Annotated in this window: 47 protein-coding genes (2 of these 47 cut by a window edge); 17 read left to right on the top strand and 30 right to left on the bottom strand. The window is 68.4% G+C overall.

Annotation, left to right across the window (positions count from 1 at the left end):
- From PS271_RS25130 to PS271_RS25105, 6 genes are all read left to right on the top strand, one after another.
- On the top strand, positions 1–2,464 hold the 3' end of the coding sequence (locus PS271_RS25130) for an aminotransferase class I/II-fold pyridoxal phosphate-dependent enzyme (RefSeq protein WP_398384843.1). It extends 4,226 nt beyond the left edge of the window; 2,464 of the gene's 6,690 nt are visible here — the last part of the coding sequence; its start codon lies off the left edge, out of view; the stop codon is at positions 2,462–2,464.
- A gap of 4 nt (positions 2,465–2,468) precedes the next feature.
- On the top strand, positions 2,469–3,530 hold the full coding sequence (locus PS271_RS25125) for an NAD-dependent epimerase/dehydratase family protein (RefSeq protein ID WP_398384841.1): 1,062 nt from the start codon (positions 2,469–2,471) through the stop codon (positions 3,528–3,530).
- Positions 3,517–4,380, top strand: coding sequence for a thioesterase II family protein (locus PS271_RS25120; RefSeq protein ID WP_398384839.1), 864 nt, complete (start codon positions 3,517–3,519; stop codon positions 4,378–4,380). The genes PS271_RS25125 and PS271_RS25120 overlap by 14 nt, the downstream gene beginning before the upstream one ends.
- On the top strand, positions 4,368–5,438 hold the full coding sequence (locus PS271_RS25115) for an SAM-dependent methyltransferase (protein ID WP_398384837.1): 1,071 nt from the start codon (positions 4,368–4,370) through the stop codon (positions 5,436–5,438). The genes PS271_RS25120 and PS271_RS25115 overlap by 13 nt, the downstream gene beginning before the upstream one ends.
- Before the next feature lie 94 nt (positions 5,439–5,532).
- Positions 5,533–8,238 carry an undecylprodigiosin ligase RedH gene (gene redH, locus PS271_RS25110; protein WP_398384835.1) on the top strand — a complete coding sequence of 902 codons (2,706 nt, stop codon included), beginning with the start codon at positions 5,533–5,535 and terminating at the stop codon, positions 8,236–8,238.
- Between the two features lie 37 nt (positions 8,239–8,275).
- Complete coding sequence (locus PS271_RS25105; RefSeq protein WP_398384833.1) at positions 8,276–9,460, top strand: Rieske 2Fe-2S domain-containing protein; 1,185 nt, start codon at positions 8,276–8,278, stop codon at positions 9,458–9,460.
- Positions 9,461–9,735: 275 nt separating this feature from the next.
- On the opposite strand, the gene uriT is transcribed toward PS271_RS25105, so the two are convergent.
- Entirely contained in the window at positions 9,736–11,205 is a 1,470-nt protein-coding gene (gene uriT / locus PS271_RS25100) for a uridine transporter UriT (RefSeq protein WP_398384831.1), read from the bottom strand.
- Between the two features lie 381 nt (positions 11,206–11,586).
- Here uriT and PS271_RS25095 point away from each other — a divergent pair, with 381 nt between their 5' ends.
- Entirely contained in the window at positions 11,587–12,672 is a 1,086-nt protein-coding gene (locus PS271_RS25095; RefSeq protein WP_398384830.1) for a hypothetical protein, read from the top strand.
- Positions 12,673–12,744: 72 nt separating this feature from the next.
- Here PS271_RS25095 and PS271_RS25090 read toward each other — a convergent pair whose 3' ends face one another.
- A complete protein-coding gene (locus PS271_RS25090; RefSeq protein ID WP_398384829.1) occupies positions 12,745–13,746 on the bottom strand; it encodes a LuxR C-terminal-related transcriptional regulator in 1,002 nt (333 codons plus the stop codon).
- A 172-nt stretch (positions 13,747–13,918) separates the two neighbouring features.
- Here PS271_RS25090 and PS271_RS25085 point away from each other — a divergent pair, with 172 nt between their 5' ends.
- From PS271_RS25085 to PS271_RS25055, 7 genes are all read left to right on the top strand, one after another.
- Positions 13,919–14,209, top strand: a complete 291-nt coding sequence (locus PS271_RS25085) for a hypothetical protein (protein ID WP_398384828.1) — start codon at positions 13,919–13,921, stop codon at positions 14,207–14,209.
- A gap of 294 nt (positions 14,210–14,503) precedes the next feature.
- Positions 14,504–14,686, top strand: a complete 183-nt coding sequence (locus tag PS271_RS25080; protein WP_398384827.1) for a hypothetical protein — start codon at positions 14,504–14,506, stop codon at positions 14,684–14,686.
- Positions 14,687–15,018: 332 nt separating this feature from the next.
- Positions 15,019–16,491, top strand: coding sequence for an FG-GAP repeat domain-containing protein (locus tag PS271_RS25075; protein ID WP_398384826.1), 1,473 nt, complete (start codon positions 15,019–15,021; stop codon positions 16,489–16,491).
- Between the two features lie 104 nt (positions 16,492–16,595).
- A complete protein-coding gene (locus tag PS271_RS25070; protein ID WP_398384825.1) occupies positions 16,596–18,719 on the top strand; it encodes a glycoside hydrolase domain-containing protein in 2,124 nt (707 codons plus the stop codon).
- A gap of 49 nt (positions 18,720–18,768) precedes the next feature.
- Entirely contained in the window at positions 18,769–19,980 is a 1,212-nt protein-coding gene (locus PS271_RS25065) for a transglycosylase family protein (RefSeq protein ID WP_398384823.1), read from the top strand.
- Positions 19,981–22,089: 2,109 nt separating this feature from the next.
- A complete protein-coding gene (locus PS271_RS25060) occupies positions 22,090–22,359 on the top strand; it encodes a GntR family transcriptional regulator (protein ID WP_398384822.1) in 270 nt (89 codons plus the stop codon).
- 4 nt (positions 22,360–22,363) lie between these two features.
- On the top strand, positions 22,364–22,723 hold the full coding sequence (locus PS271_RS25055; RefSeq protein ID WP_398384821.1) for a hypothetical protein: 360 nt from the start codon (positions 22,364–22,366) through the stop codon (positions 22,721–22,723).
- A gap of 63 nt (positions 22,724–22,786) precedes the next feature.
- Here PS271_RS25055 and PS271_RS25050 read toward each other — a convergent pair whose 3' ends face one another.
- The 7 genes from PS271_RS25050 to PS271_RS25020 form a co-directional block, all read right to left on the bottom strand.
- Entirely contained in the window at positions 22,787–23,050 is a 264-nt protein-coding gene (locus tag PS271_RS25050; RefSeq protein WP_398384820.1) for a hypothetical protein, read from the bottom strand.
- A 111-nt stretch (positions 23,051–23,161) separates the two neighbouring features.
- The gene (locus PS271_RS25045; protein WP_398384818.1) at positions 23,162–24,256 is read right to left on the bottom strand and encodes a methyltransferase domain-containing protein; all 1,095 of its coding nucleotides are present in this window, start codon (positions 24,254–24,256) and stop codon (positions 23,162–23,164) included.
- Positions 24,253–25,209, bottom strand: a complete 957-nt coding sequence (locus tag PS271_RS25040; RefSeq protein WP_398384817.1) for an MvdC/MvdD family ATP grasp protein — start codon at positions 25,207–25,209, stop codon at positions 24,253–24,255. The genes PS271_RS25045 and PS271_RS25040 overlap by 4 nt, the downstream gene beginning before the upstream one ends.
- Before the next feature lie 25 nt (positions 25,210–25,234).
- The gene (tgmA, locus tag PS271_RS25035; protein WP_398384815.1) at positions 25,235–25,516 is read right to left on the bottom strand and encodes a putative ATP-grasp-modified RiPP; all 282 of its coding nucleotides are present in this window, start codon (positions 25,514–25,516) and stop codon (positions 25,235–25,237) included.
- Between the two features lie 243 nt (positions 25,517–25,759).
- Complete coding sequence (locus PS271_RS25030; protein WP_398384813.1) at positions 25,760–26,092, bottom strand: DUF7848 domain-containing protein; 333 nt, start codon at positions 26,090–26,092, stop codon at positions 25,760–25,762.
- Between the two features lies 1 nt (position 26,093).
- Complete coding sequence (locus PS271_RS25025) at positions 26,094–26,555, bottom strand: hypothetical protein (protein ID WP_398384811.1); 462 nt, start codon at positions 26,553–26,555, stop codon at positions 26,094–26,096.
- Positions 26,556–26,711: 156 nt separating this feature from the next.
- On the bottom strand, positions 26,712–27,950 hold the full coding sequence (locus PS271_RS25020; RefSeq protein WP_398384809.1) for a helix-turn-helix domain-containing protein: 1,239 nt from the start codon (positions 27,948–27,950) through the stop codon (positions 26,712–26,714).
- 931 nt (positions 27,951–28,881) lie between these two features.
- Here PS271_RS25020 and PS271_RS25015 point away from each other — a divergent pair.
- The 3 genes from PS271_RS25015 to PS271_RS25005 all read left to right on the top strand — a co-directional run bounded on the left by PS271_RS25015 (position 28,882) and on the right by PS271_RS25005 (position 37,047).
- Complete coding sequence (locus PS271_RS25015; RefSeq protein WP_398384807.1) at positions 28,882–29,106, top strand: hypothetical protein; 225 nt, start codon at positions 28,882–28,884, stop codon at positions 29,104–29,106.
- A gap of 51 nt (positions 29,107–29,157) precedes the next feature.
- A complete protein-coding gene (locus PS271_RS25010; protein WP_398384805.1) occupies positions 29,158–35,586 on the top strand; it encodes a DUF3560 domain-containing protein in 6,429 nt (2,142 codons plus the stop codon).
- Between the two features lie 75 nt (positions 35,587–35,661).
- Positions 35,662–37,047, top strand: a complete 1,386-nt coding sequence (locus tag PS271_RS25005) for a DUF3987 domain-containing protein (RefSeq protein ID WP_398384803.1) — start codon at positions 35,662–35,664, stop codon at positions 37,045–37,047.
- A gap of 650 nt (positions 37,048–37,697) precedes the next feature.
- On the opposite strand, the gene PS271_RS25000 is transcribed toward PS271_RS25005, so the two are convergent.
- The 21 genes from PS271_RS25000 to PS271_RS24900 all read right to left on the bottom strand — a co-directional run.
- Positions 37,698–38,177, bottom strand: coding sequence for an RICIN domain-containing protein (locus tag PS271_RS25000; protein ID WP_398384801.1), 480 nt, complete (start codon positions 38,175–38,177; stop codon positions 37,698–37,700).
- Between the two features lie 436 nt (positions 38,178–38,613).
- Positions 38,614–38,889: a hypothetical protein gene (locus PS271_RS24995; protein ID WP_398384800.1), complete on the bottom strand. Its 276-nt coding sequence runs from the start codon at positions 38,887–38,889 to the stop codon at positions 38,614–38,616.
- Positions 38,889–39,698: a peptidoglycan-binding protein gene (locus PS271_RS24990; protein WP_398384799.1), complete on the bottom strand. Its 810-nt coding sequence runs from the start codon at positions 39,696–39,698 to the stop codon at positions 38,889–38,891. Before PS271_RS24990 ends, PS271_RS24995 begins: the two co-directional genes overlap by 1 nt.
- Positions 39,699–39,803: 105 nt before the next feature.
- Positions 39,804–40,025: a hypothetical protein gene (locus PS271_RS24985; RefSeq protein ID WP_398384798.1), complete on the bottom strand. Its 222-nt coding sequence runs from the start codon at positions 40,023–40,025 to the stop codon at positions 39,804–39,806.
- A gap of 77 nt (positions 40,026–40,102) precedes the next feature.
- On the bottom strand, positions 40,103–40,525 hold the full coding sequence (locus PS271_RS24980) for a hypothetical protein (RefSeq protein ID WP_398384797.1): 423 nt from the start codon (positions 40,523–40,525) through the stop codon (positions 40,103–40,105).
- Positions 40,526–40,660: 135 nt separating this feature from the next.
- Entirely contained in the window at positions 40,661–41,794 is a 1,134-nt protein-coding gene (locus PS271_RS24975) for a hypothetical protein (RefSeq protein ID WP_398384796.1), read from the bottom strand.
- Position 41,795: 1 nt separating this feature from the next.
- Positions 41,796–42,626 (bottom strand): hypothetical protein, encoded by an 831-nt coding sequence (locus tag PS271_RS24970; RefSeq protein ID WP_398384795.1) that lies wholly within the window; start codon positions 42,624–42,626, stop codon positions 41,796–41,798.
- Positions 42,619–43,377 carry a hypothetical protein gene (locus tag PS271_RS24965; RefSeq protein ID WP_398384793.1) on the bottom strand — a complete coding sequence of 253 codons (759 nt, stop codon included), beginning with the start codon at positions 43,375–43,377 and terminating at the stop codon, positions 42,619–42,621. The genes PS271_RS24970 and PS271_RS24965 overlap by 8 nt, the downstream gene beginning before the upstream one ends.
- Positions 43,378–43,385: 8 nt before the next feature.
- Complete coding sequence (locus tag PS271_RS24960) at positions 43,386–44,459, bottom strand: hypothetical protein (protein WP_398384792.1); 1,074 nt, start codon at positions 44,457–44,459, stop codon at positions 43,386–43,388.
- A gap of 2 nt (positions 44,460–44,461) precedes the next feature.
- A complete protein-coding gene (locus tag PS271_RS24955) occupies positions 44,462–45,679 on the bottom strand; it encodes a siphovirus ReqiPepy6 Gp37-like family protein (protein WP_398384790.1) in 1,218 nt (405 codons plus the stop codon).
- A 22-nt stretch (positions 45,680–45,701) separates the two neighbouring features.
- Entirely contained in the window at positions 45,702–46,604 is a 903-nt protein-coding gene (locus PS271_RS24950; protein WP_398384788.1) for a phage tail family protein, read from the bottom strand.
- Positions 46,605–46,715: 111 nt separating this feature from the next.
- Positions 46,716–53,192, bottom strand: a complete 6,477-nt coding sequence (locus PS271_RS24945) for a hypothetical protein (protein ID WP_398384786.1) — start codon at positions 53,190–53,192, stop codon at positions 46,716–46,718.
- 7 nt (positions 53,193–53,199) lie between these two features.
- Positions 53,200–53,472 carry a hypothetical protein gene (locus PS271_RS24940; protein WP_398384784.1) on the bottom strand — a complete coding sequence of 91 codons (273 nt, stop codon included), beginning with the start codon at positions 53,470–53,472 and terminating at the stop codon, positions 53,200–53,202.
- A 137-nt stretch (positions 53,473–53,609) separates the two neighbouring features.
- Positions 53,610–53,900 carry a hypothetical protein gene (locus PS271_RS24935; protein WP_398384782.1) on the bottom strand — a complete coding sequence of 97 codons (291 nt, stop codon included), beginning with the start codon at positions 53,898–53,900 and terminating at the stop codon, positions 53,610–53,612.
- A 38-nt stretch (positions 53,901–53,938) separates the two neighbouring features.
- On the bottom strand, positions 53,939–54,865 hold the full coding sequence (locus PS271_RS24930) for a phage tail tube protein (RefSeq protein WP_398384781.1): 927 nt from the start codon (positions 54,863–54,865) through the stop codon (positions 53,939–53,941).
- A 65-nt stretch (positions 54,866–54,930) separates the two neighbouring features.
- Positions 54,931–55,209 carry a hypothetical protein gene (locus tag PS271_RS24925; protein ID WP_398384779.1) on the bottom strand — a complete coding sequence of 93 codons (279 nt, stop codon included), beginning with the start codon at positions 55,207–55,209 and terminating at the stop codon, positions 54,931–54,933.
- Positions 55,210–55,313: 104 nt separating this feature from the next.
- On the bottom strand, positions 55,314–55,643 hold the full coding sequence (locus PS271_RS24920) for a hypothetical protein (protein WP_398384777.1): 330 nt from the start codon (positions 55,641–55,643) through the stop codon (positions 55,314–55,316).
- A 17-nt stretch (positions 55,644–55,660) separates the two neighbouring features.
- Entirely contained in the window at positions 55,661–55,990 is a 330-nt protein-coding gene (locus PS271_RS24915) for a head-tail adaptor protein (protein ID WP_398384775.1), read from the bottom strand.
- Between the two features lie 4 nt (positions 55,991–55,994).
- Entirely contained in the window at positions 55,995–56,330 is a 336-nt protein-coding gene (locus PS271_RS24910; protein WP_398384774.1) for a hypothetical protein, read from the bottom strand.
- Between the two features lie 7 nt (positions 56,331–56,337).
- The gene (locus PS271_RS24905; protein WP_398384773.1) at positions 56,338–57,471 is read right to left on the bottom strand and encodes a phage major capsid protein; all 1,134 of its coding nucleotides are present in this window, start codon (positions 57,469–57,471) and stop codon (positions 56,338–56,340) included.
- Positions 57,472–57,539: 68 nt separating this feature from the next.
- Positions 57,540–57,671, bottom strand: partial view of a hypothetical protein gene (locus tag PS271_RS24900; RefSeq protein WP_398384772.1) — the end only. 381 nt of this gene lie beyond the right edge of the window; only the last 132 of its 513 coding nucleotides appear in the window; its start codon lies off the right edge, out of view; the stop codon is at positions 57,540–57,542.

The raw sequence follows: 57,671 nt of genomic DNA, 5'->3' as shown, positions 1-57,671 counted from the left end.
CACGCGGTACTGCCAGGCGGCCCTGGTCGCCCTGGAGGCCGCGCTGGCCGAGGTGTGGACGTCGCTGGGCGTGCGCCCGGCGGCCGTGCTGGGGCACAGCGCGGGCGCCCTCGCCGCGGCGGCCGCCGCCGGGGCGCTGTCCCTGGAGGACGCGCTGGTGCTGGCCGCGGAGCGCGGCCGGCTCATGGCCGGGCAGCCGGGCGACGGCGCGATGATCGCGTGCATCGGCGACCCGGGCGCGGTCCGCGAGGTGGCCGGGGGCTTCGCCTCGGTCGCGGTCGCGGCGGTCAACACCAGTGACCACACGGTCCTGTCGGGCGCGGCCGAGGAGATCTCCGCTGCGGGCGAGGCCCTGCGCGGGCGCGGCCTGACCGTACGGCCGCTGGTCGTCTCGCACGCGTTCCACTCGCCGCTGATGGCGGGCGCCGCGGACCCGCTGCGGGAGGCCGCCGGGCGGATCGCGTTCGCGGAGCCGGCCGTGCCCTGGGTCTCCGACGCCACGGGAGAGCTCACCGGCCGCCCGGACGGCGACTACTGGCGTGCTCACCTGCTCGGCACGGTGCGCTTCGCCGACGGCTTCGCCACGCTGCGCCGGCTCGGCTGCGACGCGTTCGTGGAGATCGGCCCGCACCCGACGCTTCTCAACCTGGGCCGCTCCATGACGGCGGCCGAGCCCGGCGCGGCGGACGGCCCGGCGTCGCTGTGGCTGCCGTCGCTGCGGCGCGGCGGCGACGCGTGGGAGTCGCTCCTGCAATCCCTGGGCCGGCTGCACTGTGCGGGCGGCGCCGTGGACTGGGGGGCGCTCGACGGCGAGGACCGGCCGCGGCGCGTCCCGGTGCCGCACGCGGTCTTCGAGCGGGAGTCGTACTGGTTCACGGCGCCGCGGCACGAAGAGGCCGGGCGTACGGCAGTGACGGGCCCCGCCCTGCCGGTTCCCGCCTCACAGGAGCCGTACGCCTCCGCGGCCCCCGCCGGTCCGGGCGTCGAGGGCAGCGTCCTCGGCCACATCGCGCGGATCTGCGGCTTCCCGGCCGAGCAGATCCCGCCGTACGCCCGCCTCGGCGTGGACCTGGGCTTCGACTCGCTGATGCGGACCGATCTGCAGCGCAGCATCGCCGCTCAATTCCCCGATCGGATGGACGCATTGCAACATGACCTTCCCGAGGACCCGACGGTACGGGACCTGGTGGACCGGCTGGCCGACGGCGGCGGACCCGTACCGCAATCGCTTGCCGCGCCGGCCGTTCCGCCCCAGGTGCCGCAGCCCGCGCGGCCGGCGGTGAAGCAGGAGTACGCGTTCGAGGAGTGGGCCGAGTACGCCGAGCTCCAGGGGCGGCTGCGGCAGGCCCGGTCGGGCGGCTCGAACCCGTACGGCCGCTCCCACGAGGGCTTCAACTCCGCCGAGGCGACGATCGGCGGCCGCAAGGTCGTCAACTTCGCCGCCTTCAACTACCTGGCGCTCTCCGGCCATCCGCAGGTGCGGCAGGCCGCCAAGGAGGCCATCGACCAGTACGGCACGTCGGCGTCGGCGACCCCGCTGCTGTTCGGCGAGACGCCCCTGCACCACGAGCTGGACGCGGAGATCGCCTCGTTCCTCGGCACGGAGGCGGCGATCGTCTTCGCGGGCGGCCACGCCACCAACGTGGCCACGGTGGGGCACCTCTTCGGGCCGGAGGACCTGATCGTCCACGACGAGTGGAGCCACGACTCCACCGTGCGCGGCTGCGTCCTGTCGGGCGCGCGGCGGCGGCCGTTCCCGCACAACGACTGGCAGGCCCTGGACCGGATCCTCACCGCGCTGCGCGGCCGGCACCGGCGGGCGCTGGTGGTGATCGAGGGCGCGTACAGCCAGGACGGCGACATCCCCGACCTGCCGCGGTTCATCGAGGTCAAACAGCGGCACGGCGCCATGCTGATGATCGACGAGGCGCACTCGGTGGGCGTGCTCGGGGCGACCGGGCGCGGCATCGGCGAGCACTTCCCCGTGGACCGGGCCGACGTGGACCTGTGGATGGGAACGCTCAGCAAGGCGATCGGCAGCCTCGGCGGCTACATCGCGGCCCGCGAGCCCATCGTCGAGTACCTCCGCTTCACCGCTCCCCTGCACATCTTCAGCACCGGCATCTCGCCCGCGAACGCGGCGGCGGCCCTGGAGGCGATCCGGGTCGTGCGCGAGGAGCCGCAGCGCGTGGCCCGGCTGCGCGAGCTGTCGGACTTCTTCCGGGCCGGGGCCCGGGAGCGCGGCCTGGACATCGGGGTGTCCCGGGCGTCCGCCGTGATCCCGGTCATCACCGGCGACTGGGAGAAGACGATGGCGCTGTCGAACTCCCTGCTGGAACAGGGCGTCAACGTCATGCCCATCGGCTATCCGGCGGTCGAGCGCGACAAGTGCCGCCTGCGCTTCTTCATCAATGTCGACCACAGCGAGACCGACCTCGAAACCTCCCTCGACCTTCTGGTGTGATCCCATGTCGACGCTGAACAAGGACACGTCCGGCTCCCCCGCCCCCGGCTCCGGCCCGCAGCCGGACGTCCTGGTCACCGGGGCCAGCGGCTTCATCGGCGGGCACCTCGTCCGCCGCCTCGCCGAGCGCGGGCACCGGGTGCGCGTGCTCGTCCGCGAGGGCAGCGACCGCTCGGGCTTCGCCGGCTCCGAGGCCGAGACGGCCGTCGGTGACCTGGACGACCTCGGCAGCCTCCAGCGGGCCGCGGCCGGCGTCCGGCAGGTGTTCCACTGCGCCGGGAAGTCGGCGGACTGGGGCGCCTGGGAGGACTTCCGGCGCATCAACGTCGCCGGCGCGGCCAACGTCGTGGAGGCCGCCGCCCACGCGGGCACCGTCCGGCGCGTCCTGCACGTGAGCACCACCGACGTCTACGGCTATCCCGTGCGGCCCTGCGACGAGAGCACCGAGCCGCGCGACACCGGCCTGCCCTACAACCGCAGCAAGCTGCTCGGCGAGCGGGCCGTGCGCGAGGCCGCCGAGCGGACCGGGGTGCCGGTGACGGTGGTCCGCCCGGTGTCCGTCTACGGGCCGGGCAGCAAGGACTTCGTCATCGAGATCGCGGACCTGCTGCTGCGCAAGCAGATGGTCTACATCCGCCAGGGCCGCGTCCCGGCCGGCCTGCTGTACGTGGACAACGCCGCCGACGCCATGATCGACGCGTGCGCCTCCGAGTCCACGGCGGGGCGCGCGTACAACCTGCGCGACCCCGGACTCACCACGTGGCGCGAGTACATCGAGGCCCTGGCCCGCGGGCTGGGCGCGCCGCCGCCGAAGCTGAGCCTGCCGACGCCCGTGGCCACCGCCGTCGCGACGGTCTCGGAGAAGCTCTACGGCCTCCTCGGCGTCAAGGCCCGCCCGGTCCTCACCCGGCACGCCGTGCACCTCTTCGACCGCGACCAGTCGTACGGGATCGGGCGCGCGCAGGAGGAGTTCGGCTTCAAGAGCCCGGTGGGCTTCGAGGAGGGCATGCGGCGGACGATCGCGTGGCTGGACTCGGCGGAGGGACGCAAGCATGTCGCCCGCTGAGCCGCTGCTCGCCGCCCCGCCCCGGGACGCCCTGTGGTTCCCGCGCTTCGGCGCGCCGCCGCCCGCGGCGGACACGCCCGGCACCCGGCTGATCTGCTTCCCGTACGCGGGCGGCACGGCCTCCGTCTACCGCGACTGGCGCGAACACCTCGGCGGCGCCGTCGCCGACGTGTCCGCCCTGCAACTGCCGGGGCGCGGCCTGCGGATGCGCGAGGAGCCGTACACGTCCGCGGGGGCGCTCGTCGCCGATGTCGCCGGCGAGCTCGTGCGCCGGGGGCTCACCCGCGACTACGCGTTCTTCGGGCACAGCATGGGCGCCCTGCTGGCCTACGAGGTCGCGTGCGCGCTGCGCGAGCGCGGCGAGCCCGGGCCGCGGCACCTGTTCGTCTCCGGCAGCAGGGCGCCGCACTTGTACGGGGACCGCGCCGAGCACCTGCTGCCGGACGCGGAGCTGCGCGACTTCGCCGCCGGCATCGGCGCGCTCGGCGACGGCGACCGGGCCCTGCTCAACAGCGCCTACCTGGACCGGCGGCTGCCGGTCCTCCGGGCCGACCTGGAGGTCTGCAACGGCTACCGGTGGCGGCCGCGCCGCCCGCTGGACTGCCCGATGACGGCGTTCTCCGCGAGCGACGACCCGGTCGCGGACGCCGCCGAGGTGGAGGCCTGGCGCGCGTACACGGCGAGCTCGTTCCTGCGCCACCACGTGCAGGGCGACCACTTCTTCCTCACCGGCGACGGGCCCGCGCGGCAGCGGCTGCTGCGGGAGCTGCGCGGTGAGCTCGCCCGGCTCGCGCGGGCCGCGGGCACCTCTTCCCATCCCGGACAAAAGGAACCGTCATGGACGTACTGAGCCTGGTCAAGAGCGTCAGGGACCGCGTAGGGGAGCCGCTGGGCGACGCCCTGTCCGCGGCGCGGATCGTCGCCAACTGGCGGATGCCGCTGCTGCTCGCGGTGTCGAAGGGCTTCGTCACGCCGGTCTACCGTGCGGCCTTCCTCGCCTCGGCCGCGGGCTCCGGCGTCCTCGGCTGGCTCGCCGTGCGCCCCTGCGACCTGGAGTCGCTGGCCGACAAACTGGGGGCCGCGCAGGACAAGCAGCGGCTCCGGGCCTGGCTGGAGCTGGGCGTGCGCCTCGGCGAGCTGGACCGGCGCGAGGGCTGCTACCGGCTGAAGAGCATCGCCGCCCGCACGCTCGCGCGCGCCGGCAACGACGCCCTGGCGGCCGCACTGGAGGAGGTGCTGCGCTTCCACGTGCCCGTGCTGCTGGGCGGCCCGCGGATGGCGGCGACGGGCGAGCGCTTCTCGCTGGGCGATCAGGACGGCCTCGTCATCGCCCGCTCCACGCGCGTGATCGAGCCGATGGTCGAGGCCGCCATCGACCGCACCCTCGACCGCGAGAACCCCGTGCGGCTGCTGGAGGTCGGCTGCGGCAGCGGCGTCCACGTCCGGCACGCGGCGCGGCTCAACCCGCGCCTGTCGGCCCTGGCGATCGACATGCAGGAGGAGGTCGCCGAGGCCGCGACCAAGAACATGGCCGAGTGGGGCCTCGCCGACCGCGTCGAGACACGCCGGGGCGACCTGCGCACCCTCGCGCTGCAGCCGCAGTTCGACCTGGTGACCATGCACAACAACATCTACTACTTCGCCGAGGACGAGCGCGTGGCGGCGCTGGAGAAGGCCCGCTCGGTGCTGGCGCCGGGCGGCAGGATCCTGCTCACCACCGCGTGCCAGGGCGGCAACATCGGCCTGGACGTCCTCAGCCTCTGGTTCACGTACGCCGACTTCGGCGGCCCGCTGCCGCGCGAGGACGAGCTCGTCGCGCAGCTGGAGCGCGCCGGGTTCACGGACGTGGAGGCGGCCCGGCTCGTCCCGGGCGAGCAGTTCCGGGCCTTCACGGCCACGAGCAGGTAGGCGACCAGCCCCCGTCTCACGTACCGCACCACCCGCTCCACGCAGTCCCGCTCCACGCACCCCGCGACGGCCCGAGCGCCCAGGAGAGCCCGACATGGCAACGCGTTCCACTGACCCCGTGACCCTCGCGCCGCAGTCCGGCGACGTCGTCGTCCTCGGCGGCCCCGCATCCGCCGACCCGGCCGTCCTCGGCGGCAAAGCGGCCCGGCTCGCCGACATGATCGCGGCGGGGCTGCCCGTGCCGCCCGCGTTCTGCCTCACCACCGGCCTCTTCACGCGCTACCTCGCCGACACGGGCCTGGCCGGGAAGATCGAGGGCGCCGAGGGCGGCGCGGTCCGCGAGCTGATCCTCGCGACCCGCATGCCCGCGCCGCTCGCCGACGAGGTCCTCGCCGCGTACGAGCGGCTCGGCCGGCCGCGGGTGGCCGTGCGCTCCTCGGCGCTCAAGGAGGACTCGGCGGCGCGCTCGTTCGCCGGCCAGCACGACACGGTCCTGGACGTGGCGGGCGACGCGGCGCTGCTCGACGCCGTGCGGCAGTGCTGGGCGTCGCTGTGGTCCGCGCGGGCCACCGCCTACCGGGACGGCGACGCGGCCGAGGCGATGGCCGTCGTCGTGCAGGAGATGGTCCACTGCGACGTCAGCGGCGTGCTGTTCACCGTCGACCCGGTCAGCGCCCGCCCGCACCGCGTGGTCGTCGAGGCCTGCCGGGGGCTCGGCGAGGGCCTGGTGTCCGGGCGGGTCTCCAGCGACCTGTTCGTCGTCGACGACCGCAGCCTGGAGGTCGCCGAGGAGCGCGTGCGCTACAAGGTGGCCAAGTGGGCGCCGCTGGCCCCCGGGAAGATCGGGATGACGAAGGTCGACGCCGCCGAGCGCGCCGTGCCCTGCCTGGACCACGCCCAGCTCGCCGAGCTGGCGCGGCTCGGCCTGCGGGTGCGCGAGCACTACGGCAGCGAGCAGGACGTCGAATGGGGCCTGCGGGACGGGGTGTTCCACCTCTTCCAGACCCGGCCGATCACCACGCGGCCGCTCCCCGACGACGCGGCGGCGCGCGGCGGGGCGCTCAGCCCGTACGTGACGCAGCAGCCGGACGCCGTCCAGCAGGGCACCCTGTGGTCGCGCATGGACATCGGGGAGATCTTCGTCGGGCTGATGACGCCGCTCGGCCTGAGCTTCGCGCGCTACTACCAGGAGAACGTCCACCTGGACTGCGCCGCCGCCCTCGGCGTCCGCGACACCGGCGACGCCGACCTGCACATGGGCTACTACCAGGGCCACATCTACCTCAACATCTCCTACAGCGCCTACCTGCTGGGCCAGGCCCTGCCGACGCGCGACCAGCGCCACTTCACCAAGCGGTTCGTCGGCGAGGACGTCGAGGGGGGCGCGCTCGCCGACTACGAGAACCCGTTCGGGACGTTCCCCGGCGGCATGGAGGACGTGCTGTCGACGGCGCACTGGCTGCGCCACACCGCCGCCGAGGCCCTTCGGATGAAGTCCCGGTCGGGCGCGATGGTGACGTCGCGGCTCTACGAGTTCGACCGCGCCCGGCGGCTGGACCTCACGCGCATGAGCCGCCGCGAGCTGCACGCCGAACTCACCCGCAACCTCGGCTGGTTCCACGACATGCACGTCGGCTACATGCCGTACTACATCAACGCCTTCGGGTTCTACGGGATCCTCACCGAGCTGTGCCGGATGTGGCTCGGCGCGGAGGGGGAGAACCTTCAGAACCGCATCAAGACCGACATGTCCAGCCTGCGGACCGTGGAGTCCGCGAAGGAGATCTGGGCCGTCGCCCAGGCCGCCAAGGACCGGCCCCGCGTCCTGAAGATCATCAACGAGGAGCCGCTGGAGACCGTCGCGGCGGCGCTGCGCGCGGACGACGAGGGCGCCGCGTTCTGGCAGCGCCACATGGAGCCGTTCCTGCGCGCCAACGGCACCCGCGGCCACCAGGAGATGGAGCTCACCCACCCGCGGTGGATCGACGACCCCTCGTACATCTTCCAGATGATCCGGCGGTACGCCTCCGACGGCTTCTCCGCCGACGACATCCTCAAGCGCAGCAGCGGCTACCACGACGACTCGCGCGAGATCCTCAAGAAGCTCTCGCTGCCGCAGCGCAAGGTCATCGAGACGGTCATCTCGCTGTACGCGCTGTGCAGCGAGCTGCGCGAGACCACCCGCATGTCGATGATCACCTCGATCTGGCTGGTGCGGAACGTGGTGTACGAGGTGGGCCGGCGGCTGGTGGAGGCGGGTGTCCTGCACTCGCTCGACGAGGTGGCGCACCTGGACTTCGAGGACGTGCGGGCGTATCTGGCGGGGGGAGCCGGAGAGCTGGAGGCGTTCCCCCGCGAGCGGATCGACGGGGCCCGGCGCCTGCACGAGTACCGCAAGCGGCTCCCCGAGCCGCCGCTCACCTTCATCGGCGAGCACGACATCACCCAGGCCGTGCGCCCCGCCCCGGGCGGCGCCCGGCTCAGCGGCCTGGGCGCGAGCCCGGGGCGCGTCGTCGGCCGCGCCCGCATCGTGGAGGACCTGGTCTGGCAGGCCGACGAGTTCGAGGCCGGCGAGATCCTCGTGACCCGCTACACCGACGCCTCGTGGACGCCGCTGTTCGCCATCGCGGGCGGCGTCGTCACCGACGTCGGCTCGATGCTGTCGCACAGCTCGATCGTCTCCCGCGAGTTCCACGTGCCGTCGGTCGTGAACACCAAGTACGCGACGCAGCGGATCAACACCGGGGACATGGTGATGGTCGACGGAGACACGGGGGTGGTGGAGGTAGTCGAAGGCTGATCCACCGTCAGCGCAACCCACCGAGGAGGAACGCACGATGATCCCCAACCAGTGGTATCCGATACTCCCGGCCGAGGAGGTGCGGAACGACAAGCCCACGGGGGTGCGCCGGATGGGCCAGGAACTGGTCCTGTGGCGCGACCTCGACGGCAACCTGGTCTGCCAGGGCGCGCGCTGCCCCCACAAGGGCGCGAACCTCGCCGACGGCCGGATGAAGGGCAACTCGGTCGAGTGCCCGTACCACGGCTTCCGCTACGGGCCCGACGGCGGCTGCAAGGCCATACCCTCGCTCGGGTCGGGGGCCCGAATACCCGGCTCGCTCCGGGTGCCCGTGCACCCGGTGCGAGAGAAGTTCGGACTGGTGTGGCTGTGGTGGGGCGAGGAACGCGCCGAACTGCCCGGCATCCAGGCGGCCCCGGAGATCGCCGAGAACCCGAAGGTCCACTCGACGCTGCACTGGACCCGGCCGGTCCACTACACCCGCTACATCGAAAGCCTGCTCGAGTTCTACCACATCACGTACGTGCATCGTGATCACTGGTTCAACTACATCGACTACCTGTTCCTCTACGGGACTCCGCGCAAGCTGGGCCTCGACGGCAAGGAGCGCTACCTGGCGGCCACGAAGATCGTCAACCACCAGCTGGAGACCGTGGCCGAGGAGCAGACCCTGCGCTACTCGTTCGACCACCAGGACGAGGCGGACCCCTCCAACACGACGCACTACGTCATCACGTTCACGTTCCCCTGCCAGGTGCACGTTCAGACCGAGCAGTTCGAGGCGACGTCGTGGCTGGTGCCGATCGACGACGGGCACACCGAGCACATCCTGCGCTGGTACGAGTACCCGGCGTTCAAACCGGTGCTCCGCTCGGAGAAGCTGCGCCGCATCCTGCCGTGGATGTCCCTGTACATGGAGAAGTGGATCCAGGACGTCCAGGACGTCCGCATCATGGAGCGCCAGGAGCCGAAGATCAGCGAGGGCGGCGTCAGCAAGTTCACCCCGGTCGACGAGCTGAACGCGAAGTACCTGGCGATGCGGTCCCGCTTGATCCAGGAGGCGGCGGCGCCCGGGGCCGGGGCCGCTGAGATCGCGGCGGCGCCGGACCCGGAGCCCGAACCGGCGGCGAAGCGCCCGGCCCCGGCGAACGGCCGGAGGAGGGCGAAGACACCCGCGAACGGCGAGGGCCTTCCGGCGGTACGAGCGAGCGGGGCGCACTGAACCCACGCGAGGCCGGGCCTCACGGGCCCCGGTCACGGCCCCGGGGAACCGGGCGCGCTGAAGGATCGGGGTCGTGAGGCCCGGCCTCACAGACTCCGGCAACGCTGAGGGCTTGTGAGGCCCGGCCTCACGAATCCGCCGCAGCGGCGCTCAGCCACCACGGCGGGGACCAGCGGTGCCGAACCCACGGAAAGCGCCCCGCACGGGCACGGCCCGGAACGCGAAAGACCCCGGCTCAGAGAGCCGGGGTCTTTCGGGCGTGCCGCGGGCGGCGGTCAGCCGCCGGCCCGCACCGGGGCCTCCGCAGCCGCCGCACCGGCCGCCGCGTCATCCGCGGCCTCCGCCGCGACCGGCTTCGGAATGAGGAAGGACGTGGCGAGGGCCGCGGCCAGGATGACAACCCCGGCGATCATGCCGGAGGTGTACCCCGTGGCGGATGCCGCGTCGTCCGCCGGCTGGACCGCGGTCTTGACCGCGTACAGCGCGGCGAAGCTCAGGCCGGCGCCCAGGTTGAAGGCGCCCGCGTTGAGGCCGGGGAGGAAGCCCGGGTTCTCGCGCGGGGAGAGGACGATGCCGAGGCCGTTGAGGACGATGTTCGCCACACCCGCGTAGGTGATGCCCACGAGGAGCGACGCCACCAGCAGCAGGGCCTTCGAGTGGGCGGGGATCGTGAGGATCATCAGGACGACCGACACCGCGGAGCCGACAAGGCCGATGCGCAGGACGCGGCCGTAGCCGTACGTGGCGGCGAGGCGGCCGGCGACGGGGCCCATGGCGAGACCGGCGAGAGCGTACGGGGTCAGCGTCCACCAGGCGGACCCCTCGGCGCCCATGCCGAGACCGGCGTCGGCGTCCTGGGCGAAGGCCGGGATCAGGCCGTTCATGACGGCGAAGACGCCGGTCATGGTGAGGGTGGTGGTGAGCAGGGTGGCCCAGGTCGAGCGCCGGCGCAGGTGGTGCGTGGCGACGAGCGGGTGCGCCGAGCGGCCTTCGGTCCGCCAGAACAGCGCGAACGCGGCGGCGGAGACGACGACCAGGGCGGCGATGAGCCCCCAGTTCGCGGCGCCGAGCTTGCCGGCCTCGTTGAGGGCGACGAGCAGCGAACCCACGGACACCACGAGGAGGCCGACGCCCGGCCAGTCCATCCGGTTCGCGCCGGGGACCTTGGACTCGGGGGTCATGAACGCGGCGAGGGCGGCCGCGAGGACGGCGACGAGGGCCATGACCCAGAACACGGACTGGAAGCCGTGCTCGTCGGCGAGGAACCCGCCCGCGAGGGAGTCGACGCCGGCGATGCCGCCGTTGACCGCGGTGATCACGCCGAGCAGGGTGCCGTACCGCTTGGGCTCGGTCACCTCCTGCCGCAGCATGATCAGGCACAGCGGGACGACCGGGCCGGAGAAGCCCTGCACGATCCGCCCGGCGAACAGCATGGGCACGCTCGTCGCGAGCGCCGCGATCACGCAGCCGACGGCCATGAGGACGAGCATGCCGACCAGGACCTTGCGACGCCCGATGACGTCACCGAGGCGCGGCAGGAAGAGCGAGAACAGGGCCGCCGACGTGAAGAACGCGGTCTGCGTGAGCCCGATCTCGGCGGAGCTGGCGCCGAGGCTGTCCTCGATGCTCTTCAGCGCGGGGCTGAGCATGCTCGCGTTGAGCTGGAAGGCGATGCAGGCGGTCAGGAGTGCGGTGACCAGCACGCCCACGCGGGCAGGGCGGTGGTCGGTGAGAGAAAGGTTCATGCCTCGACGCAGGGGGTGCAGGGGGTGGGGGGTATTCGACGTCACAGCGGCAGTGCTGCGCGCACACAGAAAAACCCCGGCTCGACGGGGAATCCGGAAATGCCCTGAGGAGCGCTTCCGCGCCGCCCGGACACCGGTCCCGCAGGCCCATGACCTGCGGGAAAACCCCGCCGAAGGGGTTCGCTGTTCCCTTCATGGTACCCGGGATTTTCCGGGTCCTTCCGGGATGCTTCAGTCACTGTCCGTCATGCGTCCTTCACTCGCATTTCCTGCCCGTGCCTCCCGGCTTCCCCAGCCGGCCTCACTGTCAGCGCTCTGTGTCATCATGCGGACGCGTCCCAGGGGAGTGGGTCGCGGACTACTGATTGTCAGGGGTTGGGGATGGGCGCGGGTACAGAGCCGGACGGCTCGTCCAGGTCCGATGAGGAGTGGGAGCGGTTTCTGCGCGAGTCGGTGGCGGGTGCCGCCGACGCGCCCAAGGAGCCGTCGGCGCGGGCCCGTGACGTGGCGAAGCGGTTGCGCGCGGAGCCCGGTCACGGCCCGGAGAGCCGGCGCAGCCGCACGCCCGTGCGGCCCGAGCGGCGCACGGGCTGGGCCGTGTTCGGGCTGCTGGTCTTGCTGGTGCTGCTGGTGGTGGCGCTGGCGCCGGGACGGGTAGTGGACTTGTTCGCCGGCACTGACTCCCCGTCGTCGTCGGCCCGCCCGGCCCGGGTACCTCCGGCGGAGGCGGCCCGGCGCCCCACCATGGACGAGCCGTTCCGCGGTTCGCCGGCGGCCGGCTGGGAGAGCGGAGCGGCGGGGATCACCGTGCCGAAGGCCGGGGCGGTCGGCTGGATGAGCGCGGCCGAGGTCGAGCGGGCCCTCGCCGGCAGCCGGGACTTCCTTGTGGCGTCCGGCCTGGACCGCGGGGTGCTGCAGGGCGAACGCCCCGAGAAGGCGATCGCGCTGGTCAACCCGCACCAGAAGGACGTCCAAGACCTTCTGAACACCGCTTTCCGAGCCCCGAGCGAGAAGAACGATCCTCTTCTCCTCTTCAGCCGCTTCCAGCCCTCCCGCAGCCGCCTGGTCGGCGACGTCGTGAAGACCCGGGGCGGGCTCACCTACCGGGAGGGCGAGCGCGGCGCGCTGCAAGTGACCGCCGACGTCACCTTCGTCTACCCGGTCACTCGCGCGGACGCGGGTGGCAGCGGCGAGATCGTGCGCACGATCGTCCGGCGCGAGCTGGTCCTGAGCTGGGACGACCCTGCCAAGGTGATCACCGAGCCGGGGACGTTCTCGATCGTCTCGTACAAGTACCACGTGACCAACGGCGGCTGCGGCGCCCTCACGGGCTACTTCACCCCGCCCTTCGGCACGGACCGCCGGGCGGACGAGGCCGGCACGGAGATCGACCCGTACGACCGCAGCGCGCCGGTCGGGCGGGGCGAGTCCTCCGGGGACGAGTGCGCGAGGGCGATACGTTCCTAGCGGGTGGCGTTCGTCCCGGGTGGCGTTCGTCCTGGAGGACGAAGCAGGTCGTGATCGCCGGCGGCCGTGCCGTCAGCGGGCCGCCCGGGCGGGCAGCCAGCCGGACTGGACCGCGAGGACGCCGGCCTCGAAGCGGCTGCGGGCGCCCAGGCGCTCCATGAGGCCGGTGGCGATGCGGCGGGCCGTGCGCTGGGAGACGCCGAGGCGCTTGGCGATGGCCTCGTCGGTGCGGCCTTCCGCGAGGAGCCGGACCGTGGCCTCTTCCTGGCCGGTGAGGCCGTGCTCGTCGCGGCAGGGGCTCGCGCCGAGCGGCTGGGCGCCCGCCCAGACCGTCTCGAAGAGGGCGCAGAGGGCCACGAGGATGCCCGCGCCGGTCAGTACGACGGCGCGGGCCGCCGTGTCGTCGCTGTTCACCGGCATCACGGCGGTCTTCCGGTCGATGATGATCATCCGGGTGGGGAGCGCGGGCGCCGTCCGGATCTGCCCGCCCAGCCGGGTGAGCCACTCGGCGTAGGCGGTGGTCGGGGCGCTGTTGCGCACGCTGTCGAGGTAGACGGTGCGCAGCCGGACCCGGCGGCCGAGCAGTTCGCGGTCCAGCGGCCGGGCGGCCGCCATGTTGTCCTCGGTCTGCGCGCCGTCGGGGCTGAAGGCCATGACCTCCTCGCGCACCTCGCGGGTGAGGAGCGCCAGCCGGTCCCTGATCTCGTCCAGCCCGACGAGCTGCTCCCCGCCGAGGCTGGCGGCGACGGAGCGGTGGTCGGCGTACTCCGCGATGAGCTGGGCGGCGGCGACCCGGGACTCCTCCAGGCGCTGCTGCTGCGCGGCCAGCCGGGCCTGCTGGCGGGACATCAGGATGTCCAGGCCGATGTCGGGGGAGACGGCGCGCAGCCCTCCCGCGTGCTCGGCCGACGGGCGCACCAGCGACAGCTCGCTCAACACGTCGAGTCCGGCGCGCACTTCGGCGTCTGTCAGCCCCAGGTACGCGGCCAGCGCGGCGACCCCGGCGCCGGGCTTGGCCAGCAGCCCCCGGTAGACCTGTTCCGATCCGGTGTCCAACCCCAGTGTGTCCAGCATCAACGCCCCCCGACGGTCAAGGACAATTACTGAAATCACCCATGATCATTACATGCTGCGCACAACATGTGTAGTTCTTCCCGGGCCGAGTGCCTGGCCGTTTGCGGCCATGGACCGAACCGTTCCGCATCATCCCTGGTGAGCCCGTTTCCCGCTTGGAAGAGTTGACCGCATGTATCTCGTGCACGTCGCCCTGCGCCGGCCACGGCGGACGACGGAACTCCCGGCGGAGATCCGCGAACTGGTCCTCTCCCGCGCCCTGGCACGGGAGCGGATCGAGCACATCTCGGTCCATCCGCGGGCCAGCCCCCACCCCGTCCTCGGGGTGTACCTGCTCGCCGAGCGCCTGGAAGAGGCCGAGGGACACGCCGAGCGGGCCTGCCGGCGCGCCCTTGAGGACTGCCCGCAGCTCGCGCGCTGGGAGCTCGTGGACGCCCAGGTGCCCTTGCTCGACGTCCCATGACGCAGGCGCTTGACGTCCCATGACGCTGTCGCTTGACGTCCCGTGACGCCGGCGCTCGACGTCCCATGACGCCGGCGGCCGGGCCCCTGGACTGATCCGTCCCGGGCCCTTTCGGTCCACCGGAAACCTCTTCCGCCCCGTCCGCCCCAGGACGAAGCTTTCTCATGTCAGCCGGTACGAACGGCTGGCCGGCAGAACCGAACGGATCGTGCCGGGCATCACCGCGGGATGCCCTACTGGTCCGCCACTCCCTGCCGCTTCAGTTCACCGCTTCGTTCCGGAAGGACCACCGAGATGTTCCGTACCCGCATCGCCCAGGCCGCCGCGGTCGCCTCCCTCGCCCTGGGGACCGCCGTCCTCGCCCCGGCGGCCTCCTCCGTCGCCGCCCCGGTCACGACGACCGCTTCCGCCCCGGTCACGACGACCGCTGCCGAGGGCCCTGTCTCCACGGTGACCGACTCCATGGGCTGGCAGTGACCGACGGGCCGCACGCCCGGCCGGCACTCCCCTTGCCGCCCCGCCTCCCCTGATCCCCTGTTTCTCCGGGCTCCCCGAGGCTTCCTTCCCTCCCTCCTCTCCTCCCGCTTCTCCCGCCTCTCCTATCTCTTGACGCATTCCTTGTCCTGACGGACGGGGCCGCTGCCCCCTCCGCTCGGCGTCCGGCTCGCGATCGTCAGCTGCCCCTCGTACGTGCAGCCATCGCCTTCTGAGCCGCAGCCGCTCTTCTCACGCCGCGCCGCGCCTCGCAACGCCCCTCGCTGCGCCACCACTTCACCCCTTCACGATTTCACCTCTCCCAGGAGACTCTTGTGTCCAAGCACGCCTTCCTGCGCCACTCCGCCATCAGCATCGCCCTCGTCTGCGCCGTCACCGGTGGCGGGCTCACCATGGCGGCGTCCGCCACCGCGGCACCGGTCCCGGCGGCGGTCGCCGCGGACGAGGAGCCGGGCGACTTCGGGAGCAACGGCCAGGGCCCCATGCTCCCCGTGGAGCCCGACGGCGAGGAGTTCTTCAACGTCGCCGGCGCCAGCAAGGACGCCCCGAGAATCAAGCGCAGCGAGACGCTCAAGCGCGCCGCGGAGTGGGTGGGCAAGGGCATCCCCTACAACATGGAGGGCTCCTACCGGGGCCACCGGACCGACTGTTCCGGCTACGTGTCCATGGCCTGGCGCCTCGGCTGGGACATGGCCACGCCCAACTTCGGCCCCCAGGGCGTGACCGAGAAGATCAAGAAGAGCGACCTCAAGTCCGGTGACGCCCTCCTCAACCCGAAGCCGGGCCGGTACGGGCACGTCGTCCTCTTCGACAAGTGGGCGAACGCGGACCACAGCAAGTACGTGGGCTACGAGTTCAGCAGCTCCGGCGTGCACCACCGCGAGATCCCGTACCCGTACTTCCCGGGCCACGACACCGAGAGCTACTACCCGGTCCACAACAAGTCCGTCGTCGACGACGAGCAGCCCCCGATCGACCCCGGCATGACGGAACTGACGGCCGGCGACCTCAACCACGACGGCAAGAAGGACATCGTGGCCGTCCAGGTCTCCACCGGAAAGCTGTTCCTCTACCCGGGCACCGGAAAGAGCGGCCTCAACTCCCTCGGCGACCGGGTCGAGATCGGGTCCGGCGGCTGGAACGGCATGCGCAACCTCACCGTCGGCGACTTCAACGGCGACGGCAAGGACGACCTCGTCGCCACCAAGCGGGCGGACGGCAAGCTGTTCCTCTACCCGGGGACCACCGGCAAGGGCCTCAGCGCCCTGGACGACCGCATCGAAATAGGCTCCGGCGCCTGGAACGGCATGAAGCACCTCACCGCGGGCGACTTCAACGGCGACGGCAAGACGGACCTCATCGCCGCCAAGACCGACACCGGCCAGCTGTTCCTCTACCCCGGCACCCGCAAGTCCGGGCTCAACGCCCTCGACGACCGCATCGAGATCGGCACGGGCGCCTGGAACGGCATGAACAAGGTCGTCTCCGGCGACTTCAACGGTGACGGCAAGGCCGACATCGTCGCCACCAAGACCGAGACGGGCGAGCTCTACCTCTACCCCGGCACCGGAAAGACGGGCCTGGACACCCTCGGCAAGCGCATCGAGGTCGGCACGGGCGGCTGGAACGACATCTCCGACTACGCGGCCGCGGACTTCGACAAGGACGGCATCGACGACCTCGCCGCCGTCGACTCCGACCCGCGCAAGACCGGAAAGCTCTACTTCTACCGGGGCAACGGCAAGGGCTTCGCGTCCCGCGTGGAGATCGGCTCCGGCGGCTGGTGACCGGCCGCACCCCCTCCGCCCACACCGTCTGACGCGTGCCTCCGGGGTGGGTCCGGCACTCCTCTCGCGGACCCGCCCCGCCCCTCTGCCTCCCGGAGAATCCCATGAGCCCCAAGCGCATGCGCGGCCTGGCCGCGTTCGTCGCCGCAGCCGCGGTGCTGTCCGTACCGCTGCAGTCCGTCGGCGGCACGGCCTTCGCCGCCACGGGCACCACTCCCGCCCCGGCCTCCGCCTCCCCCGCCTCCCCCACTTCCACCTCCCCCGAGGGGCCGGGCACCACCCCGGTCACCTACCGCGGCCTCACCCTCGACGTCCCCGCCGGCTGGAACGTGGTGAACCTGGACGAGCACCCGGACACCTGCGTCCGGTTCGACCAGCACGCCCTCTACCTCGGTCACCCCGGGGCGAACCAGGACTGCCCGGCGCACCTGATCGCCGAGAAGACCGACGCCCTGGTCCTGGAGCCCCTCGCCGACGCCGCCCCGCGCCCCGAGGTGCCCCGGGTGACCGTACGGGCCGGCGACCGCGTCCCCGACGCGCTGCCCGCCGACGAGCAGCAGGAGGTGCGGGTGGCCTTCGAGGGCGCGGGCCTGTACGCGACCGCCGGCTACGGGGACTCCCCCGCCGCCGTGCAGAAGATCCTGGCCTCGGCAAGGACCGACGCGTCGGCGCGGCCGGGCCTCGCCCTCGAACCGTCCGGCACGGGGTTTCAGGAGGCGGCGGCCCCCGTGAAGCCGAGCACGGGCTTCACCGGCAAGGCGTTCGACACGTGCACCGCCCCGTCCTCCTCGGCGATGGCGGACTGGGCCAAGTCCCCCTACAAGGGCATCGGCATCTACATCGGCGGCCCGTCGATCGGCTGCCCCAGCCAGCCCAACCTGACCCCGGGCTGGGTGCAGGCACAGACGAAGGCCGGGTGGCACATGCTGCCCGTCTACGCGGGCACGCAGGCGACCCGCATCTCCGCCCGCACCGCCGGCAAGGACGGGCGTGCCGCGGCGGACAAGGCCGTCGCCCTCGCCGAGCGGCTGGGCTTCGCGCCGGGAACGGTGATCTACGAGGACATGGAAGCCGGTTACGGCCCGGAGTACGACACCCGCGTCGTGCAGTACCTGTCCGGCTGGTCGGAGCGCATACGGGAGCTCGGCTTCCGCTCGGGCGTGTACAGCTCGACCGGCGCCGCCATCAAACAGCTCGACTCCGTCTACGACTCCGGCTCCTACGAACGCCCGGACGTGATCTGGGCAGCCACCTGGAACGGCAAGGCGGACACGGACGTTCCCGGTGTTCCGTCCGGGCACTGGGGCAACCGTCAGCGGATCAACCAGTACACGGGGAACGTCCATGAGACGTACGGCGGCACCAAGCTGCTGATCGACCGCGACTACGTGGACGTGGCCCCGGCGGTCATGGACCCCGGAATGACCGAACTTACCGCCGGCGACTTCACCCACGACGGCAAGAAGGACCTCGTCGCCGTCCAGGTCTCCACCGGAAAGCTCTTCGTGTACCCCGGCACCGGAAAGACGGGACTCCGCACCTTCGGCAGCCGCGTCGAAATCGGCTCCGGCGGCTGGACCGGCATGAAGAACCTCACCGTCGGCGACTTCAACGGCGACGGCAAGGACGACGTCGTCGCCGTGAAGAACGAAACGGGCCAGCTCTTCCTCTATCCCGGCACCGACGCCAAGGGGCTGAGCACCCTGGACGACCGCATCGAAATCGGCTCGGGCGGCTGGAACGGCATGAAGCACCTCGCCGCGGGCGACTTCAACGGTGACGGAAAGACGGACCTGATCGCCGCCAAGTCCGAGACGGGCCAGCTCTTCCTCTACCCGGGCACCCGCAAGTCCGGCCTCAACGCCCTCGGCGACCGCGTCGAAATCGGCACCGGCGCCTGGAACGGCATGAACAAGGTCGTCTCCCCCGGTGACCTCAACGGTGACGGAAAGGCCGACATCGTCGCCACCAAGACCGAGACCGGCGAGCTCTTCCTCTACCCCGGCACCGGAAAGACGGGCCTGGACACCCTGGGCAGCCGCGTCGAGATCGGCTCGGGCGGCTGGAACGGCATTTCCGACTACGCGGCCGCCGACTTCACCGGCGACGGCATCGGTGACCTCGCCGCCGTCGACTCCGACCCGGGCGAGACCGGAAAGCTCTACCTCTACCGGGGCACCGGCAAGGGCCTCGCTCCCCGCACGGAAATCGGCACCGGCGGCTGGTGACACGCCCCCCCCCTTCCCGTCTCTCCCTTCCTTTCGAGAAAAGGTCCGCATGTCTACGTCATCCCGTACGCGCGCGCTGCTGACTGCCACCGGTATCGCCGGAATCACCGCGCTGTCCCTCCTCTCCTCCGGCCCGGCAGCTCAGGCGGCGTCCGTCGCCACCTGGGACAAGGTGGCCCAGTGCGAGAGCAGCGGCAACTGGCACATCAACACCGGCAACGGCTACTACGGTGGCCTGCAGTTCAGCCAGGGCACCTGGTCGGAATTCGGCGGCAAGGCGTACGCCGAGCGCGCCGACCTGGCGAGCAAAGAGGAACAGATACGCATAGGCGAGAAGGTGCTCGCCAAGCAGGGCGAGCGGGCGTGGCCGAACTGCGGCCCGAACGCCGGGCTCGGCAAGGACCACGCGGACCCGTTCCCGTCCAAGCCCCTGCCCACCGACCCCGGCATGACGGAACTGGTCACGGGCGACTTCAACCGCGACGCCAAGAAGGACCTCCTGGCCGTCCAGGTCTCCACCGGAAAGCTGTTCCTCTACCCCGGCACCGGAAAGAGCGGCCTCGACACGTTCGGCAACCGCGTCGAAATCGGCTCCGGCGGCTGGAACGGCATGCGCAACCTCACCGTCGGAGACTTCAACGGCGACGGCAAGGACGACCTGATCGCCGTGAAGAAGGAGACCGGAGAGCTCTTCCTCTACCCGGGCACCAAGGACAAGGGCCTCGACGCCTTCGACGACCGCATCGAAATCGGCTCCGGCGCCTGGAACGGCATGAAGCACCTGGCCGCCGCCGACTTCAACGGCGACGGCAAGGACGACCTGATCGCCGTGAAGGCCGACACCGGGCAGATGTACCTCTACCCCGGTACGGGCAAGTCCGGCCTGGACACGCTCGGCAAGCGCGTGCCGTGGGGCACCGGCGACTGGAACCGCATGAACAAGGTCATCTCCGCCGGCGTCTTCGACCAGGTCGGTGCGCACGAACTCATCGCCACCGACACGAAGACGGGCAAGCTGCTCCTCTTCCAGCCGGACACGAAGAACAACGGCTTCGACGCCGGCTCCTCCATCGAACTCGGCGCCGGCGGCTGGAACGGCATCTCCGACTACGCGGCCGGCGAATTCACCCACGACGGCCAGATCGACCTCATAGCCGTAGCCTCCGCCCCCCACCAGACGGGCAAGCTCTACCTCTACCCCAACGACGGCTCCAACAGCGCCTTCAAGCCCCGCGTGGAAATCGGCACGTCCGGCTGGTGACAGGGCCCCGTTCCGGTCCGGGCACACGGAAGAACCCCGGCTGAGCTGAGCCGGGGTTCTTCCGTGTGCCCGAGGGCGACTTGAACTCTCCTCTCGGGCACCACCGCATCAAGCGTCCGACCTGCGAAACCTTCGCAGGCTTCGCGGTGCAATGGCTCACTGGATCAGGCTGGTGTGCGGGGCCCCACCGTGATTGCCGCTGTTCCATTCGTCCGAGGCGATGGTCAGCAGCGGGCGCATCCCGGCGCCACAGGCGGCGCAGAACCGGGCGACGGGATTTTTTTCGGTGAGGCCCCACGGGGCCCAGCCACCGACCTTCCAGCCCGGGGCCTCGGACAGCTCTGTCGAGTAGAACGCTCCTTGCCCAGCTCCAAGTAGTCGGGGTACTCGGTGATCCGCTCCGGCGCGAGCACGCACGGCTCCGGCACGTAGCCGTCGTATTCCCCCTCAGTCCACTCGGGCGGCGCGGCGAGGATGCCGGTGACCTCGGCGGCGGATCGCCAGACCAGCGCGGTCGGCGGCTTGTCGTCCGACCCGGGGCGGGGATGCAACCGGATCGCCGGGCGCGCCAACGGGCCCAGCTGAGGGAAGACCGCGGCGACGTCGAGCGGCCGCGGCGGGGTGGAGCGGGTAACTCACACCGAGAGCTGATCCAGTCCGGAAAAACAGAAAAACCCCAGCTGAGCTGGGGCTTTGTCTGATCTTGCTGGTGTCCGAGGGGGGACTTGAACTCTCCTCTCGGGCACCAGCCCGTCAGGTCGCTGACCTGCGGAAACACCAGCCTAAAGGGGCTTAGCTGCTACCCAAGGGTACATGTCTCGTCCTGCGCTTTTCGGGGCGTTCCTGGGTGCTACTGGTCACGCGCTGGTCACGTGCCGCCGTCTGCGCCGCAGGGATGAGATTCGCCGATGGGCAAGCTAGGCGCTGTGGCCGAGTACCGGGGCAAGCGCGCCACCCGTTACGGCCTTCTGGTCCGGGGAGCGCTGGCCCCCACTTCCACAGCAGGCGGCCCAGCGCTCTCGGGAGAGGTGGTCTACCGTCGAAGCATGGACTTCCGGATCACCGAGGAGGAGCAGAGTCTCCTCTTCGTGATCGCCGATCATCTTGACGCCGGAAGCGCTCCTTCTGTGGTCGAGCTATCTACCGAGACCGGGCGCGATGCCCGGTCTGCGGCTGAGTCGCTTAGACGGAAGGGGTGGATCGGAATGCGAGATGACACCGTGCTGGCACTCTCCCCCATGGCCCTCCAGGCCGTGAGAAACCTACGCTTTGGGCGCCGAGGCGAGGCATAGAGAAGCCCCGCCCGGAGTAGCTCCAGGCGGGGCAACAGGTGGTGCCTCAGTTGGCGCTGCGGCGCTCGCGGATCACGTCGTCCGGGGTCGGTCCCGCGCCAAGCGCTACAGCGTGCTCGGGGCAGGCGTAGAGGGTGGTCCCAGGAGCGTCAGTGCCCTGGATCCATCGGACCGGGATGGGGGCGCGAGTGACTGTCCTGCACTCGATGCACAGTGCCACGTGCCCGGTCAGGACGACCGGGAACATCTCATCGACGCTCACGCGGCACCCCAGCCGTCCACGCGGAGGCCGGGAACGGTGCCCCCGGGTAGCTGTACGGGGCGTCAATGCCATCGAGTGCGCGGCGTAGCGCGTGGCACCGCTGGTACTGGACGGTTCGCAGTTCCAGCGTTTCTTCCGCGAGGACGTACGGGCGGGCTATCGCCACGTCCTCGCCACGTAGCGGAGCGTGGCGCTCGATGATGTGGTCTGGGGTGGGCGTCGTCCAGGGGCGTGACCACGGACTGACGGGCGCCGGGGTGGGGGCATCAGGCTTGCGGTACCGCGCACTGTGACGTCCGGGGGGCGGTGTCACGGTGCGGCGGATCCGTGAGCGGGTGCCGGCGGGGACTAAGAGGCGGAGCGCCCATTTCAGGGCACGGGCGATAGCATCGCGCATGGTCGTTCAGCTCCTTGAAAGCTGTTCGGCTGTGCCCTGTCGACCGGGCCAACGGTTGGCAGGGCTTTTTCGAGAGCCATCTTGTCTACCCTTGCCTACTCCGTCCATAGGCATGGCTAGACAAGGCCAGACATGGCTGATTGTCTACGCTTGCCTGCATGACGGGTAGCGAGGTCGATCACGGGTCCCCGACCCCGGTCTACATACAGGTGGCACAGCAGATCGCTGCAGATATCGAGCGGGGCGCCCTCGCCGTGGACCGGCGGATCCCCTCTGAGTGGGACCTGGTCGGGCGTTTCGGCGTCGCCCGCGAGACGGTCAGGAAAGCTATCCAGCGTCTACGTGATCAAGGATTGGTGTACACGGTGGACAAGCGCGGCACGTACGTCCGAGACCGCAGCGCCGACCAGGGCGCTGAAGAGGAGTAGGGCCATGACCTCTGAGGCCGAGCGTCAAGCGGCCTGGGCCCTCTACACCTCCCTCCATCATCTGGCGTGCTCGGTGATCATGAGCCCGGTTGAGACACACCGCCTGAGCGACGGCACGCCCTTCCAGGGTGATCTCGACTACGCCCGCGAGACGTTTGTCGAGACCGCGGTCATCCTCGCGGGCCGGCATCCCGAGGTGGTGCAGGCTGCGTCCGCCGTGCTGCACGACTGGGAGGCGGTTGCCCCGGATCGGCTCGTGCGCCTCCTGGCCGTGCTCGATTCGCTCGCGGAGATCAGCGAGGCCTCGCTACCGCTCCCGCCGCCGGCCTCACTCGGCGATGGGCCTCCGGACAGCGCCGTATGATCTCAGTGGGCCCCGGCCTGACACCGGCGAGACGCACTTGCAGGTGGGAAGACCGGGGCCCGCTCAGTCGCTGCTGGTCGCCCAGAGGTGCATCACCACACCGGGCATCTCGTAGCGCCACTCCCCGTACTCGGCCAGGAATGACTGCAGACCATAGGGGTCTACCTCCCCGAGGCACTCTCGGTGGCCAGTCACGCACATGCCGTGCTTTTCAGCCTCGTTGAGTGCGTCCCCGAGGATGCGGAGTGCTTGCTGGCTGGAGCCGGCGGGCCATTCGCCGAGCACTGCCCCGCCAGGGGTCTCAATGGCATAACGCAGGCCGATCATGCGATCACCGTAGAGGCGTCCAGTGGGGTGCGGGGCGAGAAGCGGGGCGCCCGTACGCTTCTGGGTGACGCGTACGGGCAGGGGGGCTTGGCGCGTCCGGAGGTGCCGAGATCAACTCGTCAGCAGAACACGCTGCTTCGGGTCATCGAGCCAGAAGTGTTGACCATTCGGCGTGATCGTCATGCCGAACCGGTCGCGCGCAGGGCTACCTTGCTTCTCGAACCATCCCGCGGTCTGCTCGACCGCGTCCCAGAGCTTTTGGGGACCTCCTTGCTGGGCGTGCTCGCCTTGGACTCGGGCCCAGGAGCCATCTTGGCTCCACAGGCGGTAGCCGGTGACTGTCCCGTCGCCGTCCATCTCGGTGGCCGTTCCGACGTCCGGCATCACCAGGGACGAAACGAACCGCAGTCCGTCATCCAGCAGCAGGCCGAGATCCATTTCTGTGGTGCGTTCCGTAGTGCGCTCCGGCTCCCCGGGGTACGGCACATTCCCGGTTTCGCCTTCACCGCGGGCCGGCATGAAGAACGACCCGCCAGGCAGGAACTTGCCCTCCAAGACTCCCTCATTGCCCACGGTGAGACATGCGTTGCCCCATCCGACCGGAGAGACGATCACGCCGCCGGGCCGGACCGAGCGGGCCAGCTCGTACGGGAAGGTGCTGAACCCGCACGTGACGATGAGCCGGTCCAGGGCGACGTCGCCGGGGAAGCCTGCCCTGGCATCGCCCGTCATGACGGTCGGCGCATAACCCGCCTCGCGCAGCCGGGACTTCGCGAGGCGAGCCAGATCTCTGTCGACCTCTACCGTGAAAAAGTTTTCCTCTCCCACGCGGTGGCACATCAGGGCGCCGTTGTACCCGGTGCCGGTGGCCACCTCCCCGACCTTTTCACCGCCCTGCACGTCCAGGGCCTCCAGCATTTGCAGCATGAGGCTGGGCTGGCTGGACGATGACGTGGCCGAGTTCCCGGTCACCTGCGTGGTGAGCGATGTGTCGCTGTAGACGTGATCGAAGTATTCGGCGTCATCCGCCGTCACCGACTGCCATGCCCCGTTGACCTGCCGGTAGAAGATCGGGACGAAGACATGCCTGGGGGTGTCCAGTACCGCACTGCGCCACTCCGCAGACCGCAGGTCACCCTTCTCGATGAGCTGCTGGACGAGGGCTTCCCGGCGAGCGCGGGTCGCTTCGGTGTCGGGGTGGCTCAAGACACTGCTCCTTGCAGTAGAGAGGCATGCGCCTCAGCGATGGGGAGATTGGTGGCCCTGGCAATGAATTGCCATTGCCCGGCCGGGTTGCACTCGAAGAAAACCCACTGCCCGTCAGGGCGCACCGCGAAATCGAATGCACCGTAGTTGAGCTGGTACGCCGCCATGAAGCGGCGAACCCCCTCAGCCACGTCATCGGGAATGGCCACCGGTTCGTACTCAAGTGCGTCGTAGTCGCTGCGCCAGTCCACCTCTGCGTTCGCGCTACTCGCGTGGATGGCGACGGGGAACATGTGTGGGCCAACGACGGTGAGCCGGATCTCGTGCCTCTTCGGTACCCACTCCTGGAGGTAGTGGGCGGTCAACTCGAACGAGTCGTCCAAGTCAGTGGCCTCAAGCTTGCGGGTGGGCAGCATCATGGGCGGAGCATCCGGAAGGTTCAGGGTGGCCGCGGCAACCGGCTTGCAGATCAGCGGTCCGCCCGCCCTCTCGGCCCACTGCCGGGCATGGCCCAGGCTGTTTCCGAGAAACGACTTTGGCACTCGAAGACCGGCCCGGGTCGCGGCGACGAGCTGACCGGGCTTGTGGGCGCTGGCTCGGTAGACGTCGGGATGGTGCATCCACACCACGGCAAGGGAAGAGAGAACCTGGACCATGCCGACCAGAGCCTGGGACACCGCCCAATCCCTGTACGCCTCCGCGACGTCCGACGACACGACCGGAAGTCCGGGCCGTCTGTAATAGACGGCCCGGACTTCCTGTATACGTGCCGCGCGCCGGTTGGTTACCAGCTCACCTGTCCACCCAGGAGCGTCAGCCTGGTGCTGGACGGCGAGGGAGACCGACTGGGGGAATTCTGCGAGGTCGAACCGCAGTACGGGAACCGCGGCTTCGCTGAGGGCCTGCACGACGAGATCGGCTGTTGGATCGAGTTGTTCGGCGACGATCAGCACGTGCCCGCGCGGCTTCATCTGGGATCTACGCCTCGGCCTTCACCAACAGATGGCCGTGCGGCGCCTGCGCCGGAGAGATCTCCGGGAAGGCGTAGGGGTCGGCGTCCTCGTCCGGGGGGTTGCCCGGCGAGGTGTCGTTGTTCGTCGCAGTGGAAGACGCAGCCATCGGCGTCTCTGCCCACAAGGAGCCATCGCGCGACACGTTCACCTGACGGACAGGGTCGTACTCGAAGGTGGAGGGGTCAATTTTCACTACGTACGTCGGGCTTGGCGCCTGGGCCCCGAAGGGCACGAGTGCTGTGGTCATATTGCAACCTCCGTGCGGTGGTTTCGGTGATGATCCTCGTGCTGTCTCTACGCGTCCTCCCGTTCGCGGAGGACTCCTTCCTTTCTGCCTAGGGATGGTGGTACCCGACCGGCCGTCGACGGCCATGAGACCGACCGGGCGGGGGCTGGAGCCTGCCCCTATGCCGGGGAGGAGGGGACCCTTGGCGAGTGATGGGTCATCCGGCAGAGGGGCAGGCGGTCTAGGGCGCCGGGCGTCAGCGCGCTAGGGAACATGCGTGCGCGCAGGTTCCAGCGAAGCGCGAACGTGCTCCGGCAGACCTCCGGCGTGCGCGTGACCCATGATGTGGCCGGCGACGACGCTACCGGGGGGCGGCCCCACCACGGCGTAATCCGCGAAGAGGCGCTGGAAGCGCAGGTGGCCCGTCTGCTGGGCGTGGATCTCCATCCACGTCTGGACGGATCCGCGACTGTCGGACCAACCGGAGGTTGCGCCGCAGTCGGAGTCATCCCCGGTCACACATCGCGCCGCGTACTCGGGGCTTGCCGTGGCGTCCTGCAGTGTCGTCCAGTCCGCGTATCGCCAGATACGAGTCACGTCATCCCTCCTCGCTCCCCGGCGCTGCCGCGTGGAACGCCTCCGGACTCCCGTCGTCGCTAGCTCCGAGGGCGGCACAGCCCTCTGCCTGGGTCGAAAGCAGGAATACGTGGCGCTGCTTCAGCCACTCGCGGAGCCCGCCGCTGCCCTCCGCGCTGAGGGCAAGTTCATCCTCGAACTGCACCAGGAGACCCCCCACAGTCCCGGCGGCCAGCATGCTCTCGACCACCGGCCAGAGCTTGCGGTCGGAGCGGGCAACGACCGGCGACCCCGCGTCGTATACCGCCAGGGCGACGACCCAATCGCGCGCCTCGGCGCATCGTCGCAGAGCCGCCATGACCTCCAGGGGCTCGCGGCCATCATCGATGCAGGCATAGAGAGCGACCCGAACACGTTCCCGGCATCCGCTGGCGGCATCCGCCAGCCCCTCCCGGCGCATTCGATCGCTTTGCGTACGGCGCATGGGAGTAACCATGCCCCTACTGAGAGTGCGTGGACAGAAACGAGGCGGACGACTCGGCAAAGCTGCCACATGACAACTCGCCTTCTACGCACTACCGATGCTCTGCGCCCGTTGCAAAGTCGTCCGCCTCGTACCACTCCGGCACTGCGCGCGCCCCTAAAGAGCCGATTTGGCAGTTGCCGGGGGGAATCCGTGAGAGATGCTTGTCTGGGCGCCGATGAGGTCCCTGACCCGCCGAAGTCGCGCGGTCGATGCCCGGCCCACCTTCTCGACGATGACGGTCGGCAGCGCTTGATGCCGAGCCCACTCGGGCGCCTGGACCAGCGTTTCCTCCAAGGTGTCCAGCGACCTATCCCAGAGGCCGGCGTCCGCAAGGGCCATCGCCTTGTCCATGGCATAGCGGTGCTGAGCGGCCTCGGTGAGCCCCGAGACATCCTTGATGCCGTCAATCAGCGTTAGCGCCTTGCCTGTCAGGCCGAGGGCCACGTTGATCCCCACGGCTTGCGTAGTCGCTGTCAGCGGGCCGAAGAGCGTTCCGTATGCGCGATGCTCCGCACCCATGCGCGCACCAGCAGCGTGGGACTGAGACAGATAGTCGGCGGCACGCTCCTTGTCCTTCAGCCGTGACGCGACCACCGCAGCGAAGTTCACGTGGCTGCCGTAGGCCGTCAGCTGGTCAGGAGTCGCGGTGGAGAAGCGGGGCTCAATGTCCACTGCGGCTTTCTCGGCCAGCCGCAGTGCGTCCTGAAGCCGCGCATCTCGCAAGTAGACCCAGGAGCGCCCGGAGGCCACGAGAGCCGGCTGTAGCTCGTCTCCTGAGCGATCGGCCGCGGCCTGCGCGTGACCGATCGCCGCGTACGCCAGGTCACGCGCGCCCATCAAGTTGGCAACGTACGCGGCGATACGGTAGGCGTCAGCGAGGAGGCCCCAGGCTTCGTCCTGCTCGTCGACAGGGCGTCCGTGCAGGTGCATCGCTGCCTGCTGGAGAAGCGGAGCCGCAAGGGCTCCCGCCTCGACGTAGAGGCCCTTCCAGTACCGCCCCCAACATGCCCTGATGGCTGACCGCAGGTCGTCGGTCCCGCCGATCTCCTCGATACCGGTGGGGAGAAGCCCAGCGGCCGTGTCGTGTACGGATTGAGAGAGGGTACGCAGCGTGGTCCGGTCGGCCTGGGCCATGGCACGCCTGGGGGCCTGCTGCCCGAGGATGACGGAGGTGTCGACCCCGAGCGAATCCGCGATGGTCAGGAGCGTGTTCAGGCTGAGCGCCTTGTCCTGCTCCGCCTTCTGAATGGTCACAACGGAGAGCCCTGCCATCTCCGCCAGCTGAGATTGCGTGACGTCCCGGCCTCGAAGGATCTTGATGCGTTGGCCATTGCTGTAGTCGCTCCACTGCATGCGCGGCAACTCCGTTCTGGAACACAACCCGTTCCTGAACGGTACCCGCGACCCCCTGCGGCGTCAGGTCACCCCGTCATCCCGAGCCGCCGGCCCCACCCCCCATTCAGATGCCCTGCCACACACGCCGCCCCTCCCCCAAACGAGGGGCGGAACGAACCCAGGAACACTTCGAGCGGCCGGGAGCGAGGCCCCGGCCGGCTACGAACTGCACCAGGCCCTCCTGGCTGGAGACCACAGGAGGAGACAGGAGAAAGGCCATCACCAGGACCCTGTAGGGGGCCCTGGGAGGGGGTATATACCACCCCCGACAATAAATATGTACCTGTGATCCGAGCCGACCATCACGGTGCATCCGAAAAATGTAACCCGGATCACGAAAATCCTGCCCAGTTAGTTCGCTTGCACGCCCCGAGACGTCTTACAGAGCCTGAAATCGGCCCACCAGGGCCCCGAGGCCGGAATCTCGGGGCATTTTTGATGCCGCGGACACCATTTTTGACCTCACGGCAGGCCAGAGCAGCCTCGAATTCCTGAAAGTTTGATACCCGTACACGGCCGGAAAGAGGCACCCCCGGTGGGTCCTTTTCTTTTCTATCTAGGTATTACCCCCGGATGCCTGCACATGCTTTGACCTGCGGAAACGCAGGTTTTCAGAGGCTTTTGAATGGGTGGGCGGACGCGCCCGTATTCATGGAATGTGATGCGGATCACGCTCTAGTTGGATTGCCTGGAATTGCCGCTGAGGTAGAAATGAATTGCGGCGCCGATCACTCAGTGAGGCGGGGCCGGATCGGGCGGTCCTGGAGGAATGGGCCGCTAACGAACTAAGGCTTGTTGGCGCTCCCTGCGGTGGTGGGTTGCAGCGCCTCCAGAAGACGCGTGTGGTGCGGCCTGGTGGCCGCTCCCGGAGATCTGTGGGGTGGGTGTGTTGAAGCGTTTCTTGGCCGGTGTGGTGGCCGCTGTGCTCCTGGCCGTGGGTGGTGGCGTGACGGGCTTCAAGGCGGGCGAGTCCGGTAAGCGGAGCGCGGTCGAGCGGATGTCCGTGGATGCGTTCAACGAGGGCTTCGACGAGGGGCTGTGCGCCCTGTCGCGGGACGGGCGCCGCGTGGTGGACGGGGTGGGCACCGAGTGCATGGACGACGCGCACAGGTGACTGCAGGGCGCGTGCGTGAGTGACGGGTGCTGCGAGTCGAGAGGGAGAGGCATGGAGGTACTGCAGGCAGGGGCGTTGGTCACCACTCCGGCGCTAGCCGCGATGGAGGGGCACGGCCTTACTCATGCGGCACTGATCACCGGATCGGATGCGGAACTGTACCCGCACCTGCAGGGGCGAAGCGTTGCGCTCCGCGCGGTTGCGTACTCGGTGTACTGCCCTGCGACGGAGCGGTACAGCGTGGTCACGCTGGATGGGCGTTGGGTGATCCCGGGCGCGGAGGGCTACAAGTCGCGCGGCGCGGTCACCACGTACGTGCGGAAGAACGTGGCAGTGCTGCGGCCTGAGGGTCTGGTGATCTTGGAGCCGGTCCGGCACAACGGGGACTCCCACGGCACCGAGTACGGGCGCCGGGAGGGCACGTGCCGTAGGGCGCTCAGCATGAGTGGCCTGTACGGCTACAAGTGCTCGTGTGGTGCGACGGTGCAGCCGGAGAAGGTGTGGCGTTTCGGGTGGGTGATCGTCGGGGATGGCCGCGGTTCGCACACTGTCAGCTACGCCCTGGACCGCTCGCACGGGCGGGAGTTCGGCACGGTTCCGATGGAGGTTCCGGAGACTGCGAACGTGGTGATGGCTGGTGCGTCCATGGTTGTGCCGGAGCCCGAAGCGAACCAGGGAGAGCCGGAGTTTGCCCCGGAGCCGGAGCCGGAGCCGGAGCCGGAGCCGGAGCCGGAGCCGGAGCCGGAGCCGGAGCCGGAGCCGGTGGCACCGGTGGCTAAGCCGGGGCGGGTAACGGTGACGATGCCCCCCACGGATGACCACACCGACCCGATCACGTTCAAGTGGTCGCAGATCCTTGACCGATGGTCTGTCAGGGCGTCATGGCGTGGCATGTCTTTCTGGGTCGCGCAGGACAAGGCCGAGTGGTTCATCCTCCGTCACTCCGAGGACATGCGCCCGGCGGACTACCGGGAGCCGCGGAAGTGGCCGAAGCGTGAGCAGGTGCGGGCCGCGGACCGGAGGCCGATTCGCTTCCGCGGCGAGGTGGAAGCGGTCATGGCCGCGCACATTCGCGAGCGTCAAGCCGTCGAGGTCGAGGCGTTGCGGCAGATCGAGGCGGCCCAGACGACGAACCCGCCCGTGTGGGAGTCGACTCTGGACAAGGGGCCGTTGAGGGCTCCGCGCAGCATGAAGCCGGAAAAGGTCGCTGAGGTGTGGGGCGACGCGGTGACGTACGAAGTGATCGAGGAGTGCCCGGATCAGACGCTGGAGGAGTCTGCCCCGGCCCCGACCCTCCCCGGACGTGACGCGGTGCCCGTCGAGCCGGGGCCGGGGGCGAGCTCGTTCCCCGGGGTACTCCTGGGCGGTGAGGCCGTTCGGCCGTACCCCGGCGAGGGTGCCCGGGAGCAAGCGGACTGGCAGTTCACCAGTGTCGACGGTCACGGCTACCGGCTGACGGAGAAGAGCTACCAGCCCGGGGTGTGGTCGATTGCTCGCACACCATTCCACTTCTCCTCCGCAAACGGAAGCTACTTCTGGTGGGCCGAGCTGGACGAGGACCGGACGCTTGCGGCGGCACTCGCGTGGGTGCGGCGAGACAGTGATTCCCGCGTGCTGACCCGATCGCGATGGGCGCGTTGGGGGCACCTGGTCCGTGACGATGTGCCGTTCTCGCTTGAGCTGGACAAGGAAGAGCTTGAGCCGGGCGTCATGCGCCTTGCCCGGTTTGGGCGGCAGGGAATCGCGGTGGACTACCCATGGGGCTGGGAGATGCGCGAACACGGCAAGCTTCCGGAAGCGCCCGTTCGCCGGTACTCGGGTGGCGTGCGGCTGGAGCTGGCCGCGCACTACATCACTCACGAGGGGTTCGATTCCATCCCCACAGATCGGCTGCGGATCATCCGTTCCCACTGGGGGACCACGGAGGACTGCGCCCCGGGTGGCCCGAACAATCTCAGCTCGTGCAAGCGCACCCACCCGCGCTTCCTGGTGGCGGTTCTGGGCGAGGACGGCAAGGAGCTGGGGCGCGTGGTGCTCTGCGCCCGGCACCTGTCGTACCGGCTTACCGGGGACGACCCCTACGGCCGCGAGACCGCTCACCAGGCGGACGCCATCGCGCAGCGTGGGACGTGGGTGGACTGGGCTGACCGGCTCGATGAGCTGACGTGGGACCTGGTGGCGCCCGCCGTCGACCGGGGTGAGCCCATTCCGGACGTTCGAGCTGCGTTGCTGGCGGAGGCCGAAGCCGTCGCGGAGAAGCAGCGGGCACGGGAATCGAAGAAGGCCGCGCGTGCCGCCAAACAGCAGCAGCCCGCCCGTCAGGCGGAGACACGGACGACGCGTGCGGAGAAGACGACGGTGAAGGCACCGAAGGTCAAGGACATCGTGTTCAGCGGTGACAGGGGCCGTGAAAGGGCGGAAATCCTGGGCCACAGCTACCGAATAGGCATGCTGGCGGGCACGTACGACGTCGTGCACGTCGCGTCGGGCGGGCGGGTGTGTGAGTACGAGCGGTCCCGTCCGGCCATGAAGCGGGCGATCCTCAACGATGCCGTGGCCCGTGGTCAGCAGCCGGGCGGCGTGGTCGTCAACGCCGCGGCCACGCCCGCGGAGGTGGAGGCGGCGCCGGAGCAGCCGGTGTCCGAGTACGGGTGGGAGCGGTACGGCCAGCGGTTCGCCGTTGGTGACGTGGTGCGCTCGGGGCACCCGCGCGCGGACGGGTCCACGGGCGTGGTGGTGTCCGTGCGGGATCGGGGCGATGGCGAGCAGATGGCGGGCGTCCGCTGGGACGGGAAGCCGGTCGCCTACGAGCAGTGGTCGGGAACGCTGGTGCCCGTGCCCGTGACCGTGGTGGAACGGGCCGAGGCGCCGAAGGCCCTTCCGCCCGCCTCCGTGTCGGGAGCGGCGGACGTGGTGGACGCGGAAATCGTGAACGAGGGTCAGGAGGAGGCCAAAGACCAGCCCGTAAGCCCGCAGCGGTCTAAGCCCATGGTCGTGGACATGCGGGGAGCCTCCGAGGACGGCTCCCTGATCCAGCAGGTTCACGGAGCTGGTGTCCGTGCCATCGCGGGGATGTGGTGGGCGACAGGCGACCGCGGCATCATCAACCGTCGCGACAGCGGCCCCGGGAGGGACACCGGCTCCTGCTGTGAAACCCGCGAAGATGCCGAAGCGCTAGCAGCGTGGCACCTAGCCGGGCGTGTCGGCGCCTACCCCACGGACCGGCACGGGCCGTTCGCGGCGCTGCCGCCGACTGTCGCCGTGGAATGGGTGGCTGACTTCAACGAGCACGAATACCGCGTTACCTGTGGGCAGTGCGCGCATGTCGAAGCGATCACGGGCCCGCTGGGGCGTGGCGCCAGCGCCGCCAAACGCCGTGCGGAGGTGCGTGATCAGGCGATAGCCGCAGCACTGGACCACACGGCCCAGCACGCCGACCCAGCCCCGGACGACGTCCGAGACCAGCCGAGCACCGCCCAGGGCGAGCCGGTGGCCGACGCGGACACGTCGCCGGTGGTCGTGTTCATCGCGAGTCAGAACACCGCGCCCACGCAGACGCGTGTCCTGTGGCGCATGACCCGGGCGGAAGCACAGCGGCTTTGCTCGGACGACCGCTCGTCGGGCCGGAAACATATGCTGTGCTGGACGGCCGACCCTGGGCAGGAAGGGAAGGACTGGGAGTTCGTCAAGGACACCGGCTCGTATGACGCCCTGCTCGCGGAGCTCGGGATCACGGCCGCTCGAACCTGGGAGGCGACACCCCGGGAGAGCGCTGCCGACACGGCAGAAATCCCGGCCGAGGCTCCGGCCGGCGACGAGGTGGAGGATTCTTCGCTCGCCGACACGGACCAGGACCACGGGCAGCCGGACCCGGACATCACCATCACGCACACCCGCGCAGACGGAACCTTCGTCGAGGGATCGGCCAAGGGCGATGGGGTGTGGGAGGCCGTAAAGCCCTGGTTCCGCTACTCCCGCAGCGTTGGCATTTACATCTGTGGCAGCCGTGACAAGGCCGCTCAGCGGTGGAAGATCGACGCCGCGGCGGAAGCGATACGCAAGCTGGGGAAGACCGTCAAGGTAGTCATTGACGAGGACACCCGCCGCAGCTTCGCCGAGGCCGAGGCCGAGCGGATCGAGCGTGCGCAAGGCCGGGCCGAGAGGTTCGCGGGGCGGGCCAGCCGTGCCGCCGCGTCGTCGGATGCGGCCTACGGGCGGTCGAACCAGATCAGCGAGCGCTTCCACATGGGGCAGCCGATCTTGGTCGGGCACCACTCCGAGCGGCGGGCCCGCCGCGATCAGGAGCGCATGCACAATGCCATGCGGACGAGCGTCGAAGAGAACCGCCGCGCCGGTTACTGGGCGGACCGGGCCCGAGCGGCGGAGAGCTACGAGCAGCACCGTAACGATCCGGGACGGACGCTGCGCCGGATTGACAAGCTGGAGGCGGAACGGCGCGGCTGCCTCCGGCAGAGGGACGGCGACCCCCGTAATCCGTGGTGGAAGGCGCCCAATGAGGAGCGCGGCGTCGAACTTGACCGACTGATCGCGGAGCTCGACGAGGAGTTGGCCCACTGGCGGCAGATCATCGCGCAAGCGGAGGCCGACGGGTACAAGGTGTGGGGCAGGGCCGACTTTCAGAAGGGCGACTTCGTCCGATACCGCGGGACCTGGTACGAGGTGTTGCGCGTCAACTCCAAGTCGCTGAGCGTGCCGCACAGCTTCAACAGCACCGACGGCGGAACCGCCGGGGCGGTCGACGGTGAAAAGGTGGTGTCCAAGGGGTCGGCGGCCGGTACCCGGGTAGCCAACTGGACCTCGAAGGCCCCGTACGGCGACGTGTCCGGGCGCATGAGCGCCGAGCAGATGCGGGCCGCCCTGGCCGGGGAACCCATCCCCCCCGACGAGGCAGTACGGGCCCCCGCCGACACCGCAGAAGCCTCGGTCACGGCTTCTGCCGACGTCGTCGGTGCGGACAATCCCGCTCCGGGCTGCGGGGAGGGCGGGGAGCCTTGCAGCCACCTGCCCCGGTGCGATGAGGAGGGGCCGGAGGAGACGGACGAGGAACGAACCGCGCGGTACCTGCTGGAGTACAAGGCGAAAGACCTGCTCCCCAAGCTGCGGTGGTGGCCCGCTTTGGCCGATGTCGTCGAGTGGGCGGCAGCTGGTGAACTCCACGCCGTTGACGGCGGCTCGTACCGGCGGGGCAAGGACGGTACGGGCCGCAAGGTCAGCGCCGAACGCGTGCGGCTGCTGGCCGGAGCCGGATTCCTCACCCGGCCCAAGGCCGGGCCGGTTCAGGCGACGCAGGATGGGCGCGAGGCCTTGTCAATGTCCCGTGCCTGGCCCGCGGGACTGCTGAGCGAAGAAGAAGGCATGGCCAAGGTGGAGAAGGCATACCGGGCCCGCGCTCACGGTAAGGGTGTCGCGGTACTGCCGATCCTGCCAGGAGGAGAGACCGAACGCAGGACCCGCGAAGCGTGGTGGGTTTCCCACGGACGAAACCCGGACGGCAGCCCCAAGGCCGACACGGCAGAGACCACGGCCGAGACGGCAGCCGGCCAAGCCTCCCAGGTTTCCGCGCCCGCCGACACGGACGAGAGTCCGGACCCCGCTACCCGATTGCTGGAGCGGATGGCCCAGCAGGCCGCCGATGTCTGGGTCACGCAGGACCCCATCCCGAACCCGAACGATCCCCAGTGGAGTGACCCCGTGCTCAAGACCGTGCTTGTCCCCGTGGAGAAGATCCTGTGTGACGCGCACATAGCGCGGGACGGCTCGGAGATCGAGGCCACGGAGAAGCTCACCCTTGCGGGCCGCTCCTGGGACCTGTGCGACGAGCACGCCGAGAAGTTCGCAGGGTTCTTCGTCGAGGCACTCGGCGAGCCCAGGGCCGACGCCGACACCGGAGAAATCCCGGTCGATGCCGCAGCCGGCGAGGGGTTGGAGGGTTCCGTGCCCGCCGACACCAACCGGGACCAGGGGCACGACGACCAGGTGGCCGACGAGGACACCGGGAACGAGCGCACGGCCGTGCAGCCGTCGGTGATGCTCTGCGGGGAAGTGCCCGGCTACTCCTGGGAGGACGCCCGCCAGACCCTCCGCAACGCCGGTTACGAGGTGGTTGGACGGGCTGACGAGTCGACCGTTCTCCTGATCGTCGGGGAACGCGGTGAGAACGCCACGAAGAAACTTCAGGACGCCCGTGAGCGGGGTATTCCCTGTATGGACGTCAGCGCCCCGGGGCGGTTCCGTGACGCCGTGCGCGCCGGACGGTTCGAGGGGGGTGACCCGCTGCCCGCGCCGGTGAAGGCCGGACCTGTGGGGATGACCGACCGGGAGCGCAACCAGGCCATGAGGGCCTGGGCGAAGGCCCAGGGGTACAAGGTCACGGCCCGGGGTCGTCTCTCCGACCGGATCAAAGTCGCGTACGAACGCGCCCACGAGAACGAGCCGGAGCAGCACGCGCGAGCGGCCTGACGGTGTGGGACGGGCGCGTCGCAAGCGCGCCCGTACCGGCCGCCAACCCTACGTGTGAGAAAGGGATTTTGAACCGTGATTGCTCCTGACTTCCGTGCGATGTGCACCGGCCGTCTCCGGGCAGCCGTCGCCAACATCGCCCCGCACATCGAGTGGTCCCCGATCGGCCTGCTCGGCAGCCTGCTGTGCGTCCTCTCCGCGATGCTGCCCGACACCCGCGTGCAGCGGGGATCCGGCAGTATGGCCCTGATGCTTCACGTCCTTCTGTGCGGCGGCACGGGTGAGGGCAAGGGGCAGACCTGGGGCATTGCTGCCACGGTGGCCAAGGACGCCAACAGCACCTTCATGGACGGCCACATCATCAAGGGCGTGGTCGGCGGTGCCGGACTCATCCAGGCCATAGCCAACCGGGGCGGCCACGCACTCGTGGTCGAGACCGAATACGCGCGAGTCCTGAGGGCCGCACGCCTGCAGGCGAACCTCTCCCAGACCATCCGTGACCTGTGGGACGGGGAAACCGTCGCCACGTCCCGGGCCAAGGAACCGGTTGAGGTCGATGAACCCCGCGTGGCGCTGATGGGGCACATCACGCCCGAGGAATTCCGCGCCTGCATGAGCAAGACCGACCGTGACGGCGGCTCGTACAACCGCCTGATCATCCTTCCCGTGGAACAGGTCCGCTGGCTCAGCGAACGCGAGCAGATGCCCGCACACCTCATCCCCGAAGCGGGCGAGGCCCTGGCCCGCGCGATCCGCCACGGCCAGCGAGCCAAGCTCGTCACCCTGGCAGAGGACGCGTACGCCACCGCCGACGTTATTCGGCGCGATCTGCTGACCAAAGCCCGCGAGTCCCAGCAGCTCAAGGCCTTTGCCGCCCGCTGCAACGAACAGGTACGCCGTATCGCGGCCCTGTACGCCCTGTTCGACCTGCGGACACAGATCACCGTAGACGACCTTGAAGCCGCCGCGGCACTCGTCCGCTACGCGATGGACTCGGTACAGACCATCATCGGGGAAGACGACGCTCCCAAGGCGGAGCGGCAGCCGCGCAGCCTCATGGAAAAGGTCCGGGCCCGCATCGAGATGCACGGCGGCAGAGCAACGTCTACCCAGGTACTCCCGTTCGTCGGAGCAACCGCGGCAGAGGTCAAGGCACTCCCCGGCATCGTGGTCAACTCCAAGAAGGGCACCGGAGGGCGCCCTGCAGTGATCTTCTCCCTCGCCGAAGACACCGCGCACCAGGCACCGGAGCTCACACCTCAGCCGGAATCGGAACCCGACGGCGAGCCCGAGCCGGTGTCCGCCCTAGAGCCGGTTGCGTCACCGGCGGCCGAGCCCCTGAAGGCTACGCTGCCGACCCGCCCCCGACCCGTCACAGCGCCCGCGAAGAACCCTGCCCCAGCCCGGCCGGCGAAGCCTGCGCCCGGCCCATCGGAAAACCCCATCCTCGCCCTGCTGTAAGAACAGGAAACGAAGAAAAAGCCCTGCCCGTCCTTTTGGATGGGCAGGGCCTTTCATTGTTCCTGGAAGGTGATCACTTCCAGTACTGGTACACGTCAGTCCTATCACACGGAGCCGTCACAGGGCGTCCCGCATTAATCGAGAGGCACCTGTTGGTAGCTTTGTTCCTAAGTCTCCAATATGCGCTGCCGTCGAAGTGTTCTTCATACCAGCCCTGATTGGGGTTGTACCAGTCCGCACAAGGGCCGACGTAGACAGACCCTCTGGCGTTACTATCGAGACATTGATCACGATTACTCCGCAACCGCTCCAGGTAGGCAACCTGATCCCCATAAGGCCAGTCTTCCCAGCGCTTATACTCCGGACACCCCTCTAGGCGCGCGTAGCTATTTGGGCTCCCTGTAAGACATCTGCCGTCTACTACATTCTGCCAATTCACCGCCCCGTAAGTTGCGTTCGCTGACGCGGATGCCTGGGTGGCAGTGGTGGAACCCATAGCCGTAACAGCTATAGCCACAATAATTAGGCGGAGGAAATTCAACTTCCCCATAAGTGATCAGGCCTCCTTCAAGGTAGGTAGTCGAGCAATTGCCGAGGGGCCCGCCTTACGAACCGGCCCATTCCTTGCTTCGCGTCGTGAAGGGTCTGAATCAGCCCCAATTCTGCCAGGCGTTATACGTCTCGCACGGCTGTGTCTTCACTTGCCCGGTCACGTTGGCTTCGAGGCATCTTCCGGTCTTGAGGTTCTTCAAGACCCAGCCGCGTGATGTTTTTTCCTCAGACCATTCCTGATATGGATTATCGCGCCCGCACTCGCTGATGTACGCGCTGCCTCTGTAGTTACTGTCGAGGCACCAGGTACCGTTTATCATGGCCTGTTCGTGCCAACGATTGTCGTCATTGTTGAGCTGACGATCGCTCCACAAGTAGGGGGAGCCGCTGTTGCTGTCCGGGCACTCGACTATCCGTGCCCAATGGTCAGAATCCCAGCCGAGACATTTCCCCGTGACCTTATTCTTCCAGTTGACGGAGCCTCCGCCAGCCGCCGAAGCGGTATTTGTCACCGCGTAACTCATAGCGAGAGCAGCGAAAACGGTGATGATCAAGCGGAAGATGTTTCGCTTCTTCACAAACGATCACGAACCTTTCTGGCTATTGCGGAAGAAGGTTTGTTCGTGCAGTGACTGCATCACATCACCGGCACAACAGCCGGGTCAACGTTGTCCGGGTTTCCTCTTAGACGAGAAATCTGGGAAACGCCCCCTGAGCTGCAACGTTCCCTCCAGGTCGACCACGGTAGGGTGGCCGCTCCTGGCCTCGCTACAGGCCGAGAAACAAAGAAGGACCCCGCACAACCAAAAGGTTGGGCGGGGTCGGAACCATTTCCTGTGCTCGCTAAAGAAGCAGTTGATAGTTAGCTTGCCCCCTCAACAGGCGCCATGAGGGCTCTATCAATTGTGTATGTGAAGAGCGGTGACTGCTCCCCGCCCATGCGGGGACAAACGAGCCCGCCGAGGAGATAGCTCGGTGGGCTCGTCGTTCCCAGGCTGGTACGCCGAGGCGTGGTCAGGGCAGTGGCGCCCTGGACGCCGCCTTGGCGAGCAGCTCGAAGGCCTCGCTCGTCTTGGCGTTCTCCACGCGCTGTGTCACCTCGCCCGCGCCCAGGAGCGCGGCCACCAAGGCCAGAATCGCCTCCTCGGGCACGGTGACGTACTGCGCGACGAGGGCGACGGCCGTCGCAGCGACGCTGTACGCACGGGCCGGATGTTCCCGCAGCAGTTCCAGGAGGGGGAAGGCGGCGGCCGGCCCCCGGTGCCGACCGCGCTTGGGTATCGACGCCATCAGGCAGCCATCCCGAACTCGCCCTTGAGGCGGGCAAGCTGAAGCTTGCCCGGGAGGCCGTCAGCGTCCGAACCACGGTCGCCGATCTTGAGCTGATACTTGCGCATGGACGCCGCGTCGGCGGAGGTCCACACCGGGCCGGGGCCCTCCTCGTACGCTGAGCAGCCTGCGGCCACGAGCATCTTGCCGAGCCGGGTGATGTGGTCGCCCTTTGCCCCCGGGCCGTAGGCCAGGCCGTCAATGACGACCTGGCGGGCGGAGCCGGCGGGGGCCGACGGTCGGCTGCTGTCCCCGGTCGGAAGGTCGTCCTCGGATGCCTCCTCACCGAAGAAGGTCACGCCGTCGCGGCCCTTCCAGTTCGGATCGGCCACGACGATGCCCTCGGGGTAGTCCGGGTAGCCATAGCCGTAAACGTAGCTGGAACGACGTGCGTAGGCCTTGCGGTAGACGCCGTCACCTTCGGCGCTGCCGCTGGTGTTTGTGTTTCCGGAGACTGTGTAAATGGTGTCCGCGTCGTAGCTGGTCACGATGCCGACGTGCTTTCCGCCACCGGAGCCGAAGTAGACGACCGCACCGACCGCGGGGTAGTCGCTGAATCGGCCCTGGTCCTCGAACCAGGAAACGCCTTCGAGGCAGGACGCGGTGACGGGGGCGAGATCTTCGGCACCTGCTTCCTGGAAGACCCAGCTCACGAAGACATGGCACCAGGGCTCACCGTCATCGCTGACCCACTCAAGGCCGGCGACCTCCCCCGCGTACTTCTCCGTGTTGTCCCAGTGGCCACCCGAGTAGCCTTCCTGGTAGCCCACCTCATCGCGGGCAATGTCGAGAACCTGCTGTGCAACTGAAATGCTGACTCCTGTAATTAGGCATGAAAAAGCCCGCATCAGCGGGCGTTGGTACGGTTAGTTAGTTCACTCGGCGGTTGGGTGGAGGACCCGGGACGGATCCAGGGCAGTCAACAGGGCGAGCAGCCGTGCGTTCTCCTGCTCGATCCGCTTCAGGCGCTCCTTGATCTCCGCCAGGTCGTCTTGAAGGCGGTCGGCACGGGCCTTCTGGGCCTCTGCCTCGCCCTTCCACACCTCTGCGGTCTTGGCCTCCTTTGAGGCCCGGATGACCACGTAGCCGCCGATCACGGTGGCCAGGATGCCGACGATCCCGAAAAGATCCAGAATCAGAGTGCTGGTGCTGATGCAGGTCTCCTGTCTGTTGGTTAGTTGGTGGTGCCGGGTGCGATGAGCACCGCGGCAAAGCGGTTGAGCTGGCCGCTCGTGCGGGAGCCGGCCGAGACCTCCCACTCGCCCGTGCCCGGCACCGCGAAGACGCGAAGACTGACCCGGTCCCCCTTGGCCGCCTGCACCACGCCCCGCAGGGAACACGTCAGGTACGTGCCGGGGACAACAAGGGAGTTGTACGAGCGGAGCCACTCCTTCTCGCCCTGACCCGACTGGGCCACAGCAGTGAGGACGAGGGCAGGCCGCTTCGTCACGTCCTTCGGCGAGAGGGCCGTGAAGTCGGCGCTTACGAAGTAGTGGCCGCTCGTCGGCACGGTGAAGGTGTCCGTGGCGGTCGTCCACCCGCCGGACGACTCGATCGTGTCCCAGCGCAGTGTCTTGGTGGTGTTGTTGTCCGGCACGCTCGTGATCGTGCTTACACCGGAGGCTGCTACCCGGGGCGGGTTGGACAGATCCCGGTGGACGTCCCGTACGCGGGCGTTCATCTTGGCTGCGTCGGCAAGGTCTCGCGGGGACCAGGAAGAGAAGTCCACGCCTCACCCGTTCATTCCGGTGGCGGCCGGCGCGAGCATTACCGCGGCCAGATCGTTCCACCGCTCGGTACGGAGGTCAGTCCCGAAGGCCTGCCACGTCAGGCCCGTGCCTGTGCCGAGGAACTCGGCAGAGAGCGTGTCGCCCTTGGTCAGGAAGACGACGTCTGTGCCGCTGATACCCGTTGGGTACGTGGTCCTGGTGTTCTGCCGCTGCCGCAAGGAGACGAGATTTCCATTGCGCAGGAGACGCACCTGGTAGGAGCCGAAAGCCCCCTCCGGGCCATCCCGCTGCGTCGCCAGCGTCAGGGCAACCAGGTACACCCCTGTTGCCGGGGCCGTGACGGTGGTGCCGTCCCTGCTGAGTGACCAGCCGCCCGACTCCTCAAACCCTGCGCTCGACCAGCCGACCCGCACCGTCTGGGCTGAGGCTGCGCTGTACGGCAGCGGCCGAGTCAGGGAGAGTCGCGGCGGGTTGTACAGGGCCCGGAACGGATCGGTGATCCGGCTGCTCATGGTCGACGGTGTGAGCAGCTCCCTGTCGCGCCAATCCCCGGCCGCGACGAACGGTGTCGGCGCTGCGGAGAAGCTGATGGACGGGGCGGCCATCCAGGCACTGAGGACGCTTTCCCACTCGCCGGACTGCACGGTGTAGGAACTGCTCGGCGAGCTGGATTCGAGGTAGACCGCAGCTGCGATCGAGTCGCCGGCCGCCAGGTGCACGATCGTCGCTGTGGAAACGATCTGGACGTCGTAGGCCTGCTGGACGATCTCCCGAACGGTGGCCACGCTCACGGACCCGCTCCCCGTGCGCCGGTACAGGTAGATGAGCAGCCCGTCACCGGACGCCTGGACCGGCCCGGACTTCACGCTCACGCTGGCCGACACGACATACACCCCGGCCTCAGGAGCGGTGAACCACCCCCGGTCAGAGTCGGCGGAGAAGGTGTTCGTCTCTGCAGTGGACCACCGGACGTAGGTCGAGGAACCGCGGGTGACCGTCTGGCCGGGCGCCGCCCCGCGGCACGAGAGCCGCGGCATGTCAGACAGGTACCGCAGCGGCTCGCGCACCTGCCCGTTGAGCTTCTCGGCCGTGACGATCTCACGCTGAGACCACGCCGCTATCAGAGGTACTGCCACATCACTCCAGGAAGGTCGTGGTCCCCAGGACCGAGCCCCGCTCGTCGCCCAGGACCCAGGTCGGCTTGCCGTCACTGCGGCCAGGAACCGTAATGACCGCGACGGCGGCCGTGTCGACGGTGGTGTCCAGACGCAGAGCTCCGGGCGAAGCCCCGGCGCCTGGAGTGTCAGCTGTCAGGAGGCTGACCTGCTGAGTCCCGAAAGCCCCGAGGCGTTGACCGCGCGGGGTAACGCCGTCGGGCCACGCAGCCCCGGTCAGGGTGTCGGAGACGGCCAGGACCGCGTACAGCGTCGTGAAGTCCTGCGAGGCCGCCAGCGGGATGGCGTTCACGGCCTGGTGTTCGGTAATGCCCACCACCGGGGCCAGAGAGAGCCCTGCGGGATCGCCGTTTCGGTAGGACAGGTTCATCACGGCCGTGGTCGGGCTGCCCGCAACGTCCCAGACCGTCGACCGGCCTCGCGAGGGATCCCACGGCCACACGGCGACGAGTAAACGGATCCCGGAGTGCAGGGTGTAGACGGTGGGCAGGACCCCGGCCGGCGCAAGAAGCGGTGACGGCGGGGAGGCCCCGCCCTGCTGGGCGCAGATCGACACCACCAGATCACCAGTCCGGACATCTGCCGGGATCGGCAGCTCGACCACGTCACCGGAGACGATCGCGGAGACACTGCTGGAGTACCCGGGAAACTCCCGCGGCTTAGGGGCTGCGCTGCGCCACTCGGCGCCGTCCCAGTACAGGGGCGGCACAGGCCGCCAGGTGGTGCCGTCGAAGACCTGGGTCGTCTGGTCGACCCACGCCTTACCGTCGAAAACGAGCACCTGGTTAGCCATACTTCACCCACACATCTCCAGCTCGCGGGGCGGCCGGCGGCAGCGGCCCCGAAAAGAGCCGGGCGCTGCCCAGGTTCGAGGCCGTCACAGTGCCGCTGCTGATCACGGATCCGTCCCCCTTCACCTGGAAGACCGCTCCCTCACTCGAAGGGCTCGCCGCGGTCGAGCTGACGTTGATCACCGTCTGCCCAGCGCCGAACCCCGGTGCGCCGATACACAGAGGCGCCTTCTTGCCGATGACATCGAGGTACAGGGCCCCGGTGCTGCGTAGGCGTGTGCGTTCGGCTCCGTCCGCGGTCCGAAGCCGAAGCACGTTGCCGGTGGGGTCGTCGGTGACCACGGCCGACAGCCAGGAATCACCAGCGGGGGCCTGCACCTCCGCCCCGCGGGCGGGGAGGTAGGCCGCGAGGCGCTCGTCGGTGTAGGCCCGCGACTGGTGTGGGTCGGTGTCTGTCAGGTGCTTGCGGAGCCGATCGCCCACGGTCACGGACACCAGCGCGATCCGGCCGACGCCGAAGTCCACCCACAGGCGTTCGGCGTCGTTGGCCGGGCCGTAGAAGGCTGGGATGAAGCCGCGGACGTCGGCCTGGAGCTGGATGATCGGTGCGCCGTCGGCGTCGGTGAGGTCGGTGATCTGCCGGGCCCCGTCGGAGGGGCCGTCCCAAACCGTTCCGACGGCTCCGGGAACGCGCCGGCCGTCGATGTCCTCCGCGACGTCGGAAGCGGTACCGCCGAAAAGGTTTCGTGCCATGGCGCCTCCTATTCGCTGAAAACGTTTGCTTCGTAAGTGCCGGAGAAGATGATCGTGGATCGGCCAGGGAAGGTGCGGAGCACATCCATGCCCTCGGACACCGTCTGATTGTTGTGGTAGTAAATGCTCGCGTGGGTCGAGCCGTTCCCCGGCCAGCACATCGCTTGCAGCTGCACGAGGTTGGCCATGCCGCCGCGGTAATCCATGTTGCGCATGTGGCCACTGAGGATCTGCCCCGTCCCGCCGTTGGCCTGATGAGGGAGCTCAAAAGCGATCGGGACGTCCGGGCGGTTACGGATGTTCGTGGTCGTGGTGTTCTCGATGCTGATCGAGTAGTACACGACGTTCGGCGCCGCCCACCTCCAACGGCCCTTGCTGGCGACGCCGTTGGAGGGAACGTTCACCGCGTTTGCGAGGCCCGGGGTGTACTTGCGGGACTTGCCCAGGTGCCGCGAGATGACGGTTCCATCGCGGCCCTTGAACAGCTCGTTCTGGCTGTCGCCGCCGTTGTTGTCCATGTCATAGAGGAAGGTGCCTGCCGGAAGGAAGTCAGCTGCGGGCCGCGTGTTCCAGGGTGTTCCCACGGCCGGCGGCATGTCGAAAGGTGCCCGCAGGGAGAGCTGCGGTGCCCCGTCCTTCGGGGGGACGTCGACCTCGTACAGCACCATTTCCCACTGCTGTCCGGGCACCCGCCGCGGCAGTGGGGCGATCGGGGAAGCGCTGGGCTGGCCCTTGACCACGACCACGTTCACGGAGCCCTGCACGACGTCGGCCCGCACGACGACAGTGTCCTTGCGGGCCTTGTCCGTGGGGTTGGGCTCGACCGTCAGAAGGGTGGAGGCCGTGAGCTGGTAGTAGAAGCCGCCGACCCACGCGCGACCGGGCTGGACCTCAATGGTCCGGCCGTTGATGACCGTCGCAGCAAAAGGAAGCGCGCCGGATGCGTACGACTCGCTGGTGAGCCGGAAGTCCACCCGGTCCCCGCCCCACATGGCTGCCATGGCTTGCCACTGGATTTCGGAAACCATCTCTGTACCGCCGGCCGGGGTCGACCGGGAGAACGGATAGCTGATCTCTACCAAACTCACATCCTCGCTTCCAGTTTCCTGAGCTTTTCCCGCATCTCGAAAACCGTGTTGTACAGATTCAGGGGCGATCCGGTGCCCTGCTCACCGATCTTCGGCGTGACAGCGGAGACGCGGCCGCCGTCCTCGACGCTGATGTTGACCTCGCGGACGATGTCCGTATACTCCTCGCCATCCACAGCGATGGTCACTTTGTCACCCACGAAGTAATCTCTGCCGAAGCGGAGTTGCTCGGTGTCGATGGGGTAGATCTGGAAATTTCCGTTGCGGGCCCCCTCCCGCAGGACGTTGTCGGCAGCATCCACGACGGCCTTCTTCGCTGCTTCGAAGTCGGCATCAGTGATGTCGGGCTTGGCCTTCACCGGCTTGCCTGTCGCGGAATCCGTCCTCAGGGGGAGATCGCGGCGGTCAACGAACTGCTCGACCTGAACGGCCCATTCCTTCTCGGCCTCCTCATCGACCTTCTGAACGATGTAGCGGTCGGCTCCCTCGCCCTGGCAGGCAACGATCACCCGCGTCGCCCGCGGGGCCGTCAGCGTCCACGTGTACTCGCGCAGGTTCCCCAGCTCCGGGGAGAAACGCACGTTCTTACTCCGGTCGCGCGGTGTGAAGACGTCCAGGACGATGCGCTGGCGGTCCGGATCGTGAACGAACCGGTAGCCGACATTCTTGGCCTTGCACCACTCTTCGAGCTTGGTGCCCAGGACATCGAAGCGGAGGTGGTCAGCGACGGTGTCACCCACCGCGGGCAGGTTGCCGACCTCGACGCCGGAGACCTGCCGATCCGGGAGGGCCCGGGGGCCGATGGCGTGGTCGAGCTCCCACCACAGGGCCTCGCCGGCCGTGCCACTCGCACCGCGGGAGTCTTTCGCCTGGTACTGCTGGCCGACCGGCTTCGACGGGTCCGGGAAGGCCAGTCGGCTGTACGCCAGTTTGTTGTCGCACTTCCCGCCGACGAAGACGGAGCCCACGCCGGTGTGCTGCTCAACGGTCCAATAGCGCTGGAAGAACTCGATCTGCCCGCTGAAAATCGGGAAGTCCACGCCGTCTTGCCAGACGGTGATTCCACCACCGCGTTGCAAGAGCTGCGCTTGCGGTGTGCGGTCCTTCACCAGGATTTGCCATGTACCCTGCTGACAGTAACGGATGACAAGGTCCATCTTCAGCCACGTGTCGATTTCTCCAATGCGGTTCAGGTCCTTGTCGCGGACCTCCACCCGGTATCCCAGAAGGCACCTCTTAGTAAGTTTCGTAGCGGGGGCGCAAGGTGAGTTTCAGGGAGGCGGGGCCGTTGCCCGCCGTCACGCTGACGCCCACCGAGCTCTTCCCGGCGTCGAGTGGCCACAGGGATGGGGCGGGATCGAGCAGAGGCCAGTAATTCTTGCCGCGGTCGTCTATCAAGGTCTTGTGACCGGGGCGGGTGTCCACCGTCAGCACGCGGCCCGCTGCCACGGCATCCCTGCCGCCGCCCGGTCCTGAGATTCCGAAGGCCTGACCGTCGGGGCTGGTGAGGCGGAACGCTCGGACGGGGCCGTGGATCTGCCACACCGGCCATGCCTCCACCTCGCCTGGATTGATCACCGGGATCTTCTGATCCGCCAGGATCCCCCGGCTCATCCGGAGCGGGAACAGACCCTTATCCGTGCGCAAGAACCCCTCCCCCTGGTTGAGATTCCACTCTGCAACGTGCAGATCATCCCCGTAGAAATACGGGTCGAATGCCGTGAGCTGGATGCCGTATTTGGCCCACCGGAATCCCGCGTTGTCGAGGGATTCATTCCCCTGCATCCCGTCCTTGTAGTAGCAGTACAGCTTGCGGATCTGAGAATCCGCTTCCATAAACTTCAGCACACAGTGACCGCGCTTGGGGCTGAGGGCAGCAATCAGCTTGCGCTTGACCTCCTTGAGTGACCGGCGGTCGATTCCGTAGATGTAGACCGGAAGCATCACTTCACGAGCAGCCGCCCGCGTCGACCTGAATATGGAGCCATCCAGGTTGGGGCTGCTGTCGGCGTGCAGCTCGTACGGCGGTTTGTCCAGGCCGGTGGCACCGGCCTGGAGGAGGATCCCCGGCCAGCGCCGGTCTGTGAAGGAGGTGAGGGGGATCTCTTCCCCCTCACCCCCACTTCCTGTGATCGACACGTAGGTGTGCCCCCACGCCATCGGATGAGGCGGGATCGGCACCGGGGTGGGCCGGTCTCCAACGACCTGATCCCGTGTTGCGGGTATCGGAATAAGCAACCTCCTAGTCGATTACATGCCGTACATCACCTCCGCGTACTGCATGGCCCGGAGTACGGCCTGGATCGTGGACTCCGACTTGGCCTCGTGGATGTGGATCTCGAAGGTCCGGCCGCCCAGCAGGCTTTGCGTCTGACGGGCGTCATGCACCCGCTCACCACCGCGGAAATCCACCAGCTCCGGCCCCTGCTCACCCACCAGGCGAAGGCCCGGCGAAGCCGACAGGGATCCCATCCAGTAGCCGGAGGTTCCACTGAGGGCCCGGCGCCATCCTGAGCCGTACCGGTCGATCGCGTACGAAAGACCGGCGTAGAGCGAGGCCCGCGGGTGGAATTGCCCGAGGCCCCGGTAGGGCCCCGCGTACGCGTTGAAGGTCGAGCCGATCACCTGCAGCAGCCCCTTCGAGGGGTCTCCTGCCCGTGCATTGCTGTCCCAGTTGTTGACCGCGTTCGGGTCGCCACCGGATTCCACGTCGATGCGGTGGAGCACCAGGGGGACGTCCGCGGGCGAGATTCCGCCCCGGCCGCCCAGCTCCTGAATGACCTGCTCGACCAGCGGACGCCACCGGCCAACGGCGTCGCCCACCAGGCCGGCGAACTCACCCGTACCCTCAGAGAAACGCGCAAGGCTGCCCGGCCACGGATTGAGGAACGGCCCCTCACCCGCACCAGGTGCACCGCCACGCGGGCGTAGCGCGCCATCGGCGCGGTTGCCGTACCCGAGCTGGCGCCGCAGGCTTCGGGACTCGTTGCCGCCGACCGTTTCGAGCTGACTGCCCTGACGGCCGGTGACGACATTGATGTGGCCCCAGTCGCCGGGGCCGTAGCCCCGGTAGACCATGAGGTCGCCCGGCCGCGCGGACGCGGTCGGCACCATGGGCATGTGCTCGACCCAGGTCGCTACCGCCGGCCACCGGTTACCCGGTGTCCCCGTCGGGGAGCCGCCGTACGCCGCGGTTGCCTGCGCATGGTCGACAATCCACGAGATGAAGTCGGCACACCACGACTCGTAGGCGTCGGAGCCGATGTACTTCCGGCCCGACAAGTCGCCGGACTTGGCCTCCTGAAGGGCGGCCTTCACGACCTGGCCACCGCCACCGGTGGCGTGCTCGTCGGCCCACTTGCCCCAGGCGCTCAGCCATGGCTCTGCCTTGCCGAACGCTCCCGCGTTGAGCTTGCCGACCTCTCCGAACTTCGAGGCGAGGGACTTGAGCTGCGGCGTGATCGCCGCATCCCAGCCCTTACGAACAGCCTCCTCATAGCCCTCGAACGGGTCGTTCTGGTGCTCGCGCACCCACGCCCCGCCGTCACCGACAATGCCGCCCTTCGCGTAGATGTTGCCGCCGCGTCGGGCCAGGTCGTTCCACCGGTGAATCGTTTCTGCACCGAGGGCGCGAACCACCTCCGGGCGAAGGACCCCCTCACCGCGGCTGAGTAGGGCGGGTTCGGTGTCGACACCCGGCTGATAGCCAGGGACAACGCCGCCGGTCGAGTAATGCACCGGGGACAGAGGGGCCGGTGTTCCGGCCAGCTTCGCCATCTCCGCGAGCATCGGGACTGCGCCCGCGTTGTACGGGCCGGCCAGGGTGCCGCGGGTGGAGCTGTCCACGGCGGACATCGAGGCCCGCCAGGACTCGCGGATCCGGCTGGCACTGGACTCAAAGGATTCCTGGAGACCAGCCGCCCCCGCCTGGAGGCGGCTGAAAGAGGCGAGCGTGCCGGATGTGGATGCCGACACGCGGGCCTGCACGCTCGTCCAGACACCCTCATTGGCCGCCTGGAACGTGTGCTCCGCTGTGGTGAGCGGCCCGGAGAGGTGAGCGATCCACCGCCCCTGTGCGGGGCGGATCTGCCCGTCGACTGCCGTACGTACTGCGCTGCCGACGGCGGCCCATGATGCCTGGGCCGCCGTCTGGTGGTCGCGTACGGCCTGCGTCATCACCGCCAAGGCGGCGCGGATGCGTTCGGCTGCGTCCTCGATGGTCTGAGCATCAGGGGCAGGTGCGTCTACGCCATTCTTCGAGCGGTCGCCGGGGCCAGTCGGGAGCCGCCCGCTCTTGGCAGCAGCATTCAGACCCAGTACCGTCCGGTAGCCTAGGGCCAGCACACCTTCCGGCCGGAGTACTGCCTCACCCGGAGCTACCAGCGCTGCCCGCAGGTCTCGCCCCGGGGCGTACCCCGGAACGATGCCGCCATCCCGGAATTTCAGCAGGCCCTCGGTGTTCGGCATGGCGTCCTTCGCCTGCTGCCAGAACTCGCCGAAGACCTGCGTCGCATACTCGGACGGGTTCGAGGCGATGTCCTGCACCCCCTGAACCGAGGCCTGGACGCTGCTGACCAGGCCCGTCGCCAGCTCCCGGAGCTGACGGATCGGTTCTGTTAGGGTCCCTACGGGGTCCTCGAAGAGGCCGAGGGCCGCAGAGCCGATCGCCCGGAAGGCGTCGGAGACCCCGCCCCAGGCGCCCTTGATGTACGCCCAGATGGACTCAGGTTTCAGCAGGTCCGTGGCGAAGCGCTCACCGCGCTGAAGGACGTTTCCCGAGCCCTTCCAGACGTCCGTCCAGAAGAGCTCACCGGCTCGCGGGGCGATGGCACCGGCCGCTAGGCCGACCAGCTGTCCAGCACCCGAAGGCACCGTTCGAAGAAGCTTCGGCAGATCCTTGGTGGCGAAGTCCAGGGTTCCCCGAAAGCGCCGGGCGGCCCCTTCGCCGCTGGTGGCCCCACCGCGCTCGGACCCCCAGGAGATGAGGTTCCGGCTGGTCGGTCCGCCGACCTTCGCCGCCGAGGCATCGAAGGCGACGGTCTTGCCGAAGAGGCTGACCACGGGACCCATGTCGATGCCGTCAAGGCCATCGAGGAGGAATCCGAGCGGCCCGCCGCGGCCGGCAACGCCACCCCGCGCGAACCGGGACAGCCGGCCACGAACCGCGGCCTCGTTCCAGGCGTGGATACGCCCGGCGCCCAGGTGGTGAACGACCTCCGGACGGAGGACGGCTTCACCCGGACTGAGGATCGCCGGTATCAGGTCCTGCCACGGCGCGTAGCCGGGAAGCACGCCGCCGCGGGCGAACTTCCGCTTCTTCTTTCCTCCCTTCCCTCCGCCACCAGACCCGCCACCCGGGCCGCCCCCGGTGTCGCGGTTGATGTCCCCGATCCCGTCATCGAGGTCACCGGCCCTCTTCGCCGCGTCGCGCAGAGCGTCACGCAGCTTCTCGACCTGCTTGATCACCGACGCCAGCGACCGGCCGTTCAGGTTCGCGATACGGCCGTTCACCGAGCCCGGCGTCTTTACCGCGCCGATCAGCCCGTAGACGTCATCGACCGCTTTGTACAGACTGGCCTTGCCGCCCCGGAACTCGTCTCTCAAGGGCTTCAGCGACTTGCGGTTGAGGAGGTTGACGGCCGAGACGACGTCCTTGGCCTTGCCCTCGACCGCACCTGCCTCCGGGACCGTCAGAGTGAACTCGCCCCTGACCTCCTTCAGGGACTTGCCGTTGAGGCGCTCGACCCGCCTGGCAGCCTCGCCGATGGCCTGCTTGAGGTCATCGGCCCGCTTCTGCGTGGTCTCGATCTGCTGCACCCGAAGCGATCCGAGCCGACGGTCGTTGAGGTCGGTGACCTCCTGGCCGACTTGCCGGATCGACGCCTTCAGGGCGTCGGCCTTCTGCTGCGTCTCACCCAGTCGGCGATGCAGCTCAGTGAGAACGGCATTGTTCAGCGGCGTGATACCTCCGCTGACAACCCGGTGCACCGCATCCCGTGCCTGATCAGCCGAGGACCGGACACTCTGACCGGCCGAGCCACCCAGGTGATCGATGACGCTGCCGAGAGGAGCCTGATCGACCGCACGCAGCGCGCGCTTGAGGGCCTCAAGGCGCTCGTCCACCTGGCGGATCTGCTGCTCAACATCTCGCATGCCCCGCTGAGCAGTGTCACGGCGGTCCGTGCTGTCCTGCGGACGCAGACGCTCCGCTGCAGTACGGCGCGCGTCCCGACGGTTTTGCCGGTACTCGTCACGCACCTCACCGCGGCGCCGGTCGAGCCGCAGGCCCTCCCGGATCCGCATACCGGCGAAAGCGTCACGGCTGCGCCGGTCCAGGTCCCGCATGTCCGTGTCACGGTTGCGGCGTCGCTGGAACCAGTCGCCGGGCCCGTCGTACCCCGTCAGGCGCGCAGTGCCGTACCGCGCGTAGCCGGCCGCGGTGCGAAAGCGCCCGTTTTCCCGGCCAGCCTGCCCAACCCGCTGCCGGTTGCGGCGGCGTGTCTCGTCCCGGCCCCGGAATCCGTCACGCTGCTCGTCGTACCCGTCGAGGAATCGCCCGCCCTCACGGCGGGACCGTACGCCCCCAGCGACCTGACGGCCGTAGCGCGTAGCGCCCCGTACCCCGCGTGCCGTGCCGGTTGCCGCGTCCACGAGCAGCTTGGCCGGCGTGAGAGCGAAACCGAGGAGCTTGCCCAGCTTGCCGACCGTCTTCGACAGGATGCCGAAACCGAGGAGGAAGGGAGCGGCGACCGCCGCGAGCTTGCCCGCCTCAAGCACCAACTTGCGCAGTTCCGGGTGCGCGTCGAGAAACTCGACGGTCGACTTCACCCAGCGCGTGAAGGTGCCCAGGGTCTCGAAGAACGCAGTCAGCATCTCCTTGACCATCGGCAGCACCTTGGTGCCGATCTCGCCCGCATCCTGCAGGAGGCCACCCTCGAAGCGGGTGCCCTCCTCGTCGGAGACCTTCTTGCCCATGACCGCGGCGCCGAGGCCCGTGTACTCGTACTCGCCACTGTCGTTCTTGGAGTAGAAGAGGCGACCCAAGTTAAACTGGGCCTGCTCCTTCATCTGCTCCAGTCGGCCGCTGATGGTGGCGCTACCCATCCGGTGCGCAGCGCCCCTCATATTGGGGTCTTTGCGCCAGCGCTTCAGCAATCCGTCAATGAGCTGCTCGCCAGAGATACCACCCGTATCCTTGGCGTTCTGCATGAATTCGAGCATCTGGGCTGATGCTTCGTAGGTCTCGGGAATCTCCCGGACCATGCCGTTCTTCTTGTCCCGCGCCTTGAGCTCCGCCATCTCCTTAGCGGTGTGCTTACGGGTCTTGAAGCCGAGGATCTGGGCAAGTGCGTTGGCGGGGATACCCGTTGCGGCTTCGAGCTGCTTGACGTTGCGCAGGTTCGTGCGGCCCATGTCCTGCATGACCTCGATGGCATACATGCCACGCGAGACCATCGCCGGATCCATGATGCCGCCGTACGCCGCGGTATCACCGACCATCTTGACCATGTCGACGGCACGCTGCGTCGCCTCAGCCGACCCCTTCGCATGCCGTGCCGGGTCCTTCGACATGAAATCTGCATTGTGCGAGGTATTCGCCCGCACATAGCGGGTGCCGTACTTGAGCATGTCGTTGACGGAATACGGCGTCTGAATGCCGTACTGCGTCATCTGCTCCAGCAGGTCGTTGACGTCCTCCAGAGCAATGCCCATGCCCTTCAGACCCGTCTGGGCCTGAAGCATCGCGTCAGCAGACTTGATGCCGAAGGTCGCAGTGGCAGCACTTGCAAGACCGAGCGGAGCGACCAGCCCGCGGGTAATCAGGTGCCCGGTCTCCGTCGCCGTCGTGCCGGTGGTCTCGATGTTCTGGCTGGTGCGCTTCCAGCCGGACCGCATGGCGGCCAGGGCGCCGGCCTGGGTCGTCTGGACCGCGGCCATGGTGCGCTCGTGCTCAGCTGCCTGCTCACGCAGGCTCTGCCGCACGGCCTGGACAACGGCGATCTGTCCGCTGATCGCCGCGGACTGCTCGGCCTGGCGCTCCGCCATCGTGCGACGGATCGCCGCTTGCTTCTCCCGCTCTGCCTGTTCAACAGCCCGTGCAGCCTCCCGGGCCAGACGCACCTGCGTCTGGTGGATCTCGCGATCCATCCGAGCCTCGTCTTCGAGGGCCCGCTGCCGGACGGATACTGCGACCCGTTCCTCGCGCTGCCGCTCAGCCACCGCACGTGCCTCTGCACGCCGCCGCTCCTCCAGGAAGCGGATCCTTTCCCGCTCGGCGGTCTGCCACCGCTGCGCGGCATCCCGCGCCGCCTGGGTCTCCAGACGCACCGTTTCCTGCAGCGCCTGGCGGGTGGCCTGCGAGGTGCCCGCAACGGCCTTGCGCTTGCGCTCCTCCAGGTCCTGAAAGACACGGAAGCGCTGTACGGCCTGCTGCCCGTACTCCCGGCTCAGCTCCGCCTCGATGGCGGAGAGCCTCGACCTGGTGTCGACAGCTTCCTTCTCGACCTGACCCCGGGCAGCCTTCGCGGCTGCCGCCGCAGTCTTCGGCATGGCGGCCATGCCGTTTGTCGCTGCGGTGGAGAACGACTTCCCGGCAGCGGTGCCGGCCAACTCCATCTGGCGGGTCAGCTCACCCCGCAGCTTCGTCACGCCCTCGCGGGAAAGGGTGGGGACGATGTCGATGTATCCGGCGCCAACCCGGATGGGTATGCGTCCGCCGCTGGCCATAGACCTCCTACATGCTGCTCATCTCCTGGAAGAAACTGGCCAGCTCCTCGCCTGAAGCGAACTCCTCTGCAGGGCCCTTGGAGACCGTGGAAGGAGCGCCCGGCCGCGGAAGCGGATCAGGGGGCGTAAGGTCGCTGGCACTCTCAAAATGTGCCTTCAGGAAAAGGAAGTTAGTTAGTTCAAGGGCGTCAGAGACGCGCGCCATAAGGTGATCCTGCGTGGACCAAACGGTGGTGTCGTCCAGGGCAGCCAGGAGCCGCGAACCACCGGCCTTGTGCATCAGTGATTTGATGAGGACGCTGACGCGCCGCAGGGAAAGCCGTCCACGCCACAGGTCCAGCAGATCAACCCCGAAGTGCTCCAGGAGATCCGCTTCGAGCTCATCAGAGTACTCGCGAACTACGTGGACGGTCTGGATCAGTTTCCCGCGTCGTCAAACCCTCGGGCTGCAGCGACCTTGTCAGCCAGCCCCTGGAAGTCCTCGATCGTGGCACCGCTGGACTCGAAAGCCTCCCACTGCTTCTCGCCGAGGATCAGCATGACGGCCTCAAGCTCGTCCTGCGCCCGGAGGAGACGCACAGGCATCTTCAGCGGGTGCGGAACGGTGAAGGTGATACCACAATGCTGGATGACAACCGGTTCACGGTTTGCCTCGGCCTCCTTTGCCTCGGGCTTCGAGGAGGGCGCCTTCGTGGTGGCAGCGGTCATGGGCAGCTCCTAAGTGTTGAAGTGAAGGGAAGAAGGGGTTAGGCGGACAGGACGAAGCACGCCTTCGAGGTGCCCGTCTGAACGGTGTCGGTGACCTGGAAGCAGGACGAGACACCGGCATGGGTCACCTTGAGCTCCGCGGTCTTCACGCCCTGCGGGACGATCACGTCGACGGTGCCGTCCTTCGTGGCGGTGGCCTGCTCGTCAAAGGCGGTCTTGTCGGCACGGAGCAGGGAGACGACGGCCGGCCCGGTGGTGCCGGTGACAACGACCTTCGCGGTCCACTTGTCCCTGGCGCCATCATTGGTGGCAGACCCCGGGACGGTCACCGTCGCCTTGAACAGCGCCGGGTCCATGGGGACAGACGGCTTACCCAGGCCGAGGATGTCATCGGTGGTGAGGACGTAGCCGAGGCCGCCCTCATGGTCCAGGGCATCGATGGTCAACTCGAACTTGTTGTTCTCGGTGCGCTGCAGCTGGATCGCGCCGCGGTCGGAGATCATCGCCCTCGGGATCACGCACCGGTAGGGGATGCCCTTCTGGGACCAGTCGATCACGATGCTCCACTCCGCGAGATCGGGGGTGGAGGACAGGTCCAGCCGGTAGGAGCCCGTGTTTCTGCCCTGGGCGTCCTGCACCGGCTTCCACTCGGCGCCGAAGAAGAGCTGCGTGGTCAGGTCGTTCGTTTCCATCAGCGTGGCCTTGACCTTGAAACTTGCCGACTTGACCGTGTACATCACGGGTACGGCGGACTGCCAGACATTGACCGGGTCTGTCTCGATGCTTGGGGTGATGGTCACCCCGCTCTGATCGACGTAGCCCACACCGCGGAAGCCGGCAGGGGCGGTTTTGCCGTCGCCGGCATCGGTCGGCAGCACAGTCGAGGACGTACCAGTGCGCGGTGCAGGTGCGAGGTAGATGTTGCCGCTGGGTGCGAACCGGATCTTGGAAGAGTCGTTGGCCAATGGAGCTCCTTGAGGAAGACGAAAGCCGAGCACGGAAGCGTCCTCGGCTCGGGTAGAGGTACGGATCAGGCGGCGACGAAGAACACTGCAATCTCCCCGCGGTATGCGTGCTCGCGGCTTACCGCGTCAGGGTCGTAGCGGGGCGAGGAGATCTCTTCGACGTCAAGGACTTCCGCGCCGTCGGCCACCTGGCCGGGCAGATCCTCCAGCAGGGCCTCACGGCAGCGGTAGGCGAGGTCAACCGCCTGCTTGCGGTCCTCGTGAAAGACGTCGACCGTGATGTCGGCGCGGTCCAGGCGGTCGCGGATCATGCGAAACCCGCCGCTGTGCTCGACGTAGATCATGGGGGCGCCGGCCTGGTGCCCGACGTGGTCACCGGTGACGTACTGGGCAGGTAGCCCAGAGACGGACCGGAGGAAGCCGACCACCACCGCGACGGGGTCTTGTCTCACTCGATCCTTGCCTTCTCCAGGGCACGCTTCAGGTACCAATGGCCCTTGTACTTGCGGTTCTTGCGGTCGGTCCAGCCGCGTTCCTGCAGCATCGCGTGCCTCATCCGCTGGTCCTCCTCCACGAGGACCAGGCCGAACCAGCCGTAGCGGTCCAAGGCAAGTCGGGGCTTGATGTGCTGGTGGACTGCGTTCCAGTGCTCCTCAGTGGGGCGCTTCGGACGGGGCGCAGCAGAGACGGCAGCCTCGGTGAGCTTGACCGTGTGCAGCTCCACCAGGTCCCGCATCCGAGGAGAGAGGAAGAAGCCGCGCTCCCACTCAGGAGTCATGCGAAGCGTGAACTTGCTCAACGGACCACCCTCCAAGCGCGGATCCGGATGTGCCGCAGGGTGCCCTGCGACCAGCGAGCGGGTTCGCCGTCAACCTCGTAGGCCTGGCCCCGCCAGGTGATGCGGTCGGCCGAATCGACGTCGGCCTCTGACGGCAGGTAGATCAGGAGTCGCTCCTGGGCGGTCTCCCGTGCCGGCGAGCGGGCTTCGAAGGCGCGGTCTGGTTGGACCCGGGCCCGCCCCGACCACACAGTCACCGCCTGCTGCCAGTCGCGGTGGTTCGTGTATGCGGTGGGGGCGAGGGGGGCCCGGTGAACCTCCACGGTGTCGTGAAAGAGCAGGGGCACCTCCTCAGATCCGGTAGAGGCCGATGGTGCCGAGACGACGGCGGTAGGGACGCAGGCCCTCCCGGGCCGCGGTGGACAGCGTCTGCGTCCCGGTGGTGCCCCACTGGACTTCCATGTCGCCGACTCGTTCCGAGACGATGCCGGGCTGTACGGCCATCCACCGGATCACCTCGCCGCAGATGACGGCGCGGATCGCGGGAGAGTCCTCGCGGTACCGGCTCCCGCAGTACCCGCGCACAAGCGCGGTGACGTCGTCAAGGAAGGCCTGAACGCGAGGTCTCTCGGCATCAGCAAGCGTGCGACCCAGGCGGATTTCAATATCAGAGGTGGTGGCCGACATAGGATCCCTAGGCCGTAAGGCCGACGTCGCCCTGCGTAAGCTTCGCCGTGGTCTTGTCGCCGGGCTTCTCGGTGATCGCGATCTTCAGGCCGCGGACGAAGGATTCACCGATGCCGACACCGCGCACCGAGTAGTCCGGGTCCTCCTTCACGGTGGACAGGCCGTACATCGTGTCCAGGCCGATCGTGTCGGCCTTCCGGGCGTAGTCGTAGTCCACGAGCAGCCGGGTGGCGATGCCGTTGATGTTCTGGATGCTCCCGTTGACGGCGCCCATCGGAATGGCCGGGCAGGCGCTGACCAGGAGCATCGCGGACTTGTGGAAGAGGTATGCCTCAAGGCCGAACGAGTTGTGAATCACGATGTCGAAGCCGTAGATCCTGCCCACGATGGCTCGACGCAGGGCGTTGGTGTCGCCGGAGTAGTCGACGGCAACGAACTCCGGGTCCTTGAGGAGGATTGCTTCCAGTTCGGGCCCTGCGATCAGGTACCGCTCGCTGGACGGGACGTTGGCGACGTTCATGGCCATGCGGGCATCAACCAGCGCCGTACGCAGCGCCAGGGCGCGAGCCTTCATGTTCTCGCCCGTGCCGTCAGCGGTCGGGATGGTGACTTCGACGTCTCCGCCGAGCACCTTCTTCTGTGCAGCGGTGAGGCCGGCGCGGGTGATGTTGTTCTTGATGAAGTCCGCAGTGGTGTCGTCGAAGTACTCGGCGAAGCCACGGGTGAGCTTGGTGAGGACCTGGGCGCCGAACTTCTTCAGGTCGAAAGCGACCTGCTCCATGCTGAGCGTGGTGGCGTTCTGAGCCAGCGTGGTCAGCTGGACGGGGAAGCGGGACTCGCGGATGAAGCCCTGCGGAGCGAGGCGCGGGTCAGTCGGTAGAGGACGGTCCGAGGACGCGGCGAGACGGTCCTTGTCGCCCTTGATCGGATTCTGGATCGGCGAGGTAATGCCGGCTGCCTGTACGGGAATGCCGCGGCTTTCGCGGTTCACGTTGATAACGTCGCCAAGGCCACCGGTGAAGGACAGCTCTGAGTAACGGGCAGGCAGGCCTCCGAGAGTGAGCTGACGGTCCAGCAGGCCAAGGGCCGCAATGGTGACCTGCTTGGGATCAAGATTAAAATGATGGGTAGTGAGAGCCATAGGCATTGCCTCCAAAGGGCGTGAAAAAGGCCCCCCGGCGGTGCCGAAGGGCTCTCAAACAGTCAAGACTAAATGTAAGAATCACCCGCGATAAGGTGGGCGAGCTCAGTCGGGTCCATACTCGTGATCGCCGGAGCGCTGCCTCCGCGGTGATACCCGGCACCCATCAGCCGCGGGAACTCCGGCTCCGCGGGAGCCGG

This window comes from Streptomyces sp. SCA2-17 (genome assembly GCF_044336695.1).
This window is presented reverse-complemented; position numbering and strand designations above follow the sequence as displayed.

Excerpts from the sequence above, each read along its gene's own strand:
- PS271_RS24940 (WP_398384784.1), bottom strand. The coding sequence starts at position 53,472 with ATGCACAAGGCCGGTGGTTCGCGGCTCCTGGCTGCCCTGGACGACACC.
- PS271_RS25085 (WP_398384828.1), top strand. The coding sequence starts at position 13,919 with ATGTATCTCGTGCACGTCGCCCTGCGCCGGCCACGGCGGACGACGGAA.
- tgmA (WP_398384815.1), bottom strand. The coding sequence starts at position 25,516 with ATGACCACAGCACTCGTGCCCTTCGGGGCCCAGGCGCCAAGCCCGACG.
- PS271_RS24995 (WP_398384800.1), bottom strand. The coding sequence starts at position 38,889 with ATGGCGTCGATACCCAAGCGCGGTCGGCACCGGGGGCCGGCCGCCGCC.
- PS271_RS25055 (WP_398384821.1), top strand. The coding sequence starts at position 22,364 with ATGACCTCTGAGGCCGAGCGTCAAGCGGCCTGGGCCCTCTACACCTCC.
- PS271_RS24965 (WP_398384793.1), bottom strand. The coding sequence starts at position 43,377 with ATGGCACGAAACCTTTTCGGCGGTACCGCTTCCGACGTCGCGGAGGAC.
- PS271_RS25095 (WP_398384830.1), top strand. The coding sequence starts at position 11,587 with ATGGGCGCGGGTACAGAGCCGGACGGCTCGTCCAGGTCCGATGAGGAG.
- uriT (WP_398384831.1), bottom strand. The coding sequence starts at position 11,205 with ATGAACCTTTCTCTCACCGACCACCGCCCTGCCCGCGTGGGCGTGCTG.
- redH (WP_398384835.1), top strand. The coding sequence starts at position 5,533 with ATGGCAACGCGTTCCACTGACCCCGTGACCCTCGCGCCGCAGTCCGGC.
- PS271_RS24935 (WP_398384782.1), bottom strand. The coding sequence starts at position 53,900 with ATGACCGCTGCCACCACGAAGGCGCCCTCCTCGAAGCCCGAGGCAAAG.
- PS271_RS24920 (WP_398384777.1), bottom strand. The coding sequence starts at position 55,643 with ATGACTCCTGAGTGGGAGCGCGGCTTCTTCCTCTCTCCTCGGATGCGG.
- PS271_RS25090 (WP_398384829.1), bottom strand. The coding sequence starts at position 13,746 with ATGCTGGACACACTGGGGTTGGACACCGGATCGGAACAGGTCTACCGG.
- PS271_RS25105 (WP_398384833.1), top strand. The coding sequence starts at position 8,276 with ATGATCCCCAACCAGTGGTATCCGATACTCCCGGCCGAGGAGGTGCGG.
- PS271_RS24905 (WP_398384773.1), bottom strand. The coding sequence starts at position 57,471 with ATGGCTCTCACTACCCATCATTTTAATCTTGATCCCAAGCAGGTCACC.
- PS271_RS25025 (WP_398384811.1), bottom strand. The coding sequence starts at position 26,555 with ATGCGCCGTACGCAAAGCGATCGAATGCGCCGGGAGGGGCTGGCGGAT.
- PS271_RS24925 (WP_398384779.1), bottom strand. The coding sequence starts at position 55,209 with ATGATCTACGTCGAGCACAGCGGCGGGTTTCGCATGATCCGCGACCGC.
- PS271_RS25115 (WP_398384837.1), top strand. The coding sequence starts at position 4,368 with ATGGACGTACTGAGCCTGGTCAAGAGCGTCAGGGACCGCGTAGGGGAG.
- PS271_RS24970 (WP_398384795.1), bottom strand. The coding sequence starts at position 42,626 with ATGGCTAACCAGGTGCTCGTTTTCGACGGTAAGGCGTGGGTCGACCAG.
- PS271_RS25065 (WP_398384823.1), top strand. The coding sequence starts at position 18,769 with ATGTCTACGTCATCCCGTACGCGCGCGCTGCTGACTGCCACCGGTATC.
- PS271_RS24945 (WP_398384786.1), bottom strand. The coding sequence starts at position 53,192 with ATGGCCAGCGGCGGACGCATACCCATCCGGGTTGGCGCCGGATACATC.
- PS271_RS25080 (WP_398384827.1), top strand. The coding sequence starts at position 14,504 with ATGTTCCGTACCCGCATCGCCCAGGCCGCCGCGGTCGCCTCCCTCGCC.
- PS271_RS25125 (WP_398384841.1), top strand. The coding sequence starts at position 2,469 with ATGTCGACGCTGAACAAGGACACGTCCGGCTCCCCCGCCCCCGGCTCC.
- PS271_RS25070 (WP_398384825.1), top strand. The coding sequence starts at position 16,596 with ATGAGCCCCAAGCGCATGCGCGGCCTGGCCGCGTTCGTCGCCGCAGCC.
- PS271_RS25020 (WP_398384809.1), bottom strand. The coding sequence starts at position 27,950 with ATGCAGTGGAGCGACTACAGCAATGGCCAACGCATCAAGATCCTTCGA.
- PS271_RS25120 (WP_398384839.1), top strand. The coding sequence starts at position 3,517 with ATGTCGCCCGCTGAGCCGCTGCTCGCCGCCCCGCCCCGGGACGCCCTG.
- PS271_RS25050 (WP_398384820.1), bottom strand. The coding sequence starts at position 23,050 with ATGATCGGCCTGCGTTATGCCATTGAGACCCCTGGCGGGGCAGTGCTC.
- PS271_RS24910 (WP_398384774.1), bottom strand. The coding sequence starts at position 56,330 with ATGTCGGCCACCACCTCTGATATTGAAATCCGCCTGGGTCGCACGCTT.
- PS271_RS25060 (WP_398384822.1), top strand. The coding sequence starts at position 22,090 with ATGACGGGTAGCGAGGTCGATCACGGGTCCCCGACCCCGGTCTACATA.
- PS271_RS25010 (WP_398384805.1), top strand. The coding sequence starts at position 29,158 with ATGGAGGTACTGCAGGCAGGGGCGTTGGTCACCACTCCGGCGCTAGCC.